Below are 57671 nucleotides of genomic sequence, written 5' to 3' on the forward strand. Positions count from 1 at the left end.
TATCTACGAGGAATATCTGAAATGGGGGTACCCGCGCTGGTTCCATTTCGTGACCGGATCGTTGGAACTCACTGCTGCCATCCTGCTCATCCGGACGCGGAGTCGCCTGCTGGGCTCGGCACTCGGCTGCACCGTTATGTTTGCAGCCCTCGCGACCGTCATCATTCACGGCGAATACAGGCACGCCGTACCGCCACTCGTCGTGGCGACATGGTCACTCGTGGTCGGCTGGATAAGCTGGCGCAAGCGGAGTGCGCAGGCCCATGAGGGCTAGAGGTGTCAGGGGTCAAAACCGGATGGCCGCGACTCAGTATGAGGCGCGGGACGCAGCCCGCGAGCCCGACGGCGGCACGCCGGGACGCCGGGGCGCCGGGGCGCCCGACGAATATATGGTAAAGCCGCCGGCGGGTTCGAGCGGAAAATTCTTTCGTCTAAGCGCGATAAGTTCGGATGAGCGCGAGTGCGCCATCGAGAGCATCGCGGAGCCGTCGGGGATCGCGGTGAGCCTGGGCGAGAACGAGTCCGCCCTGAAGGCTGGCGAGGGTGGATGTAGCCAGCCATTTTGGATCGGTCTCGGCGCGGAGTTCGCCGGAAGTCACCATCGCGGTGAGACCCGACCGGATGTGAGCCTCCCATCGGTCGAAACCCTCGGCGAGGACAGCTCGGATGCCATCGTCACGCTCACCAATCTGTCCGAGGAGGTTGGCAATGGGGCAGCCTCTCGGCCCAGCCCCTTGCTCCTGGATGGTAATGATGGCGTCGGTCCACGCCACCAGGCCGCCCCAGGTATCGAGCATGGCAAAGAGGTCGGTCTGGGCGCCGAGTACGGCGTCGTTGGTCGCCTCGGCCACCGCCCGTAGTAGGTCGGTCTTGTCGGAAAAGTAGTGGTATAGCTGGCTGCGCGAAGCCGTGGCGCGCGCGCCAACGTCATCCAGACTCGCCGCCAACGCCCCTTTCTCGGCCACGACTTGAGCCGCAGCGTCCACGATGCGTTGTCGGGTTTGACGCCCCCGCTCGGTGGTTGGTTGTACTCCCATGACTTCATTATCCCTGTAACTGGACTTGACAGTCCAGTGGTTGCCTGTTTCAATCGAATGGACTAATTAGTCCACTCAATGTTCTACCCTCTCGACCAAGGAGATTCCCAGTGCCTGCCACGATCCGCGAACAATCCGACCAGTTTAAAGCTGTTGCCGCCAAGCAACTCCCGCCCGAGGTCCTTGAAGTGTTCGACCGCAGTGTCGAACACTTTCTGGCGGAGGGGGTCCCGTCCGAGGCCGTCAAGGTTGGCGACCCTCTAGCGACCTTTACTCTCGACGACGCCACGGGCAAGCCGGTCAGCCTCGACCAGCTCGTCGAGACGGGACCTGCAGTGATCGTGTTCTATCGCGGCGGATGGTGCCCTTATTGCAACCTGGCGCTGCGTGCCTACCAGCAGGAACTGCTTCCCCAGCTTGATGCCTTCGGTGCCCGCCTGGTCGCCATCAGCCCGCAGTCCCCCGATCAGTCCCTGACGACCGCAGAGAAAGCCGGCTTGGCCTTCGCCGTGCTGTCGGACCCGGGTAGTCGGGTAGCCCAACGCATCGGCATCGCCTTCCAGCAGGCCGACGACGTTCTGGCGGCGCAACGCAAACTTGGCCTTGACCTCGTCAAAGTCAACGCCGGAGGAGCTACCTATTTGCCTCGGCCCACCGTGCTGATCATTGACCGAACTCAAACCGTACGCTTCGTCGATGTCCAGCCCGACTATACCGCCCGCACCGAGGTCGCCGACATCCTTGCCGCACTCGCTCGCCTCGAAGCCGATAGCCTTTAAACGCCACGCAGCGAAATCATTAACATCGAAGGCAAACGTGGAAGCCCGAAGGGGCAAGACGCCGTAGGCGGCTCGATGCGCAGCGCGACGGCAAGGTCGTCAGGTACTCGGCAACGTGGATGCCCGACTTGTCCAATTCCAGCAGTTCGATAGAGGGTAGCCGCGTTCCCTCTCGGATACGCGGCCCCCCGAAGAACCGTACTTGCGAGTTTCCCGCATACGGATCGAGCACGGCATAAAGCATCGCACCGATGCCGGTTGTGTCTGTGCAGACTCAACCTTCGCTGACCGGCAACTTTCCAACGGAACCTTTCTAAGTCACCACATCTTCGCGCCTGCTAATCGTCCCCCTTAATGCTCGAACCGATAAGCTCCCGTAACCATTGATGCGAAAGGTCGCGATGTGACCGTTCGTGCCACAGCATTACCATTTCGTACCCAGGAACCTCGACCGGTGGCGCGATCGATCGCAATCTGGATTCGCCTTTAAGCAGTCGCGATGGGAGCATCGAAACTAAGTCCGTACACGACAACACGTCTTGTACGAAGGTGAAATGGGGCACTGAAAGTACAACTCGCCTCTTCAAACCAAGCTGTGCCAAAGTCATATCAGTGACGCCGACAAATCCCCCTCCATCCGGTGACACGATTACATGATCCAGTTTACAAAACTGCGACACGGTAATTCTCCGCTTGAGTCGCGGATGATCAGGCCGTCCGACCAAGACATACTTTTCTTGAAACAAGGTCTTTCGGCGTAACCCGTCAGGCGCTTCGTCCGCCGTATGGAATGCTAGATCAACTTCACCTATTTCGCATTGTCTGGCAATGAGACGCGGTGGGATCTGCGTAACGCTAACGCGAGAATTCGGCGCATATTCACGCAGCCTTGGAAGCGTGGGTAGCAGTACAGTCGTTTCACTGTAATCCGTCGCGGCAATCTTCCAAGTTAGCGCCGCGGTGCATGGGTCAAACGGCTGTAACGGCGACATGACTTCGTTCAGGGCAGCCAAGGCCACGGAAAGCGACTCCCGCAACGAATCGGCTCTTGCCGTTGGTCGCATACCGCGAGGCCCGGGCAAAAGCAGAGGATCTTTGAAGACTCTTCTGAGTTTGGATAAATGGACACTGACAGACGGCTGCGACAGATTGAGGCGCTCGGCCGCCCGACTCACGTTGTGCTCCTCAAGCAATACATTGAGCGTGCGCAGAAGGTTCAGGTCGAGACTACGCAAATTATCCATGGCAATACCAGGTATCTGTGAAATTCATTTCCAATATACCTGATAGCCATCTACGCTGCATGCTTCACCATCAACGAGTTGAACGGTGAAAGTCCTTAGAGCTGTCTAGCTTTGAGGAGAACGGTCGAAGGTCGCCTCTTCCCTTTATTATTCAGGATCACCCTATGAGCAACGTTCTTATCGTCCACGCCCATCCAGAGGCCCAGTCGCTGACCGGCTCTTTGAAGAACCTCGCGGTCGAAACGCTGACAGCGCAGGGCCATCAGGTTCAAGTATCTGACCTCTACGCCATGCGCTGGAAGGCCGTCGCCGATGCAGCCGACTTCCCGCAGCGCAAGAACGCCGATCGGCTACGCTATGCATCGGAATCGGGCAACGCCTTCGCCACGGGCACCCAACCCGCCGATGTCGTGGCTGAGCAGCAGAAGCTGCTGTGGGCCGACGCGGTCATCCTCACCTTCCCGTTGTGGTGGTTCAGCGCACCGGCGATTTTGAAGGGCTGGGTCGAGCGCGTCTATGCGCACGGCTTCGCTTACGGCGTCGGCCTGCAAGGTGGTGAACGCTGGGGCGATCGGTATGGCGAAGGAACGCTGGCCGGTCGCCGAGCGATGGTTGTCGTCAGCATGGGTGGGCGCGAGCCGCACTATAGCGAGCGCGGCGTAAATGGCCGCCTCGACGAGATCTTGTGGCCCATCCAGCATGGACAGCTCTTCTATCCGGGCATGGACGTTATGCCGCCCTTCCCCATCTACCAGAGCGACCGCCTGTCTGAAGAGCGCTGGGTGGAAGTCGCGGCAGCCTTCAAGGTCCGGATGGAGAATATCTTCACCGACGCGCCGATCCCGTATCGCACTCAGAATGGCGGCCACTATGACGGACAGCAGGTGCTCAAGCCTGGCCTCGGTTCCGGAGAAACGGGCCTCCGCATCCACTTGGCGCAACAGGGCGATCCTGTTGAGAATTTGGATTCAGCCGAATCACAGCCTGCGGCGCTTGCCCGCGTCTGATCAGGATAGCCCATCATGCGGTTACGACGCAAAGGCTGCGCTGGCAAACTGCCCAAGCGCTCGCTGCCGAAGCCGTACACCTCTGCGCCGGCCGCAGATATTCGGTCACGGCAACTGTCGTCGATCCTTCTGGCCACCCACAGGCGGTCGTCAAAGGCGACTCCGTACCGCTGCAGTCACTGTCAGTGTCGTATGCAAGGCGTACACCGCCTTTTCCTACGGCATGGCCTTCGACAAGGACTCCACGAGAGAGTTGATCGCCGCGAAGGTGACCAGTCCGCTCGATGACGGTTTGTTGGCGACCGTACCCGAATTCCTGTTCATTCTCGGCGCGTTACGTTGCGCAAGGCCGATCGCACCGTGATCGGAGGCATAGATGTGTCCGGTGCACCAGGCGGCGACAGGGACCAGACCTGTGCGCAAGCCGCGGTGCACAAATACAAGGGGGAATTCCATTGAAGCGCCGCAACTTCGTCGCTGCAGCGGCCAGCAGCACGCTCACGACCGCGTTGACCCGAAGAGCCTGTGCAGACACGGTGTCAGGTGATGCTACACCGGATGGTTCGTTCGAGATCGTCGCGGCGTTCGCGGGACCTGGGGCATCCGGCGTCGTCGTGACACCCGAAGGGCGCGTGTTCGTTGGCTTCCCTCGGCACGCCGACAACCATCGCAAAGCGACGCTGGCGGAATTGCGCGATGGCACGCTCGTTCCCTACCCCAACGCCGCACTCAGCATGCCCTCGGACAGGCCGCCCTCGCAACGTCTCATATCCATACACGGCATGACGACCGATAGCCGGGAACGTGTGTGGGCTATTGACGACGGCAAGCTTGCGGGGCACCCAATCGCGCCGGGCTCGGCCAAGGTGATCGGCATCGATCCCCAGTCGGACCAACTGATTGCGAGCATCGTGCTTCAACCACCGGCGATGCTTAGCAACAGCCACATGAACGACCTGCGTGTCGATCTGACCCATGGCGCCCAAGGCACTGTCTACATAGCAGACTCGTCCTTCGGGACGTCAGGCGCGCTGGTCGTGGTCGATATCGCAACCGGACGCCAGCGGCGCGCTCTCGCCGATCACCCTTCGACGCAGCCGGAAAAGGGTTTTGTCGTGGTACTTGAAGGACGGCCGATGCGTTACGCCCCCGGTCACCCGACCTTTCCTGTAGGTGGCGCGGACAGCATCACGCTCAGCGCAGACAGTTCCCGGCTCTATTACTCCCCGTTGACGAGTCGCCGGTTATACAGCATCGCCACAAATCTGCTCGCAGACTTTGATGCATCCGATGCAGTACTTGCCAGAGGCGTGGTGGATCATGGAGAAAAGGTGATGACAGACGGTCTCGCGACCGATGAGCTGGATCGCATCTATCTGACTGCTGGCGAGCACGATGCAGTCATGCGACGCTACCCCGATGGACATATGGATGTCGTTGTGCGCGACCCGCGCATCATCTGGCCCGACGCCGTCTTTGTTACGGCCACCCATGTCTATTGCACGCTGGGCCAATGGAACCGTCTGCCGGGTTTCAACGGGGGAAAGGACCTGCGCGAGCCACCATACTTTCATCGCACCTTTGCATAAAACGTGCGACTGGTTCGCCGATGTCGCCGCGGAATTGTGGAGACCCCATAGCACCGGAGGGTCGATCCCACGAAACTTGCCCACATATGGAAGCTTGCCGTCAAGTTCCGATTCGCGCATGGTCGCCAACCTGAATACTTCATTCGTGTGGCACGAGAACAGTCACTTGACACTTCTCGATATCAAGCTAAGAATTTAACCTTCGACGCGCAAAAGTCACTGCCTGGTTGGTAGTCCAGGCGACGCAGACCAAGCGTCCGTGCAAGAGCTTCCTTGTAAGTACAAGATAAGCCGCCGGTGCGTCTCTTACCATGCAAATGGAAGGGACGATCATGCCTACTACTCTCAATGTTTTGATTATTGGCGCCGGTCTCGGCGGCCTGACCTTGGCGCAGTCGCTGCGTAGCGCCGGGATCGAGTTTCAAATTCACGAACGCGATAAATCCCCGTGGGATCGCCCACAGGGTTATCGCCTTCACTTGGATGGCGACGCCATCAATTCAGCGCGCGAAGTGCTCTCACCAGAACTTCGACAAGTATTTGAAGCCACTTCACAACGCACCGCACCCTATACCACGATCCTGAAACCCGATTTGTCGGTGGTGAAGCGTCTGCTCACCAACGATGACCTAGGTAAAGATGTATGGGCCATGCACGAAGGCAAACCAGAACACTACAATGTGGATCGTGCCACGCTACGTCAGATTTTGCTGGCCGGTGTGCAAGATCGCATCCGTTTTGGCAAACGCCTGACGCACTTCCAAGAAATCCACGGTGGTGTCATCGCGCACTTTGACGACGGCTCATGTGCCGAAGGCGATGTCTTGGTAGGAGCTGATGGCATTCGGTCGGCCGTGCGTGCGCAGCGCGCACCCCATGCAGAGACCATGAATTCTGGAGCCATCGCGATATATGGCCGTCTACCAATACATGCGATTCGAGACTCCGTGCCTGAGGAAACCTTGGGCGACATTTTCACTGTCGCTATGGACGAGCGTAAAGTGTTTTTAGGAATGGGTTCGGTGCAGTTTCCTACGCCGCCCGAACAGGCCGGCCCTTCGATCGCAAACGTCACACTTCAACAACGCGATGACTATCTCGTATCCATCGTCGGAGGCCGACCTGAATTCTTTTCCAAAGATTTGCCCACGATGCGCGCAGCATCTAGCCAAGAACTTCAATCGATCGCTGCGGAGACCGTGGCAAATTGGCCCCAGGCCACCGTCGACCTATTGAAAAGTGGCCACCCTTTGTCTTTCTTCTTAGTCGAGATGTATACCAGCGTCCCGTGTGCGTTGAATGCACCTTTCCACAGCACGCTGCTGGGAGATGCGATTCACGGGATGACGCCTACGTTGGGTCGCGGTGCCAATGTGGCGATGCGCGATGGCGTCACGCTGGGTCGTGCCTTGAAAGCGGTATCAAGGGGAACGGCGACATTGAGTGAGGCATTGGCCTCCTATGAAAGTGCCATGCTGAGTTATGGCTTTGACGTCGTTCGCGAAGCCGCGCTCACGGGCCAGCAACGTATGGCGCAAAACCCGCTTCCCGAAATCGCCTGACGTATCGGTATCCGCTCGATGCGGAGTAAGTCATGGCCATTGAGGAGTAGTTCGGACAGCGCGCGCCACAACCTCACCCGGTGAATGCCGGTTGCGGTATTGGATTTGATCGACGGACAGTGCCATTGCCATGCTCGCATCTAACAAAATACCAATGGGCTAACGAAGTCTCACGCCGAATGGCGCATGCACTGATCGAAATGTCGTCAGGATGTCTCGTCTGGCTTTATCCAGTTCGGCCGCAACTCTTGGCGAGAGCATGTATGTGGGGCACTCCGGCTGGCCACATCCACAATGTCTGATCTCTCCCTCCCTAAGGCGAGTCACGAAAATGCGACGCAGCTCGTCGACCTGACGAACTACCTTTTCGAGCACTCCTCGGATGCGTTGGTCCCGGAGATGATGGATCGACGGGACACGCCTGATCTCGTCACCTTCGCGAGTGCGCCATACACCGGTATTGAGGGCGCCTATGGTGTCCTCGATCGCCTGCTGAAAAGCAGGTAGGGAGCTTTCCTGATGAAACGGCGTATAGAAGACCGGTCGATCGAACACAGCCGCCATGAGTTGCAGCGTCTCGGCATCTGAGAGATCGGGAAAATCATCTACAAACTTGCGGATCTCTATCTCGGCATCAGGAAACTCGATGCCTCGGACGAATCTGTGCAGCAGGTATTCGGCGCGAAGCCGCAGGTTTTCCTCGAACTCGACGCCAGACCATATCGTTACATGCGCAACGCCCAAGTCCGCCGAAGCTTGCTCGATCTGCGTTCGGCTGGTGTCTGAAACAGCGCCACGAGAGACAAACTTGAAGGCATCCGGCGTTCCGCTTATAGCCTTGACCGCCTTGGTCATGTCGCCCTTGGCTTTCGCCAAGGTCAGCGTGTCCCGGTTGGCGCATTGGATGACGGTCTTACGTGAAGGTCGGTCATCAAAAGGCTCGACGCCGGAGATGTCCCGTCCCTGGTCGCCTCCCGATTGGCCGTGCCAAATCAGGTCGCGCCAGCCGGCGCGCACGTGATACGCAAAGACAAGGCGCTCGAACTGAATACCACTGTAGTCCTCGAAATGAATCGGAGAAACCGTCACCGTCGCCATGCCCCTGTCCTTTTCCCGTGACTACTGTTCTTGAATACGCTCCTCTACGCTCCAGCGAGTTTCCGCGATAGCCAATGAAAGCCACCATTACTTCGTGCGGCAGCGAACCTTGCAGCGCCGAACACTCACGGAGTGCGATATGGAGAATAACCCGTCACAGCTCATCAGCCGGGACAACGGCACCAAGGAGCCTACGCGCCCCGTGTCCGTCCCGCTGCCCGGCTCGGACGCCTACGACGATCTCCCACAGTTTCCAAAGCGCAGTGTCTTACCCTTCCGACGCACCATCCGCCGCCAGGAACTGCGGCAGATCGTCCCCTTGGCGGAAACGACGATCTACGAAATGGAGCGCCGCGGCGAGTTCCCGCGCCGCTTCAATCTGACGCCGCGCTGCGTCGTGTGGGATCTGGCCGAAGTGGATGCGTGGATTGAGCAGCGCAAGCAAGCCCCTCGCGGCGGGGTCTCGAAGCCGGATGTCCGCCTACGAAAAACCCGCCCTGTTCGGGCGGGTTCGAGTGAGGAATGAGGCTGGGCAGCGAGTCGTATTCAAACAAAGCTTCCAGCTCCTTGGCCGCCGAGCACGGCAACCGCCAGCCTTCCATCGTCACGTCGACCTGCAAAGCCACTTGCGCCACGTCCAACACGTCCGCCAAGTGGCAGACCGACATGCTGCCCGCATGCGCCGGCGCAGGAATCAATTTAACCGAAGAAAACAGCCGGGCTGACCGAGAAACGCTTGCTCAATGCCGCGATATGGTCGCGGGTCAGGTTACGCCCCCGACCGTTGAGAATCTTGGACACCAGCGACTTGCTGCCGATCTCCGGCAGATCAGCCACGCCCAGCCCATGCTGCTCCATCAGCAAGCGAAGCACGTCGACGCCACCCAACTTCGCCACCCGCGCGTTGAATGCCGCAAACTCGTCGGATTCGTTTTCCCAACTCTCGATGGAACGGGCCAGAATCTCGATCAGTGGACGGTTGGCCTCGTAGTCCTCGACCAACTCGTCCATCAACGCCAGCGCCTGGGCGTAGTCGTCCTCACTGGCGATGTGGCCAATGAAACCCGCCTCGTCAAACAAGGCATGGGCTCGCTCCTTGATGGCGGCAAATCCCATCTCAGTCACTCTCCTTCCGGTAGCGTTTGCAAAGCTTGTCGTACTCGGCGTGAGTTGCAATGTGCTTGACGTACATCCGGTTGTCGCGGAATTCGATAAAGGCGATCAACCGAAGATTATTGCCGCCGATGTCCAACACCCACCACTTGTCCTTGTACTTGAAGTTGTCCAGCGACGGAATAACCTGCCGCAGTGCCTGCGGTGTATCGAAATCACCGGATCGCAGCACCCGGTAGGTGCGGTCGATCGCGTCGGCGTCATTCGGATAAGCCTTTGCTGCGTCGCTGAACGGCTTCCTGGATATGACGTGCATATCGTTCCATGCTCACATGTAAAAGGATAAGCAGAAGTTGACTTTTTGTCAACTTCCGCCATCGAGGCAAGTCAGCCTGCTCAAACCATCGCGCTCAACGCCGGCACGACCACGTTCTCCGGCAATAGCTTCGGCGCGTAGGCCTGCCCGTCGCCCCAGGCATCGACCAGGTTGGCCCACTCTTGCAGCATGTGGCGCCGTTGCTCCGCGTATTCGGCCTTGTTGTAGACCGAGCGCGAAGAGCGCCCGTCCTCGTGCGCCAGGCATTTCTCGATCCAGTCGCGGTTGAAGCCGATTTCGTTCAACAACGTCGAGCCGGTGCGGCGCAGGTCATGGACGGTGAACGGTTGTAGCGGCAGCCCTTTGGTTTTTGCAGCCTCTGCCACGAGTTGCGTGACCCGATTCAAGGTTGCATTCGACATGCAACGCTCGGCATCGTAACGAGAAGGAAAAACGAACCTTGAGCCGGCCGCGCAGGCATGCAGCGTGACGAAAATGTCGAGCGCCTGGCGCGACAGATAGACCACATGCGGATTGCGCCCCTTCATCCGCTGCTTCGGAATCGTCCAGGTCGCCCTCTCGAAATTGACCTCATCCCAAGTGGCCAGGATCAGTTCGCTCTTGCGCACCAGCGTCAGCAGAATCAGGCGCAGCGCCAGCTTGATGGTCGGATAGGTTGCCACCGATTCCATCTGTTGCACCATCAGCCGAATTTCCAGCGGCGACAACGCGCGATCCTTCGGAACGAAGGTGGCGATCGAGGCCGCTCCCACGCTGTTGGCAGGGTTATCCACCTTTTCACCGTGGGCGATGGCGTAGACATAGACCTGCTTCACGATGTCCCGAATCTGCACCGCCGTAGCGGGCGCGCCACGTTCCTTGACCTTGTTGCACAAGGCCCGCAGGTCTTCAGGCTGGATTTCGGTCAGCAGGCGATTCTGGAATACCGGCAGGATGTCCCGATCGATGATGTGCTTGCGCATGGCGCGGGTGCTGTCGGCCAACCTTGCGTTGGCCAGCCATGTCTCCATCGCGGTGCCGAAGGTCTCGATGGCGACCACCCGGCGTTTCTCGCGTTGCTTTTCGAGCGCGGGCGAGATGCCCTTGAGAACGGATTTGCGCGCCTCCAGGAGCAGTTCGCGCGCCATCGCCAGAGAAATACCGCCAGGGCCATAGCGCCCGAGGGTCAGCGTTTCCCGGCGGCCATTGAAACGGTAATCGTAGCGGAAGGTGACAGTACCGCTGGGCGATACCGTCACGTACATCCCGTCCCGGTCAGAAGCCTTATAAATCTTAGACTTAGGCTTCAGGTTGCGCAGTGCAGCGTCGGTAAGCATCGAGGTTTCCTCCGGCTTTTTGACGGCTTTACCGTCAGGTTTTACCGTCAGGGACCAGGAGACCTGTTGATGCCCGGAAAGCCGCATAAAACAAGCTTTCCCGAGAAGCCTTTTACCGTCAAAGACGGTAAAAGTCTGAATAGTGAACGGGAGGGTCTTAATTCGGCCTCGATTCTTACCGTCAGCTTTACCGTCAACCTGTTTTGCTGGCCGGCGATAGCCACCGATAGCTGCCGTGACGTATTTCTTTTCAAATCAATACGTTATGAGTGCTTTTCGATAGCTGGCGATAGTCCTCGAAGGACGCCGAATCACTCCCACTCGATCGTCGCCGGCGGCTTCCCCGACACGTCATAAACAACCCGATTGATCCCCCGCACTTCATTAATGATGCGGTTCGACACCCGCCCCAGCAACGCATAAGGCAGATGCGCCCAATGCGCCGTCATGAAGTCCGTGGTCTGCACGGCACGCAGCGCCGTCACGTAGTCATACGTCCGCCCATCGCCCATCACGCCGACCGACTTCACCGGCAAAAACACCGCAAACGCCTGGCTCGTCAGGTCGTACCACGACTTGCCGACCTGCGACGCGTCGCAAATGCCGGCGGCCGCATCCTGCTCGTTGGCGATCGTCGCACGCAGTTCCTCGATGAAGATCGCGTCGGCGCGGCGCAGCAGATCCGCGTAATCGCGCTTCACTTCGCCGAGAATCCGCACGCCGAGGCCCGGGCCCGGGAACGGATGGCGATAGACCATCTCGGGCGGCAGGCCGAGCGCTACGCCCAGCTCGCGCACTTCGTCCTTGAACAGGTCGCGCAGCGGCTCCAGCAGCTTCAGGCCGAGCGTTTCCGGCAGGCCGCCGACGTTGTGGTGGCTCTTGATCGTGGTGGCCTTCTTGGTCTTGGTGCCGCCCGATTCCACGACGTCCGGATAGATCGTGCCCTGCGCCAGCCACTTCGCGTTCGACAGCTTCTTCGCCTCGGCCTGGAACACCTCGACGAACTCGCGGCCGATGATCTTGCGCTTCGCTTCCGGGTCGGTCACACCGGTCAGGTGGCCGAGAAACTGCTCGGACGCATCCACATGCACGACCTTCGCGTGCAGGCGGCCCTGGAACATGTCGAGCACCATCTGCCCTTCGTTCAGGCGCAGCAGGCCGTGATCGACAAACACGCAGGTCAGCTGATCGCCGATCGCGCGATGGATCAGCGCGGCGGCCACGCTCGAATCCACGCCGCCGGACAGGCCGAGGATCACCTCCTCGTCGCCCACCTGCTCGCGGATCAGCTTCACGGCCTCTTCGATGTGATCGCGCATCACCCAATCGGGCTTCGCGCCGGCGATCTCGAGCACGAAGCGTTCGAGGATCTGGCGGCCCTTCACGGTGTGCGTGACTTCGGGGTGGAACTGCACGGCGTAGTAGCCGCGTTCCTCGTCGGCCATCGCCGCGATCGGGCAGCTCGGCGTCGAGGCCATCAGCTTGAAGCCGGGCGGCAGTTCGCCAACCTTGTCGCCGTGGCTCATCCACACCTTCAGCATGCCGTGGCCTTCGCCGGTCGTGAAATCCTCGATGCCGTTCAACAGGCGCGTGTGGCCATGAGCGCGCACTTCCGCGTAGCCGAACTCGCGGTGGTCGCTCCATTCCACCTTGCCGCCGAGTTGCACGGCCATCGTCTGCATGCCGTAGCAGATGCCGAGCACCGGCACGCCAAGATCCCACACGGCCTGCGGCGCGCGCAACTGGTGATCTTCGTAGGTGCTGGCATGGCTGCCGGACAGGATCACGGCCTTCGGCGCGAACGCGCGGACGAATTCGTCGGTGACGTCGTTCGGATGGATTTCGCAGTAGACGTGCGCTTCACGCACGCGCCGCGCGATCAGTTGGGTGACTTGCGAACCGAAGTCGAGAATCAGGATTTTGTCGTGCATGGCTGCGGACGCGAAGATAAACAAACGGGTAAGAAAAGCAGCGCACGCGGCGCTGCATCTGAATCGGAAACCATCCGGGCGCGAGGCCCGGCGAACGCCACGCTCGGGTGGCGCCCGGTCAACCGTGGAACGGCGGCTTCGGAGGCTCGCTGTGGGCGGCCGGCGTATCGGTCGCTCGACCGGTACCGCTCGGCTCGTACGGACGCGTGCCGGCAGCGGACCCGGCCGACGACGGCGCGGCATATGACGGCGCCGGTTCGGCGACCGATGCCGCCCGCGCGCCGCCAATGCCCGGCTCGACGCGCGTGGCGGCCGGCTGCGGCTGCGGCGGCACGACGACCGGCGCGGGCTGCTGCGCCGCGGCGTTGCGCGACGCCTTGGCCTCGACGGCCCGCACGCGCTCGCGCTTGCGCACCGTGGAGGCAAGCTGCACGCCACCGAGCCCGATCACGACCAACAGCGCCGCCGTGACGACCGACACGAGCTGACCAAACGCGGTCAACTCCGGCCGGTGCAGGCCGATCAGCCAGACCACCATCACCACGCCGATCAGCCAGTTCACATGGCCGACCGCACGGGCGACGCCGGACGTCAGATCGCCGTTGACCGACGCATGAAACGCCAGCCATGCCAGCCCGAGCAGCGCAATGCCGAATGCCTGCCCCACCATGGCTGGATCGACCTGAACCAGTTGCAACGCGTCGTACAGCCCCTTCCAGGGCGTCAGCACGAACAGCACACCACCTGCGAGCAGCAGCAGGGCATCGATGACGAGTACGACGCGCAGCAATGGCTTCATGAGCGATCAGTCCACGTGGTAGTTGGGGGCTTCCTTGGTGATTTGCACGTCGTGGACATGCGACTCGCGCATGCCGGCAGCCGTGATCTGGACGAACTCGGCCTTCTCGTGCATTTCGGTGATGGTGCGGCAACCGCAATAACCCATGCTGGCGCGCACGCCGCCGACCAGTTGGAACAGGATCGCGTTGACCGAGCCCTTGTAGGCCACCCGGCCTTCGATGCCTTCCGGCACGAGCTTGTCGATGTTCGCGGAATTGTCCTGGAAGTAGCGGTCCGCCGCGCCGTCCTTCATCGCGCCGACCGAACCCATGCCGCGATACGACTTGTACTGGCGGCCTTGATACAGGAACACGTCGCCCGGCGCTTCTTCCGTGCCGGCCAGCATGCTGCCCATCATCACCGTATTCGCGCCGGCGGCCAGTGCCTTCGACACGTCGCCCGAGAAGCGCACGCCGCCGTCGGCAATGCAGGGCACGCCGGTGCCGCGCAGCGCTTCGGACACGTTGGCGATCGCGCTGATCTGCGGCACGCCCACGCCGGCGACGATTCGCGTCGTGCAGATCGAACCGGGGCCGATACCGACCTTGACCGCGTCCGCGCCGTACTCGACCAGCGCCCTGGCCGCCGCCGCGGTGGCGATGTTGCCGCCGATCACTTCGACATGCGGGAAGTTCTGCTTGACCCAGCGCACACGCTCGAGCACGCCCTTGCTGTGGCCGTGCGCCGTATCGACCACGATCATGTCGACGCCGGCCTGCACCAGCAGTTCGACGCGCTCTTCGTTGTCCGCGCCCACGCCCACCGCCGCGCCCACGCGCAGCTTGCCGTGTTCGTCCTTGCAGGCGTCCGGGTGTTCGGTCTGCTTGGTGATGTCCTTCACCGTCATCAGGCCGCGCAGTTCGAACGCATCGTTGACGACCAGCACGCGCTCCAGGCGATGGCTGTGCATCAGCGCCTTCGCTTCGGCGAGCGGCGTGCCTTCCTTGACGGTGACGAGGCGCTCGCGCGTAGTCATGATCGACTTGACCGGCTCGTCGAGACGCGATTCGAAACGCAGGTCGCGGTTCGTCACGATGCCGACCAGTTGCGGGCCTTCGACCACCGGGAAGCCCGAAATGCCATGCTGGCGCGACAGGTCGATCACATCGCGAACCTTCATCGTCGGCGGCACCGTGATCGGGTCACGGACCACGCCGGACTCGAAACGCTTGACCTTCGCGACTTCGCGCGCCTGCTCGGCGGGCGTGAGGTTCTTGTGGACGATACCCACGCCACCCTGCTGCGCCATCGCGATGGCGAGGCGACCTTCCGTGACCGTATCCATGGCGGCGGACACGAGCGGCATGTTCAGGGCGATGTTGCGGGTGAGCTGGGTTTTGAGGCTGGTGTCGCGCGGCAGGACATCGGAGAAAGCCGGGACGAGGAGCACGTCATCGAACGTGAGTGCTTTTTGGATAAGACGCATGGCAAATCCTATGGGCGCAAAAGCAGATTATACGCGATACCGAGCGGATTTTCACCACCCGAACAACGGCTTAGCGGCCCGCCCGGCGCGGCATTCGGTTTGCACTTCGCGGCGGGTTCGTCCGGATTTCGCGCCCGCGCGGCCATGTTCGAATACGAAAATTCCTAGCTTCGGCGGCCTGCCGAGCCGCCCGGGCGGCGCGGAAAACCCCTGCGTCGAATAAGGGCATCCGAACCGCGACGCATCCGCGCGGGCGGCCAGCCACGCCCGACAATCCGTCCCCCATGCAGGATTCGACAAGACGCCCGGCCGCGCGAACCGTTACGATGCGCTCCCTCATCGTTTCAGCCAGTGCAAGGAAAATCATCATGCAGCGCGGAGTCATGTACGGGGTGTTGGCCGGCGCCCTCTGGGGCATGGTATTTCTGGTGCCCAGGCTGCTCGCCGACATCTCGCCGCTGGTGCTCAGCGCCGGCCGCTACACCATGTACGGGCTCGTGTCGGCCGCCGTGGCCCTGCCGATGGCGCGCTCGCTGCTCGCCCGCCTGACGCGCGAGGACCTGATCGCGCTGGTGCGGCTCGCGATCGTCGGCAATCTCGGCTATTACATGCTGCTGGCGAGCGCCGTGCACCTGATCGGCATCGCGCCCACCTCGCTGATCGTCGGCGTGCTGCCCGTCACGGTCACGTTCGCGGGGCTGCGCGACGCCGACGCCGTGCCGCTGCGCCGGCTCGCCCTGCCGCTCGCGCTGGTCGCGGCCGGCATCGTCTGCATCAACATCGACCTGTTCACCTCGAGCGCGGCCCAGGCCACTTCGACGCTCGACAAGCTGACCGGCATCGCCTGCGCCACCGGCGCGCTGGCCAGCTGGACCTGGTACGCCGTGGCCAACGCGCGCTACCTGCGCCGCCATCACCGCTTCGACGGCAACGAGTGGTCGGCGTTGTGGGGCATCGTCACGGGGCTGGTGGGGGCGTTGGCGTGGCTCGTGCTGGCCGTGTTGCCGTCGGGCGCGGTCGCGATGCCGGCCGCCGGCGGCTGGCCGATGTTCTGGCTGCTCAATCTCGCGCTGGCGATCGGCGCGTCGTGGCTCGGCAATGGTCTGTGGAATGCGGCGTCGAAACGCCTGCCGCTGACGCTGACCGGCCAGTTGATCGTGTTCGAGACGGTGTTCGCGATGCTGTACGGCTTCGTGTTCGAGGCCCGCATGCCGCGCGGGCTGGAGATCGCCGCGCTGGGGCTGTTGCTGGCCGGCGTCTACGGCGCGGTGCGGCGCCACGGCGATGCCGCGCCGCCCGCCGCCGGGCCGGGCAGCCCCGATCTCGAACAGTCGTCAGCGCAACGGCACCGCACGGCGCACTGACGCACGATGCCGCCCCGAAACGCGGCCAGCCGTGGCAGCACAGCCCAACGTAAGATCAGGCGGGAACCCGCCATGGAAGACCGACCGGGCAACCCCGGCCGCTGAAACTCAGCGCGAATCCTTCGGCATCCACTTGCGGCCTTCGATCGAGCCTTCGCGGCGCGTCTTGTCGACACGGCGCTGGCGCGCGGCTTTCGGATCGACGATCAGCGGGCGGTAGATTTCCACGCGGTCGCCGTCGTGCAGCGGCGCGTCGAGCGGCGCGAGCTTGCCGAACACGCCGGTCTTGGCGACATCGAGATCGATTTCGGGATGCTGCGCGACGATCCCGCTCGCCTCGATCGCATCGCGCACCGAAGCGCTGTCGGGCACCGACACGTCGATCAGCGTCTGGCAGGTCGGCAGCGCGTAACACACCTGAACGGCCAGCATGGTCAGCCCTTCCCGTACAGGTGATCGGCGCGCTTCACGAACGAATCGACAAACGTGTTGGCGATATGGCTGAACACCGGGCCGATGATCTTTTCGAGGATCACGTTGGTGAATTCGTAGTGCAGCGAGAACTCGATCTTGCAGGCATCGGCGCGCAGCGGCGTGAAGCGCCAGTAGCCCGTGAAGTTCTTGAACGGGCCGTCGGCGAATTCCATGTCGATGCGATGCGGCCGCTCCTGCGTGTTGCGGGTCGCGAAGTGCTGCCGAATTCCCTTGAAATTGATGTCGATCCGCGCCTCCATGCCGGTCTCGTCCTGGCGGCGCACTTCGACGCCGCCGCACCAGGGCAGGAAGTTCGGGTAATCGGCCACGTCGGTCACGAGGTCGAACATCTGTTCCGCCGAATGGCGGATCAATACGGTTTTGTGGACATCTGCCATAAATCTCGCGGCATCAAGAGTGGAGGCCAAGCCGGGCCAAGTGCGCCCCGCTTTGCTAAAATCGCGATTTTAAACGAGTTGGCCATTTCCTTTCATGAGCATCATAGACAACAGAAAGGCATTCTTCGACTACCACATCGAAGAGCGCTATGAAGCAGGGCTTGTGCTCGAAGGATGGGAGGTCAAGGCCTTGCGTGCCGGCCGCGGCCAGATCAAGGAAGGCTACGTGATCGTCAAGAACGACGAAATCTTCCTGATCGGCACCCATATCAGCCCGCTGCCGGAAGCGTCGACGCACATCCAGCCCGACCCGGTCCGCACGCGCAAGCTACTGCTGCATCGTGACGAGATCAAGAAACTGATCGGCAAGGTCGAGCAGCGCGGCTACACGCTGGTGCCGCTGAACTTCCACTACAAGGCCGGCCGGGTCAAATGCGAGATCGGCCTCGCCAAGGGCAAGAAGCTCCACGACAAGCGCGAAACGGAGAAGAAGCGCGACTGGGAACGCGAAAAGGCGCGAATCATGCGCGATGGCGCCCGCACCTGAAAGCGGGCGGCCCGGGCGACGGCAACCGCCACCGCCCTGCCCCATCAAGACGAATGGCCCGCCTCGAGCGGGCCATTTCATTGGGGTCGCGCAACCCTCGCGCGATGGCGAACGTCGTTCAGCCCTTGGCCGCCCCGCCCGGCGCACCCCGCTTGACGATCGTCAGCGCCGAAGCAATCGCCGTGCTCAGATCGGACATGTCCGCCGGCACGATCAGCGTGTTGCCCTGCTTGGCCAGATTGCCGAACGCGCTCACGTACTGCTCGGCCACCTTCAGGTTCACGGCGTCCATGCCGCCTTGCGCCTGAATCGCCTCGGCGATCTTGCGAATGGCCGCGGCATTGGCCTCGGCCACCGCCAGGATCGCCGACGCCTCGCCCTGCGCCTGGTTGATCGCGGCCTGCCGTTCGCCTTCCGACTTCTGGATCGCCGCCTCGCGCGCCCCCGAGGCCAGGTTGATCTGCTCCTGCCGGCGCCCCTCGGAGGCCGCCACCAGCGCGCGCTTCTCGCGCTCGGCCGTGATTTGCGCCTGCATCGAATGCAGGATTTCCTTCGGCGGCGTCAGGTCCTTGATTTCGTAGCGCAGCACCTTGACGCCCCAGTTCGACGCGGCTTGATCGAGCGACGACACGATGCTGTGGTTGATGAAATCGCGCTCCTCGAAGGTCTTGTCGAGTTCGAGCTTGCCGATCACCGAGCGCAGCGTGGTTTGCGACAGTTGCGTGATCGCCAGCACGAAGTTGCTCGATCCGTACGACGCCTTCATCGCGTCGGTGACCTGGAAGTACAGCACGCCGTCCACCTGCAGTTGCGTGTTGTCACGCGTGATGCAGACCTGGCTCGGCACGTCGAGCGGAATTTCCTTGAGCACGTGCCGATAGGCGATGCGATCGATGAACGGCAGCACGATGTTCAGCCCCGGCGACAGCGTGGCGTGATAGCGGCCGAAGCGTTCGAGCACCCAGGCGTGCTGCTGCGGCACGATCTTGACCGTCTTCGACACGATGACGAACACGATCACGAGAACCACGACCCAGAATATGAGCGCTGACATGACGGCTTACCTCCTTTGTTATATCGATTGAGCGAGGATCGGGGGCCCGGCTCTCAGTTCCGGGCCTTGGCGGCGACGATCAGGCAGTTTCCCCGTACTGCACGCACCTCGTAGAGTTGCGCATCGTCGCGCTCGCCTTCGGCGAGTTCGATGTCCCAGTCGGCGCCGCGATACGGCGCACGCGCCCGGCGATTGCGCCAGTGCGGCACCGCGATGGTGGCGCCGATGTCGAGATTCACGTCGGGATTGGCGGATGCGTCGCGCTTCTGGCGCCGCCCGATGCCGGAGCGCCGCAACACCACGAGCAGCAGCACCGATACGATCGCCGCGGCGGCAACCTGCCAGTGCAGCGGGCCGCCGGCCAGATGCACGAGCCCACCGGCAGCAAAGCCGATCGCGATCATCAGCAGATAGAACGTGCCCGTCAGCAACTCCGCAACGGCCAGCACGCCGACGCCGATCCACCAGAACCACTGCGCTGCCTGCATGTCGGTCTCCAAACGAAAACACCCCGGGATTACCGGGGTGTTTATAGCACAGACCTGAGCCTGTTCCGGCCCCTCGGCCGCGAACGGCCGGCGAGGCGGATCAGAGGCGGCTTACTTCGCCGACTTGGCGAGCGCCTGCCACGTATCGATGACCGTATCCGGGTTCAGCGAGATCGACAGGATGCCTTCTTCAGTCAGCCATTGCGCGAAATCCGGGTGATCGGACGGGCCTTGGCCGCAAATGCCGACGTATTTGTCGAGCTTGCGGCACGCGTCGATCGCGCGCTTGAGCATGAACTTGACAGCCGGATCGCGCTCGTCGAAATCCACGGCCAGCAGTTCCATGCCCGAATCGCGGTCGAGGCCCAGCGTGAGCTGCGTCAGGTCGTTCGAGCCGATCGAGAAGCCGTCGAAGTACTCGAGGAACTGCTCGGCCAGGATCGCGTTCGACGGCACTTCGCACATCATGATCAGGCGCAGGCCGTTTTCGCCGCGCTTGAGGCCGTACTTGGCCAGCAGGCCAACGACGCGCTCCGCCTGCTTCACGGTGCGCACGAACGGCACCATGATCTCGACGTTCGTCAGGCCCATCTCGTCACGCACGCGCTTGAGCGCGATGCACTCCATCTCGAACGCCTGCGCGAAATCCTCGGAGATGTAGCGCGATGCGCCGCGGAAACCCAGCATCGGGTTTTCCTCGTCCGGCTCGTAGCGCGAACCGCCGATCAGCTTCTTGTACTCGTTCGACTTGAAGTCCGACAGACGCACGATCACGGGCTTCGGATAGAACGCCGCGCCGATCGTGGCGATGCCTTCCATCAGCTTGTCGACGTAGAACGCACGCGGCGAGGCGTGGCCGCGCGCGACGCTCTCGACGGCCTTCTTCAGATCCGCATCGATGTTCGGATACTCGAGGATCGCCCGCGGGTGAACGCCGATGTTGTTGTTGATGATGAACTCGAGACGCGCAAGGCCGACACCGGCGTTCGGCAGTTGCGAGAAGTCGAACGCGAGTTGCGGGTTGCCGACGTTCATCATGATCTTGACCGGGATGGCCGGCAGTTCGCCGCGCTGCACTTCGGTCACTTCGGTTTCGAGCAGGCCGTCGTAGATCTTGCCTTCGTCGCCTTCCGAGCACGACACCGTGACCAGCGAGCCTTCCTTCAGCACGTCGGTGGCATCGCCACAACCCACCACGGCCGGCACGCCGAGCTCACGCGCGATGATCGCCGCGTGGCAGGTACGGCCGCCGCGGTTCGTGACGATCGCCGCGGCGCGCTTCATCACCGGCTCCCAGTTCGGGTCGGTCATGTCGGCCACCAGCACGTCGCCCGGCTGCACGCGTTCCATTTCCGACGGATCGTTGATCACGCGCACCGGGCCCGCGCCGATCTTCTGGCCGATCGCCCGGCCGGTCGCCAGCACTTGCGACTGGCCCTTCAGCTTGAAGCGCTGCTCGGCCTTGCCGCTGGCCTGGCTCTTGACCGTTTCCGGACGCGCCTGAAGGATGAAGATTTTGCCGTCGCGGCCGTCCTTGCCCCACTCGATGTCCATCGGACGCTCGTAGTGCTTTTCGATGATGACGGCGTACTTGGCCAGCTCGATCACGTCCTGGTCGGTGATCGAGTAGCGGTTGCGTTGCTCGCCCGGCACGTCGACCGTCTTCACGCGGCCCGGCTCGCCCGGCTGCGTGAACTCCATCTTGATCAGCTTCGAGCCGATCGAGCGGCGGATGATCGGGTACTTGTCCTGCGCGAGCGTGGTCTTGAAAACGTAGAACTCGTCCGGATTCACGGCGCCCTGCACGACGGTTTCGCCCAGGCCATAGCTCGACGTGACGAACACGGCATCCTTGAAGCCCGATTCGGTGTCGATCGTGAACATCACGCCGGCCGCGCCGACGTCCGAACGGACCATGCGCTGCACGCCGGCCGACAGCGCCACTTCGGCGTGCGTGAAGCCCTTGTGGACGCGGTACGAAATCGCGCGGTCGTTGTAGAGCGACGCGAACACGTGCTTCATGCGATCGAGCACGTCTTCGACGCCGACGACGTTCAGATAGGATTCCTGCTGACCGGCGAATGAGGCGTCCGGCAGATCTTCGGCGGTGGCCGACGAACGCACGGCGAACGACAGCTCTTCGGGCGAGCTGTTGCACAGCACGACGAACTGTTCGCGGATTTCGGCCTCGAGACGCGGTTGCAGCGGTGCGTCGACGATCCACTTGCGGATTTCGGCACCCGCGACGGCGAGCGCCTTCACGTCGTCGATATCGAGCGACTCGAGGCGTTTCGCAATGCGATCGGTGAGGTCGTTGTGAGCGAGGAAGTCGCGGAACGCGAGTGCCGTCGTCGCATAGCCCGTGGGTACGCGAACACCAGCTTGCGAAAGCTGGCTGATCATTTCGCCGAGGGAGGCATTCTTGCCCCCGACGATCTCGACATCGGTCATCCGCAACTGCTCGAACGGGATTACATACGCCTGGTCCTTTGCGACGTTTGCTGCGTTAGTCATACAAGCCCCTAAGTGTGAAAAAAATTCACGATCGGGCGATTGGGCTCGGGCGCGGCCGCCTATGAGAAGCGGGAGCGCGCATCGCACGACCTGTTGGATAAGCGGTCGCCAGAACCGGCGCAGCTTGTAAAAATCCCGGCAGAAGGACGAAATAACAGACAAATCGCCCAATTTGCCGGGAACGCAAGCCAGCCTCGGTAAAAAAGTCGCGAACATGACGGCTTTTCCACAACGGCTTATCCAACAGGTTGGCCGCTATTCTACCGTGCCCGGTGCGCGATGTGACAATCGACGCTCGGCGCGAGCCTCGAAAGCCGGGCGCGCCCACCTCCCGCAAGCCCGCCGCGCATGCCCGCGAGGCTCGAACGGTGCGCGCACGCCCTGCTAGAATGGCCGCTTCCGGCCCGCACGAGGCCGCCATCGCAGCACGTCAGCGCTCACGATTCATGCTTCCAACCGTTTTCATCGTCTCCGACGGCACGGGGATCACCGCCGAGACCTTCGCGCACTCGATCCTGTCCCAGTTCGACCAGAAATTCCGGCATGTGCGCGTGCCGTTCGTCGATTCGCACGACAAGGCGTATCTGACGGTGCAGAAGATCAACGACGCGGCGCAGCTCGACGGGCGCCGCCCGATCGTGTTCACCACGCTGGTGGACAGCGAATCGAACGAGATCGTCAAGCGCTCCAACGCGCTGGTGCTCGACATGTTCCAGCGCTTCGTGGAGCCGCTCGAACAGGAGTTGCAGCTCAAGTCGACCCATGCAATGGGCCGCGGCCACCAGAACGCCGACACCGAGGAATATAAAACCCGGATCGAGGCGATCAACTTCTCGCTCGCGCACGACGACGGCCAATCGGACCGCAACCTGGCCGAGGCCGACGTGATCCTGGTGGGCGTGTCGCGCAGCGGCAAGACGCCGACCAGCCTCTATCTGGCGATGCAGTACGGCGTGAAGGCAGCCAACTACCCGCTGATTCCCGAGGATTTCGAACGCGGCAAGCTGCCGGGGGAACTGGCGACGCATCGCGAGAAGCTGTTCGGGCTGTCGATCGATCCGCAACGGCTCTCGGAAATCCGCAACGAGCGGCGCCCCGGCAGCAAGTACGCGTCGCCCGAGAACTGCCGCTACGAGATCAACGAGGCCGAGGCGATGATGCGGCGCGAGGGGATCAGCTGGTTGTCGTCGACGCACAAGTCGATCGAGGAAATCGCCACGACGATCCTCCAGGAAATCAAGCTCGACCACCTGTCGTACTGAGCGGGCCGAGGCGGGCCGATTGCCGCGCCCGCGTCGCATGAAAAAAGCGGCGGCCCACCGAAGTGACCCGCCGCTTCCATCCCGCATGCGTTGCGTTGCCGCCGGTTCAGCGCTTGCGCTGTTGCCGGCACTGCTCGAACAGGCAGACGGCCGCCGCTGCCGCCACGTTGAGCGATTCCATGCCACCGGGCTGCGGAATCGTCACGCGCAAGCCGGCGGCCTCGCGCCAGGCGGCCGACACGCCCGCCCCTTCATTGCCGAACACCCACGCCACCGGGCCGCTCAGGTCACAGTCGTCGATCGCCTGCGCGCCGTGCGAATCGGTCAACGCGACCGGCACGCCGAGACGCGGAATCAGCGCATCGGCCTCCATGTCCTCATGAATCTGCAACAGAAAATGCGCGCCCATGCCCGAGCGCAGCACCTTCGACGACCACGCATAGGCCGTGCCGCGCACGCAGAACACCTGGCCGATGCCCGCTGCGGCGGCGCTGCGCAGGATCGAACCGACGTTGCCGGCATCCTGCACGCCGTCGAGCACGACGGCCGTTTGCGTCAGGCGTTCCGGCAGTTCGGCGGCGGGGCGTTCGACCAGCAGCAGCATGCCGACGCCGTTGACGACGCTCGACAACTGGCCGAACAGCGCATCGGGCAAGGACACCACGCGCTGCGGTTCGACGCGCGAGACGATCGCATGGGTTTCGCCGTGCACGAGCGCGCCGTCGGTCACGACGCAGAGTTCAGGCTGGCCGCATGCGTCGAGATAGGCCGACGCGAGGTGGAGCCCTTCGAGCAGCGCTTGCGCGCCGCGGCGTTGCTGCTGCGTCGAGCCCGCCAGCGCCTTCAGGCGCTTGTACAGCGGGTTGTCGCGCGAGGTAATCAGTTTCATCGGACGATATCGAGCGCCGCGCGCACCGGCGCGAACGAGCGACGATGGTGCTCGCACGGCCCGTGCTCGCGCAGCGCGGAGAGGTGTTTCGGCGTGCCGTAGCCGGAATGGACGTCGAAACCGTAGAGCGGGAAGCTCGCGTGCAGATCGACCAGCAGGCGGTCCCGCGTGACCTTCGCGATGATCGAGGCGGCCGAGATGCTCGGCACCAGCGCGTCGCCGCCGATGATCGCTTCGCTGCGGATGGTCAGCGGCGGGCAGCGGTTGCCGTCGATCTTCGCGAGCGTCGGCACCACCGACAGCCCCTCGACGGCACGCCGCATCGCCAGCATCGTGGCATGCAGGATATTGATCGTATCGATTTCCTCGACGCTGGCCGACGCCACGCACCAGGCGAGCGAGCGGGCAACGATCTCGGCGTAGAGCGCCTCGCGCTTTTTCGCGCTGAGCGCCTTCGAGTCGTCGAGGCCGACGATCGGCCGTGCAGGATCGAGGATCACGGCCGCGGCGACCACCGGGCCCGCCAGCGGGCCGCGTCCGGCTTCGTCCACGCCGCAGACGATCTCGCCCGGCGCGTCGAACGCGAACCCGGGCTGCTCGGCCACGACGATGGCCGCCGCGCCGCGCTTCTTGCGGATAACGTTCATGCGCGCGGCTTCCGGTTCGCCACCACCCGCTCGACCGCCTCGGCCGCGCGCGCGGCCGTGTTCTGGCGCAGCGAAAGATGCATCTCGGTGAAGATCTCGTGGAGCGTGCGGCGGTTGGCATCGTCGCGCAACTGCGTGAGCGTCGCATCGGCCAGCGCCTCGGGTGTCGCGAAATGCTGAAGCAGTTCGGGCACCACGAAACGGCCGGCCAGGATGTTCGGCAGCCCGACGTACGGCAGATAGCCCTGCCGGCGCATCACCTGCCCCGTCAGCCAGGGCACCTTGTACGAGATCACCATCGGCTTCTTGAGCAGCGCCGCTTCGAGCGTCACCGTGCCGCTCTTGACGAGGATCGCGTCGGCCGCCGTCATGGCGACCTGCGAGCGGCCGTCGGTCAGCGTCAGCGGCAGTTGCGGATGTGCATCGACGAGCGGCTGCAGCAGGCTGCGCAACTGCGGCGTGGCCGCCGGCATCACGAAGCGCACGCCCGGCTCGCGCTGGTGCATCAGCGCCATGGCCGCGAAGAACGTCGGCCCGATCAGGCCGATTTCGGAGCGCCGGCTGCCCGGCAGCACCGCGATCACGGGGCCGCTTTCGGGCAGGCCGAGCGCGATCCGCGCGCCGCGCGTATCGGGTTCGAGCGGGATGTCGTCGGCCAGCGGATGACCCACGTAGGTCGAGGCCACGCCGGCCTTCTCGAGCAGCGCCGTTTCGAACGGAAACAGACACAGCATGTGATCGACCGACTTGACGATCTTCTTGATCCGCCCGCCGCGCCAGGCCCAGATCGACGGGCACACGAAGTGAACGGTCGGAATGCCGGCGTCGCGCAGCGATTGCTCGACGCCGAAATTGAAGTCCGGCGCATCGATGCCGACGAACACGTCGGGCGGCTCGGCCAGCAACTGGCGCTTGAGCTCGGTGCGAATGCGCAGGATGCCGGGGATTTCCTTGAGCGCCTCGACATAGCCGCGCACCGTCAGGCGATCCATCGGCCAGTGCGAATCGAAGCCGGCCGTCATCATGCGCGGCCCGCCGATGCCGTAGTAGTGCGCGGAACCGGGCAGGCGCGCGTGCAGCCCGCCCAGCAGCGACGCGCCGAGCAGGTCGCCCGACGGCTCGCCCGCGACGAGCGCGAGACGCAGCGGAGTCGAAGTGAGCGCCATCGTCAGCGGATGATGCCGCGTTGCGAGGCGTCGATGAAGTCGACGAAGGCCGTCAGCGCTTCCACGCCCTCGCCGCCCGCGGCCACCAGCTCGCGCAGTTCGGCCTTGGCCTCGTCGAGCGTCTTGCCGCTCTTGTAGACGACCCGGTACGCGCTGCGCAGCGTGCTGATCGACTCGGCCGAGAAGCCGCGGCGGCGCAGCCCCTCGACGTTGATGCCGTGCGGCACGGCCTTGTTGCCGGCCGAGATCACGAACGGCGGCGCGTCCTGAACCAGCGCCGATGCGCCGCCCAGCATCGAATGCGCGCCGATCCGCACGAACTGGTGCACGCCGGACATGCCGCCGACGATCGCCCAGTCGCCCACCTCGACGTGCCCCGCCATCTGCGCGTTGCTCGACATGATCACGTGGTTGCCGACCCGGCAATCATGGCCGATGTGCACGTAGGCCATGATCCAGTTGTCGTCGCCGAGCGTGGTCACGCCGGTGTCCTGCACGGTGCCGGTGTGGATCGTCGTGAATTCGCGGATGGTGTTGCGATCGCCGATCACGAGCCGGGTGGGCTCGTCCTTGTACTTCATGTCCTGCGGACGCCCGCCGATCGACGCGTAATGGCCGATGCGGTTGTCTTCGCCGATCGTCGTGTGCCCTTCGATCACGCTGTGCGAGCCGATCGTGGTGCGTGCGCCGATCGTCACGTTCGCGCCGATGATCGCGTACGGGCCGATCTCGACCGTGGCGTCGAGCTGCGCGCCCGGTTCGATTATGGCCGTGGGATGAATCCTGCTCATGCGCGGTTGCCTCTCTTAGTCAGTCGTGCCTCGGTTGCGCCGCGCGTCGCTCAGGGCGCCGCGTCGGCCGGCTTCACCGTGCACATCAGTTCGGCTTCCGCCGCCACCTTGCCATCGACTTCCGCCGTGGCCGAGAACTTCCAGATGCCGCGAATATAGCGCTGGAACTTGACGTTCAGGATCAGCTGATCGCCCGGCTCCACCACGCGCTTGAAGCGCGCGCCGTCGATGCCGACGAAGTAGTACAGCGAATTGCTCGGATCGACCGTGGACGATTCCTCGCTGAACGTGAGCAGCGCCGCGGCCTGCGCCAGCGCCTCGATGATCAGCACGCCCGGCATCACCGGACGCTGCGGAAAGTGGCCCTGGAAGAACGGCTCGTTGATCGTGACGTTCTTCAGGGCTTTGATGCTTTCGTGCGGGGTGAGTTCGAGCACGCGGTCGACGAGCAGAATCGGATAACGATGCGGCAGCAGCGTGAGAATCTTGTGGATGTCGAAATTGATTTGTTCGATGCTCATGATGGTTCGTCTCACGCAATCACTGCGCGGTGATGATGCAAATGCCGAGGACCGCCCGAAGCGCGGAGCGGCCCTGTTTGATCGCGGTGGCGGCCGATCCCGGCCGAGCACCGCGCCCTGTTTCGACGTTCAGTCCTGCGCGGGTCCGTCGTTCCGCGCGGCAAGCGCGGTTTCGAGCGAGCGGATGCGGTCGCGCAGTTTGTCGAGATTGCGCACGAGCGCTGCGCTCCGGTTCCATTCGCCGTTGTCGACGGCCGGGAACGCGCTCGTGTAGATGCCTGCCTTCGGCAGGGATTTCGATACGCCCGATTGCGCCGTGACGATCACGTAATCGCCGAGCGTGACGTGGCCGGCGATGCCGACCGCGCCGCCGATCATGCAATGGCGGCCGATATGGGTGCTGCCCGCGATGCCGGCACAGCCGGCGATCACCGTATAGGCGCCGATGCGGCAGTTGTGCGCGATCTGCACGAGGTTGTCGATCTTGACGCATTCCTCGATGACCGTGTCGGCCATCGCGCCTCGGTCGATCACGGTGTTCGCGCCGATCTCGACGTCCGGGCCGATCTTCACGCCGCCGACCTGCGGGATCTTCACCCAGGTACCGGTGCGCTCTGCGCCATCGCCGACGAAATCGGGCGCGAAGCCGAACCCGTCGGAACCGATCACGGCGCCCGAATGGATGATCGCACGCACGCCGATGTCGCAGCCGTGATAGATCGCCACGTTCGGATACAGATGCGAGCCCTCTCCGATCTTGGTGCCGGCCCCGACGAACACGTTGGCGTCGAGCCGCACGTGCTCGCCGATCACCGCGCCCGCCTCGACCGTCACGTTCGGGCCGATCACGGCGCTCGCCGCCACCTGCGCGGCAGCATCGACGTTCGCGCTCGGATGCACGCCCGACGCACGCTTCGGCGCGGCCAGATCGATGAACATCTGCGCGACGCGCGCGAAATAGGCGTAGGGGTTCGGGGTGACGATGAAGTTGCGGCCTTCCGCGGCCGCGCCGAGCTTCTCGAGATCCTGCGGCTTGATCAGCACCGCGCCGGCGCGGGTGGTCTCGACCTGCGACAGATATTTCGGATTGGCGAGGAACGCGAGCTGGTTCGGGCCAGCCTGATCGAGCGGCGCCAGGCCGGCGACCTGGCAGTGCGAATCGCCGGCGATGTCCCCGCCGAAACGTTGGGCGAGTGCCTCAAGCGTCAATGCCATGCGTGCTCCGTCCTGGTCAGTTCAACGAACCGGAAGGCGACGCGAGCGCCTTCAGCACCTTGTCGGTGATATCGATGCGCGGGCTGACGTAGACAGCCTCCTGCACGATCAGATCGTAGTTCTGCTGTTCGGCGATCTGCTTGATCACCTTGTTCGCCTTCTCCAGCACGGCCGCGAGTTCCTCGTTGCGACGCTGGTTCAGGTCTTCGCGAAACTCGCGCTGCTTGCGCTGGAAATCGGTGTCGAGCTGGGCCAGATCGCGCTGCTTCTGTGCGCGATCGGCGGCCGACAGCGATTGCCCGTTCTTGTCGAGAGAATCCGACAGCGTCTTGAGGCGCGCGGCCATGTCCTGCAGGTCCTTGTCGCGCTTCGCGAACTCGGCTTCGAGCTTGGTCTGCGCCGCCTTGGCCGGCACCGACTCGCGGAGGATCCGGTCGGAATTGACCGCCGCGATCCGAGCGACGTCCTGCGCCTGCGCGGCCGTCGCGCCGAGCGCAGCAGCGAGCGCCAACGCGCACATCACTCGTTTCGAAAACTTACCGGTTAGCAAAATTACCCTCTCGATGCGTTTGATGTTGCGGTTCCGATCAGAATGCCGTACCGATCTGGAACTGGAATTTCTGGTACTGGTCGCCTTCGTGCTTCTGCAGCGGGAAGCCGAGGCTCAGCTTGAGCGGGCCGATCGGCGAGATCCACGCGAGACCCACGCCATAGCCGTAACGCAGGCCGTTGGCGCCCGTGCTGGTGCCGCCCGGTGCATTGCCCCAGACGTTACCGCCGTCGAAGAACGTGAACACGCGCAGCGTGCGGTCGTAACCGGTGCCCGGCAGCGGGAACGTCAGCTCGATGTTGCCGACGAGCATCTTCGAACCGCCGATCGGATCGTTGGTCTTGGTGTCGCGCGGGCCCAGCGAGCTCGGCTCGTAGCCACGCACCGAACCGATACCGCCCGCGTAGTAGTTCTTGAAGATCGGGTAGGCGTTGCCGATGCCGTTACCGTAGCCGCCCTGGAAGTTCAGGCCCAGGATGAAGCCGCGCGAGAACGAATAGTAGTACTGGGCCTGGATGTCGGCCTTGTAGTACTGGATCTTGTCGATCGGCGCGCCGTACTCGATATTGGCCTGCGTGAAGTAACCGCGGCTCGGGATCAGCGCGCTGTCACGCGCGTCGCGCGACCAGCCCACCGTCAGCGGCACCGAGTTCGACACGCGGCCGAACTGCTGCACGTAATCCTGGTAGCTCTGCGGCGTGTCCGCATCGACGTCCAGGCGGTTCTGCTCGAAGCCCACGCCGAAAAACACGGTATCGACTTCCGAGAACGGGATGCCGAACTTCATGTCGCCACCGGCCGTGATGATCCGGAAGCTCGAATTGGTCGAGTAGTACAACGGCTGGTACGTGCGATAGAACACATCGGTGATGCGCTTGATGCCGTCCACCGTGAAGTACGGATCGACCTGGGTCACCGTCAGCGTGCGGTAGCTGCGCGCCGTGTTGACGTTGACCGACAGGCTGGTGCCCGAACCGAACACGTTGTCCTGCGAGATACCGGCCGACAGCACGACCTTGTCGGTCGACGAGAAGCCGGCGCCCAGCGTGATCGCGCCGGTCGGCTTTTCGGTCACCTTGACGTTGACGTCGACCTGGTCGGTCGTGCCGTCCACCGGCACGGTCGAGACATCGACGTCGGTGAAGTAGCCGAGGCGGTTCACGCGATCCTTCGACAGCGCGAGGCGGCTCGAATCGAACCACGAGCTTTCGAGCTGGCGCATTTCGCGGCGCACGACTTCGTCGCGCGTGCGCGAGTTGCCGACCACGTTGATGCGGCGCACATACACGCGGCGGCTCGGATCGACCACCAGCGTCAGGCCGACCTTGTGCGTGGCCTGATCGATGGCCGGCTGGGCGTTGACGGTGGCGAATGCGTAACCGTATTCACCGAGCTTGTCGACGATCGCCTTGGTGGTGGCCTGCAGCTTTTCGGCCGAGAAGCGCTCGCCGGCCTTGATCTTGACCAGCTTCTGCAGTTCGGCCTGACGGTCGAGCAGGTTGCCCGACAGTTGTACGCTCGAGATCGTATACGGCTCGCCCTCGTGCAGCGTCAGCGTCAGGTACATGTCCTTCTTGTCCGGCGAGATGGACACCTGCGTCGACTCGATGTTGAACTCGAGATAACCGCGATTCAGGTAGTACGAACGAACGTTCTCGAGGTCGCCCGTGAGCTTTTCCTTCGAGTAGAGGTCGTTCTTCGTGTACCAGGAGAACCAGTTCGGCGTCGACAGCTGCATTTCATTGCGCAGCGTGCTCGTGCTGAAGGTTTTGTTGCCGATGAAGTTGATCTGGCGGATCTTGGCGCTCGGGCCTTCGGCCACCGAGAACAGGATCGAGACGCGGTTCGCGTCGACCGGCGTGATCGTGGTGGTGACTTCGGCGGCGTAGTAGCCGCGCGTCAGGTACTGGCGCTTCAGTTCCTGTTCGGCCTTGTCCACCAGCGACTTGTCGTAGTAGCGGCCTTGCGACAGCCCGACCGCGCGCAGCGCCTTGGTCAGGTTGTCCTTGTCGAATTCCTTGATGCCGGTGAAGTCGATCGCCGAAATCGCCGGACGCTCCTGCACCTGCACGATCACGACGCTGCCTTGCGTCGCGATCTTCACGTCATTGAAGAAGCCCGTGGCATACAGCGCGCGGATTGCTTCGGATGCCTTGTCGTCCGTGAACGTATCGCCTTGTTTGATCGGCAGGTAGGCGAACACCGAACCGGCTTCGACACGCTGCAAGCCCTCGATCTTGATATCCTGCACGACGAACGGCGATGTCGCGTGGGCTGCGAGTCCGTGCACGGCGAGTGCCGCGGCGGCTACAGTCTTGGGTACGAAGCGATGAGGTTTGAACAACGTGCATCCCCAGTATTTAAGCTTGCATCAGATCAGGCGACGGCCCTCGCAGCCCTCGCCCGACGCTTCATGAATGGATTAAACGAGACAGATCGTTGAAGAGCGCAATCGCCGACAGTGCGACGATGCAGATCAACCCCGCTCTTTGCAGAATCAGTTGCCAGCGTTCCGAAACGGCCTTCCCGGTCGCGGCTTCAACCAGATAATATAACAGATGCCCCCCGTCCAAAACCGGAATCGGCAGCAAGTTCAGCACGCCGAGACTGATGCTGACCAGCGCCAGAAACGACAGGAAGGCCGATAAACCGAGCCGCGCGCTCTTGCCCGCGTAGTCGGCGATCGTCACCGGGCCGGACAGATTCTTCAGCGAAGCCTCGCCCGTCAGCATCCGCCCGAACATCTTCAGCGAATACACCGAAATACCCCAGGTACGACGCACGCCCAGGTTGACGCTTTCGAGCACGCCGTAGCGCACGTCCACGGACGGCGCATGCAGCGCCAGCGCCGCGCCGATCCGGCCGACCTGCGCGCCGTTCGCGCCCGGCGTGGCATCGCGCTCGGCATGCGGCACGATGGTCAGCGTGCGCTCGGCGTCACCGCGCGAGATCTGCAGCGCAAGCGGACGGCCCGCGTGCGACTTGATCGCATCGATGAAACGCGCGGCACCCGATACCGGCTTGCCGTCCAGCGCCACCAGCTTGTCGCCGGGCTGCAGGCCGGCCTGCTCCGAGGCGCTGCCCGGCGTGACCGCCGAAATCGACAGCGAGCCGCCGCCCGGTTCGAAACCGAGGTGCGACAAATAATCATCGTCGGCCGTATTCGGATCGACACCGCTCAGGTCCACGCGAAAATCGTAGGTCGCGCCGCTGCCCGAACGGGCGCCGAGGATCACGTTGCGATGATCGATCGTCGCCCCGAGCAGCTTCCAGCGCAGATCCGACCACGATCGCACCGGCTCGCTCGCGCCGCCGTGCGCATCGCGGATCGACACGATGGTTTCGCCGCCGTCGAAGCCGGCCCGCGCGGCCACCGTGTCGGCGGCCGGTGCCGCCACGATCGCCGCCGGCTCGGTCACGCCCGTCGCGAACACCGACGAAAACAGCACGATCGCGAGCAGGAAATTGGCGAGCGGGCCAGCCGCGACGATCGCGATCCGCTTCCAGACCGACTGGCGATTGAACGCCTGCGGCAAATCGCCAGCGGCGATGCCGTCCGGGCCGGGATCGCGCTCGTCGAGCATCTTCACGTAGCCGCCGAGCGGCAGCGCCGAGAGTGTCCATTCGGTGCCGGTGCGGCGGCTCGTATGCCGCAGCAACACCGTGCCGAAGCCGATCGAGAAGCGCAGCACCTTCACGCCGCACAGCCGCGCGACGCTGTAATGCCCGTATTCGTGAACGACGACCAGCACACCGATCGCCACTGCAAACGCCACCAGCTCGATCAGCACATTCATGCGCCCCTCTCGGTCAGGCTGCGCGCTCCGCGCGCGGGACAGGCAGATTCGCGATCACGGCGTCGGCCGCACGGCGCGCTTCGGCATCGGCCGCCAGCACGTCGTCGAGGCCGTCGGGTTCGCGATTCGCCAGACGGTCGAGCACCGCATCCACCGTATGGGCGATGTCCATGAAGCCGATGCGGCGTGCCAGGAACGCCTCCACGGCGATCTCGTTGGCCGCGTTCAGCATGGCGCTGGCCACGCCGCCCGCGTCGAGCGACTGGATCGCCAGCGCAAGGCACGGGAAACGCGCGAAATCGGGTTTTTCGAAGTTCAGCGTGGCGATCTGCGCGAGATCGAGCTGGGCGACGCCGGCATCGACGCGATCCGGGAACGCCAGCGCATGCGCGATCGGCGTGCGCATGTCGGGGTTGCCGAGCTGCGCGAGCACCGAGCCGTCCTTGTACGACACCAGCGAATGGATCACGCTCTGCGGATGGATCAGCACGTCGATCCGCTCGCTCGGCAAGCCGAAGATCCAGTGCGCCTCGATCACTTCGAGGCCCTTGTTCATCATCGTGGCCGAATCGACCGAAATCTTGCGGCCCATCGACCAGTTCGGGTGCTTGCAGGCCTCGTCCGGCGTCACGTCGACCAGCGTGGCCGGCTCGCGCGTGCGGAACGGGCCGCCCGAGGCGGTCACGATGATCTTGGCGATACCGCCGTGCTCGGCGATGTCGCGCGGCATGCACTGGAAGATCGCATTGTGCTCGCTGTCGACCGGCAGCAGGATCGCGCCATGGTCGCGCACGGCGTCCATGAAGATCGAACCCGACATTACCAGCGATTCCTTGTTCGCGAGCAGGATGCGCTTGCCGGCGCGCGCCGCGGCCAGGCTCGACGGCAGGCCGGCCGCGCCGACGATGGCGGCCACCACGGTGTCGCACGCGTCCGACTGCGCCACCGCGACCAGCGCTTGCGGGCCGTACGTGACTTCGGTGCGGCTGCCGGCCGCGCGCAGCTTCGCTTCGACCTGAGCAGCCAGTTCGGCGCTGCCGACCACGGCCACCTCGGGCGCGAACTTCAGGCACTGCTCGACGAGCTTGTCGCCGTTGCGGTGCGCGCTCAACGCGTAGACCGAGAAGCGATCGGGGTGGCGCGCGACGACGTCGAGCGTGCTCTCGCCGATCGAGCCAGTCGAACCGAGGATAGTCAGGCGTTTTTGCATGATGACGAAGATCTAGTGTTTTTAAGCGGTCTGGCCGAGCAGCAGCACCGCCAGCGGCAGCACCGGCAGCAGCGCATCGACACGGTCGAGCACGCCGCCGTGGCCCGGCAGCAACCCGCTCGAATCCTTGACGCCGGCCTGACGCTTGAGCAGCGATTCGAACAGGTCGCCGATCACGCTGTACACGACCAACACGGTCAGTGCAGCGAAGGCGCCCGGTGCACCGAAGCGCTGCGCAAGCGATGAAAACAGGGTCGGTTCGAAAGCATGCAGGCCGATCGCGAGGCCCGCGACGATCATCACCGCCAGCCAGCCGCCCGCCGCGCCTTCCCAGGTCTTGCCCGGGCTGATCGACACGGCCAGCTTGTGCTTGCCGAACGCTTTGCCCGCGAAGTATGCGCCTATATCGGCGAGCCACACGACAAGCAGCAGCGACAGCACGAACGGGATGCCGGCCGCGCGCGCGGCAACCACGGCGTGCCAGCAGGCGGCGAACACCACCAGGCCGGCCACCAGCAGGAACGGGCGCCAGGCCCGCTCGGCCAGCACCGGCTTGCGCCAGAGCGCGAACGGCCCGGCCAGCAGCCAGAACACCGCCGCCGCTTCGATCAGGGGGCGCGACGGCCCGAAGCCGGTATCCACGCCGCCGCCAAGCTGCATGCTGGCGCCGAGCGCCACGGCCGCGACGAGCGCATAGACCACCGAACCGGCAGCACCCAACTTGAGCAGACGTGCCCATTCCCAGGCGGCGAACACGAGCACCAGCGCGATCAGCGCGCCAAATGCCGCAAGCGGCGCGAACAGCGTCACCGGCAGCAAAATGGCCAGCAACACGACCGCCGTGACAACACGGGTCTTCAGCATGAAAGGGAGTCGACGTCCTGAGACTGGGGTTCGAGCTGGGCGCTGGTTCGGCCGAACCGGCGCTCGCGATCGGTATAGGACGCAAGCGCATCGGCCAGCGCATTGGCGTCGAAATCGGGCCAGAACTTGCCCGTGAAGTAGAACTCGGTATAGGCAAGTTGCCAGAGCAGGAAATTGCTCACGCGCTGTTCGCCACCGGTACGGATGAACAGGTCGGGCTCCGGCGCATAGGCCATCGCCAGATGCTCGGCGAATGCCGTTTCGGTCACCTCGACCTCGCGGCCCTCGCTGACGGCCTGCGCGATCAGCTTCCTGGTGGCCTGCAGGATGTCCCAGCGGCCGCCGTAGTTCGCGGCGATGGTCAGCGTCAGGCGCGTGTTGCGCGCGGTCTTGGTTTCCGCGCGGCGGATCAGCTCGCGGATGCGCGGCTCGAAACGGTCGAGATCGCCGACCACGCGCAGGCGGATGCCGTTCGCGTGCAGCTTGCCGACCTCGCGCTCGAGCGCGGTAATGAACAGCCGCATCAGGAACGACACTTCGTCGTTCGGCCGCCGCCAGTTCTCTGAACTGAAGGCGAACAGCGTCAGATATTCGACGCCGGCGCGCGCGCACCCTTCCACGACCGACCGGACTGCGTCGACGCCGCGCGTATGTCCCGCCACGCGCGGCAGGCGACGCTCGGTCGCCCAACGGCCGTTGCCGTCCATGATGATCGCGATGTGACGCGGCACGATGGCCACGTCGGGTACGCGAACGGTAGAGCTGGTATAAGTCATGGCCGCAGAGACAGTAACCGAGGGAAAAAGTGCAACGCGCGCGTTGCGCGTCAGACCGTCATGATCTCGGCTTCTTTCGACACCACGAGCTTGTCGATTTCGGCGACGTGCTTGTCCGTCAGCTTCTGGACTTCGTCGCTGGCGCGGCGCTCGTCGTCTTCCGAGATTTCCTTGTCCTTGACGAGCTTCTTCAGTTGCTCGTTGGCATCGCGGCGCAGGTTGCGCACGGCGACCTTGGCCGTTTCGCCTTCGCTCTTGACGACCTTGGCCAGCTCGCGGCGGCGCTCTTCCGTCAGCGCCGGCATCGGCACGCGAATGCTGTCGCCCGAAGTGGCCGGGTTCAGGCCCAGATCCGATTCGCGGATCGCCTTTTCGACCTTGGCCACCATCGGCTTTTCCCACGGCTGCACGCCGATCGTGCGGGCGTCGACCAGCGTCAGGTTGGCCACCTGCGAGATCGGCACCATCGAGCCGTAGTAATCGACCTGAACGTGATCGAGCATGCCCGTGTGCGCACGGCCCGTACGGATCTTCGCCAGATCGTTCTTGAACGCATCGATCGAGCGCTGCATCTTCTGCTCGACGCCCTTCTTCACATCAGCGACACTCATTTCAACCTCCGAAACCTTCGAACCTTCAAAACGGCACAGGCCGGCATATCGCCAGCGGCGTCATGCCCGGCCTGAGTCGGCGTGATTTTATACGTGGACGAGCGTACCTTCGTCCTCGCCCTGCACGATACGCTTGAGCGCACCGGGCTTGTTGATCGAAAACACGCGAATCGGCAGCTTCTGGTCGCGGCACAGCGCAAAGGCGGTGGCGTCCATGACCTGCAGATTGCGGCCGATCGCTTCGTCGAAGCTGATCGTCGTGTAACGCGTGGCGGACGGATCCTTCTTGGGATCGGCCGTGTACACGCCGTCGACCTTGGTAGCCTTCAACACCACTTCCGCACCCACTTCCGAGCCGCGCAGCGCGGCGGCCGTGTCGGTCGTGAAGAACGGGTTGCCGGTGCCGGCCGCGAAGATCACCACCCGGCCTTCCTCGAGCTGGCGGATCGCGCGGGGCCGGATGTACGGCTCGACGACCTGATCCATGCGCAGCGCCGATTGCACGCGCGCCTCGATGCCGGCGTGGCGCATGGCATCCTGCAGCGCCAGCGCGTTCATCATCGTCGCGAGCATCCCCATGTAATCGGCGGTCGCGCGGTCCATGCCGGCCGCGCCGCCTGCCACACCACGGAAAATGTTGCCGCCGCCGATCACCACGGCCAGTTGCGTGCCGAGACGCACCACCTCGGCGATGTCCGCCACCATCCGCTCGATCGTCGCACGGTTGATGCCGAAGGCATCATCGCCCATCAGCGCTTCACCGGAAAGTTTGAGGAGGACGCGTTTATAGGCATTGGGCATAGGGGCTTCCAGGCGACGAGAGGATGACAAGCACGAACTGTAGGGGCGAAATACTGATTCGGGCAAGCGCTGCCAAATTGTGTACCGGAACCCAGGCACACTCCGGGCGCTACCGAACCGCGGCGGGGCGAGCGCCCGCCGCGGGTACGACATGACTGCGTGAGGCTTACTGCTGCTTGGCTGCCGCGACTTGCGCCGCCACTTCGGCGGCGAAATCGTCCTGGCGCTTTTCGATGCCTTCGCCGACCACGAACAGCGAGAACTGTTGCACCGCAGCATTGGCGGCCTTCAGCATCTGTTCGATCGTCTGCTTGTCGTTCTTCACGAACGGCTGGTTCAGCAGCGAGACTTCCTTCAGGAACTTCTGGACGCTGCCGTCGACCATCTTGGCGACGATTTCAGCCGGCTTGCCCGATTCGGCAGCCTTCTGCTCGGCAACGCGGCGTTCCTTTTCGATCAGCTCGGCCGGAACCTGTTCCGACGACAGCGAGACCGGCTTCATGGCCGCGACGTGCATCGCGACGTCCTTGCCGACCTGCTCGTCCGCACCCGTGTACTCGACGATCACGCCGATGCGTGCGCCGTGCAGGTACGTGGCGATCTGGTTGGCGGTTTCGAGGCGCACGAAGCGGCGGATCGAGATGTTTTCACCGATCTTGCCGACCAGGGCCAGACGCACTTCGTCGACCGTCTTGCCGTCGAGCGGCAGGGCTGCCAGGGCAGCGACGTCGGCCGGGTTTTGCGTGGCGACCAGTTCGGCCACCGTCTTGGCGAAGGCCAGGAAATCGTCGTTCTTCGCGACGAAATCGGTTTCGCAGTTCAGTTCGACCAGCGCGCCGGCGCCGTTGCCGACGAACGCCGTGACGATGCCTTCGGCCGTCACGCGCGATGCTGCCTTGCTCGCCTTGTTGCCGAGCTTCACGCGCAGCAGTTCTTCAGCCTTGCCCAGATCGCCGTCGGCTTCCGTCAGCGCCTTCTTGCACTCCATCATCGGTGCATCGGTCTTTGCGCGCAGTTCTGCCACCATGCTTGCGGTAATTGCCGCCATCATTCGCTCCTTGAGTCTGTATTCACAACGCCGCCCTTCGACCCGGACGGCGGGCATTCGTTTCCGACGATTTGCGCCGGCGCACGATTTTTCGCGCCCGACACGCCACGCTCCGGGGAAAAGCGGCTTAAAAAAGGGGGCCTGTTCAGAGCCCCCTTTTTGCGCCGGCTCGGAACCGGTTACGCGTTCTCTTCGACGTACTCGTCGTCGCCACGCACTGCCTGGACCACTTCGTTGACCGCATTGGCACGGCCTTCGAGGATCGCGTCGGCCACGCCTTCGGCGTACAGCGCGACAGCCTTGCTCGAGTCGTCGTTACCCGGGATCACGTAATCCACGCCTTCCGGCGAATGGTTCGTATCGACCACGGCGATGACCGGCACGCCCAGCTTGGCGGCTTCGGTGATGGCAATCTTGTGGTAGCCGACGTCGATCACGAAGATCGCATCCGGAATGCCGCCCATGTCCTTCACGCCGCCGATCGACTTTTGCAGCTTGGCGATTTCGCGTTCGAACAGCAGCGCTTCCTTCTTGCTCATCTTCTCGGTTTCACCCGATTCGACAGCCGCTTCCATGTCCTTCAGGCGCTTGATCGATACCTTCAGCGTCTTGAAGTTGGTAAGCATGCCGCCGAGCCAGCGTGCGTTCACGAACGGCATGCCCGCGCGTTGCGCTTCCTGAGCGATCGTGTCGCGCGATTGACGCTTCGTGCCGACGAACAGGATCGTGCCACGGTTTGCTGCCAGTTGACGCACGTACTTCTGTGCATCCGTGAACATCGGCAACGTCTTTTCGAGGTTGATGATGTGAATCTTGTTGCGATGACCGAAAATGAACGGGGCCATCTTCGGGTTCCAGAAGCGCGTTTGGTGACCGAAGTGGACACCGGCTTCCAGCATTTGGCGCATCGTGACTGCCATGAGAGTAATACTCCGCTAGGGTTTGGGTCTTAAGCCGGCTGCCGTATCGCGGCAAAGTTGCGCGCGACACCCAGGGGGTGCGCCGGCTTGCGATTCGGTGCTCGCGAAACCGCGCGCACCGTTCAGTTCCGAGCCATTCTTGCAGGAATTGCAAGCGGATCGAGACTTAGCCAAAGAGTATAGCACGCCGAAATGACGACTCTCAAGTCATCCGTCGCTTTGCCGATCGAGGCGCCATTCGGGCAAACCCGTTATCGATCCGTCCCTTCCATTTTGCCGACACAACGTGACGCGCCGATGTCGGCCTCGCGCGGCTGCACCACGGCGGCGCACCGCCCCGCTCCCCGCCGCCAAGCGAAACCCTCGCCGGACAACGGCTCCGACCACCCCCAGAAGGTGCGATAATCCCGTAATTACACGCATTGTTTTCAGGCACTGAATCATGGCCATCACGATCAAGAACGAACACGATATCGAGCAGATGCGCGTCGCCTGCCGGCTTGCGAGCGAAGTGCTCGACTACATCACGCCGTTCGTCGTCGCCGGCACCACGACGGGCGAGATCGACCGCCTCTGCCACGAGTACATGAGCAACGTGCAGGGCACGATCCCGGCGCCGCTGAACTACCAGCCGCCCGGCTATCCGCCGTACCCGAAGGCGATCTGCACGTCGGTCAACGACGTGATCTGCCACGGCATCCCCGGCGACAAGGTGCTCAAGAACGGCGATGCGGTAAACCTCGACATCACCGTGATCAAGAACGGCTACTTCGGCGACACGAGCCGGATGTTCCTGGTGGGCGAAGCATCGATCCTGGCCAAGCGCCTCGCGCAAACCACCTACGAATGCATGTGGCTCGGCATCGAACAGGTGCGCCCCGGCGCGCATCTGGGCGATATCGGCCACGCCATCCAGAAGCATGCGGAAAGCCGCGGCTACAGCGTCGTGCGCGAATATTGCGGGCACGGCATCGGCACGGTGTTCCACGAAGATCCGCAGGTGGTGCACTACGGCCGCCCGGGCACCGGCATCGAACTCGTCGAAGGCATGATCTTCACGATCGAGCCGATGATCAACGCCGGCAAGCGCGATATCCGCACCATGCCCGACCAGTGGACCGTCAAGACGCGCGACCGCAGCCTGTCCGCGCAGTGGGAACACACCGTGCTGGTCACGCCGACCGGCTATGACGTGCTGACGGTGTCGGCCGGCACGCCGGCGCGGCCCGAGCTCGAGGCGCTCGTCGCCTGACCTCGCGGCGCGGGCCATGCACACGGCCCGCGCCGAATCGTATCGAGCCACACCCGGTTTCATCGCGCCGATGCCTGACCGCATCGCCCCGCCGTTCCACCCGATTCGCCCGCCCCGTCACCCATGAGCGTTATCGCCATTCCCGACATCGAAGCGCCGCTGCGCAAGGCCGAGTTCCGTGCCGTCAAGGCCGAGCTGATCGCGCGCTTTCGCGCCGCGACCCATGTCGAAGCCCTGATGCGCGCGCTGTCGCGCGCCACCGACGACGCCCTGCGCCAGATCTGGACCGAATGCGGCCTGCCCGGCTCGCTGGCGCTGGTGGCGGTCGGCGGTTTCGGGCGCGGAGAACTGTCCCCGCATTCGGACGTCGATATCCTGGTGCTGTTGCCCGACACGCATGCCGGCGAGTTCGACACGCGTATCGAGCGCTTCATCGGCATGGCCTGGGATCTCGGGCTGGAAATTGGCAGCAGCGTGCGGACCGTCGGCGAATGCATCGACGAAGCGGCGCAGGACGTGACGGTGCAAACCTCCCTGCTGGAGGCGCGCCGCATCACGGGCAGCATGACGCTGTTCAAGCGCGCCGTGACGCGCTATCGCGAGGCGCTCGACCCCCTCGCGTTCTTCCAGGCCAAGGTGCTGGAGATGCGTCAACGTCACGCGAAATTCCAGGACACGCCGTACAGCCTCGAGCCGAACCTCAAGGAAAGCCCGGGCGGCCTGCGCGACCTGCAGACGATCCTCTGGATCGCGCGGGCCGCCGGCTTCGGCAATAGCTGGCGCGAACTCGACGCGCGCGGCCTGATCAGCGCGCGCGAGGCCCGCGAGCTGCGCCGCAACGAGGGTTTCCTGAAGGCGCTGCGCGCGCGGCTGCACGTGATCACGGGCCGCCGCCAGGACATCCTCGTGTTCGACCTGCAGACGCAGGCGGCCGAGAGCTTCGGCTATGTGCCGACCGCCGCCAAGCGCGCCAGCGAGCAACTGATGCGCCGCTATTACTGGGCGGCCAAGGCCGTCACGCAGTTGGCGACCATCCTGATCCAGAACATCGAGGCGCAACTGTTCCCGGCCACCAGCGGCATCACGCGCGAGTTGTCGCCGGGCCGTTTCGTCGAAAAGCAGGGCATGCTCGAAATCGTCTCCGACGACGTGTTCGAGCAGCACCCCGACGCCGTGCTCGAAGCGTTCCTGCTGTACGAAACCACGCGCGGCGTGAAGGGCCTGTCGGCGCGCACGCTGCGCGCGCTCTACAACTCGCGCGACGTGATGAACGGCGCGTGGCGGCGCGACCCGCGCAACCGCGCCACGTTCATGAAGATCCTGCAGCAGAACGAGGGCATCACGCACGCGTTCCGCCTGCTGAATCAGACCAGCGTGCTGGGCCGTTATCTGCTGAACTTCCGCCGCATCGTCGGGCAGATGCAGCACGACCTGTATCACGTCTACACGGTCGACCAGCACATCCTGATGGTGCTGCGCAACATCCGCCGCTTCGCGGTGGCCGAGCATGCGCACGAATATCCGTTCTGCAGCCAGCTGATCGCGAATTTCGAGCGGCCTTGGGTGCTGTACGTGGCGGCGTTGTTCCACGACATCGCCAAGGGCCGCGGTGGCGACCATTCGAAGCTCGGGATGGACGACGCGCGGCGCTTCTGCCGCGAACACGGCATCACCGGCGACGATGCCGCGCTGGTGGTCTGGCTCGTCGAGCAGCATCTGACGATGAGCCAGGTCGCGCAGAAGCAGGACACGAGCGACCCGGAAGTCGTCAAGCGCTTCGCCGCCGTGGTGGGCAACGAGCGCTGGCTGACGGCGCTCTACCTGCTGACGGTAGCCGACATCCGCGGCACCAGCCCGAAGGTGTGGAACACCTGGAAGGGCAAGCTGCTCGAGGATCTGTACCGGGTCACCAGCGCCGTGCTCGGCGGCGCGCGGCCCGACGCGCACTCGGAGCTGCAAACGCGCCGCGACGAGGCGCTGGCCCTGCTGCGTCTCGAAACGGTGCCGGCCGACGTGCACAAGCCGCTTTGGGATCAGCTCGACGTCGGTTATTTCCTGCGCCACGACGCGGCCGACATCGCCTGGCAAACGCGTGTGCTGTACCGGCACGTGCATGCCGAAACGGCCATCGTGCGCGCCCGGCCGTCGCCGGTCGGCGACGCACTGCAGGTGCTCGTCTACGTGAAGGACCGCTCGGACCTGTTCGCCGGGATCTGCGCCTACTTCGACCGTAACGGGCTGTCGGTGCTCGATGCCCGCATCAGCACCACCAAGCACGGCTACGCGCTCGACAATTTCATCGTCACGCAAACCGAGCACGACGTGCAGTATCGCGACATCGCGAATCTCGTCGAGCAGCAGCTCGCCGATCGCCTGTCGAGTTCGACACTGCTGCCGGAGCCGTCGAAGGGCCGCCTCTCGCGGCTCTCCCGCAGCTTCCCGATCACGCCCCGCGTCGACCTGCGCGCGGACGAGCGTGGTCAGTACTACATCCTGTCCGTGTCGGCCAACGACCGGCCGGGCCTTCTCTATTCGATCGCGCGCGTGCTGGCCGAGCATCGGGTCGGCGTCCATGCGGCGCGGATCAATACGCTCGGCGAGCGCGTCGAGGACGTGTTCCTGCTCGACGGCGCCGGCCTGTCCGACAACCGCCTGCAGATCCAGGTCGAAACCGAATTGCTGCGCGCGATCGCAGCCTGACTGAATACCAGCGTTTATGCGCACCAAACTGACCATCAAGAATCCCCGTCCGGCATCGCCGTCCCGCGCCCCGGTCCGCTCAGGCAGCCTCGTCGGCCGCAAGGCCACGCGTCCCGCGCCCGATCCGGCCGGCGCGAAACCCAAATCGGCCGGCAAGGCCGGCCCGCGCCCGGCAGGCGGCAAACCGGCCGGCCCACGCGGTCCGCGGCCGGAAGGCCGGCCGGCGCGTGACGGCGAGCGCCCGCGTTTCGGGGATCGGCCGCCGCGTGAAGGCGGAGCGCGATTCTCGCGTGATGGGGATCGTCCGCAACGCAGCAGCGAAGGCCGCCCGGCGCGCGATGGCGAACGCCGGAGTTTTGGCGACCGTCCGCCGCGTGAAGGTGGCGCTCGTTTCTCGCGAGATGGCGATCGCCCGCAACGCAGCGGCGAAGGCCGCCCGGCACGTGATGGTGAACGCCCGAGTTTTGGCAATCGTCCGCCGCGCGAAGGCGGTGCTCGTTTCTCCCGTGATGGTGACCGTCCGCAACGCAGCAGCGAAGGCCGCCCGGCACGTGATGGTGAACGCCCGAGTTTTGGCAATCGTCCCCCGCGCGAAGGCGGCGCGCGTTTCTCTCGCGATGGTGATCGCCCGCAACGCAGCGGCGAAGGCCGCCCGGCGCGTGATGGTGAACGCCCGAGTTTTGGCAATCGTCCCCCGCGTGAAGACGGCGCTCGTTTCTCCCGCGATGGTGATCGCCCGCAACGCAGCGGCGAAGGCCGTCCGGCGCGTGATGGTGAACGCCCCCCGCGTGAAGGCGGCGCTCGTTTCTCCCGCGACGACGACCGTCCGCAACGCAGCGGCGAAGGCCGTCCCGCTCGCGATGGCGAACGCCCGCGTTTCGGCGATCGTCCCCCGCGTGAAGGCGGTGCTCGCTTCTCTCGCGACGGCGATCGCCCGCAACGCAGCAGCGAAGGCCGTCCGGCGCGTGACGGTGAACGCCCGAGTTTTGGCGATCGCCCCCCGCGTGAAGGCGGCGCTCGTTTCTCCCGCGACGGCGACCGTCCGCAACGCAGTAACGAAAACCGCCCGGCTCGCGACGGCGAACGCCCGCGCTTCGGCGACCGTCCCCCGCGTGAAGGCGGTGCTCGCTTCTCCCGCGACGGCGATCGTCCGCAACGCAGCAACGAAAGCCGCCCCGCCCGCGATGGCGATAGCCCTGCACGCTTCGGCGACCGCCCCCCGCGTGAAGGCGGTGCTCGCTTCTCCCGCGACGGCGACCGCCCGCAACGCAGCAGCGAAAGCCGCCCCGCCCGCGATGTCGAACGCCCTGCACGCTTCGGCGACCGTCCCCAACGCGAAGGCGCCCCCCGCTTCTCGCGCGACGGCGACCGCCCGCAACGCAGCAGCGAAAACCGCCCCGCCCGCGACAGCGCCGAACGCGCCGCCCCCTCGCGCCTCAAGACCGCGCAACCCGTCAAGGCACGCGCCGAATCATTCGAGTCGGAAGACGAAACGGGCATGATGCGTCTCTCGAAGCGCATGTCGGAGCTCGGCCTTTGCTCGCGCCGCGAAGCGGATGAATGGATCGAAAAGGGCTGGGTGCTCGTCGACGGCGAACGCATCGACACGCTCGGCACCAAGGTCCGCCCGGACCAGAAGATCGAAATCGACGATCGCGCGCAAGCCGCGCAAGCCGCGCAGGTCACGATCCTGCTGCACAAGCCGGTCGGCTATGTGTCGGGCCAGGCCGAGGACGGCTACGAGCCGGCCGTCACGCTGATCACGCGCGAAAACCACTGGAGCGGCGACCGCTCGCCGCTGCGCTTCTCGCCGATGCAACTGCGCGCGCTCGCGCCGGCGGGCCGTCTCGACATCGATTCGACCGGCATGCTGGTGCTCACGCAAAACGGCGTGGTCGCCAAGCAACTGATCGGCGAGAATTCGGACGTCGACAAGGAATATCTGGTGCGCGTGCGCTTCGGCGAGCAACTGATCGATATCGATCAGCACTTCCCGGCCGAATTGCTGGCGCAACTGCGTCACGGCCTCGAACTCGACGGCGTTGCGCTGAAGCCCGCGATGGTGAGCTGGCAGAACGGCGAGCAGTTGCGTTTCGTGTTGCGCGAAGGCAAGAAGCGCCAGATTCGCCGCATGTGCGAGCTGGTGGGGCTGGAGGTGATCGGCCTGAAGCGCGTGCGGATGGGCCGCGTGATGCTGGGCGCGCTGCCGCAAGGCGAGTGGCGCTACCTGTCACCCGACGAGACGTTCTGACGATGCGTTGACATCGCGATATCGCGCGATGCGAAACGCAAACGGCGCCGGCGAACCCCAAGGTTCCCGGCGCCGTTTTTTCATTCGGGCGCGGCTCGCACGCTCGACGCTCAATCGTCGGCGTTCGGGTCCAGGCCCGGAAACAGCACTTCGGTGAAGCCGAACTTCGAGAAATCGGTGATCCGCATCGGATAGAGCTTGCCGATCAGGTGATCGTATTCATGCTGCACGACGCGCGCATGAAAACCCTCGGCCACGCGATCGATGCGCTTGCCGTACTGGTCGAAGCCGCCGTAACGCACCTTCGCGTAGCGGCTCACCACGCCGCGCATGCCCGGCACCGACAGGCAACCTTCCCAGCCCTCCTCCATGTCCGGCGGCAAATACTCGACGCTCGGATTGATCAGCACCGTCTCCGGCACCGGCGGCGCGTCGGGATAGCGCGCGTTGTTGCCGAAGCCGAAGATGATCACCTGCAGATCGACGCCGATCTGCGGCGCGGCGAGCCCCGCGCCGTTGGCGTGATGCATGGTCTCGAACATGTCGGCGACGAGTTCGTGCAGCGCCGGCGTGTCGAACGCATCGACCGGCTTCGCGACTTCGAGCAGGCGCGGATCGCCCATCTTCAGGATTGCGCGAATCATGATGGTGTCTCCCCCTTGAGCAGTTGATGCATCCCGTCCTCGTCGAGCACGGGGATGCCGAGTTCCTCGGCCTTGGCGAGCTTGCTGCCCGCTTCGGCGCCAGCAACGACGTAATCGGTTTTCTTCGACACCGAGCCGGTCACCTTCGCGCCGGCCGCTTCGAGCATGGCCTTCGCGTCGTCGCGCGCGAGCGTGGGCAGCGTGCCGGTCAGCACGACCGTCTTGCCGGCCAGCACGCCTTGCGGCTCGCGGGGCGCGGGCGGCCCCTCCGGCCATTCGACCTTCTCGCGCAACTGCGCGATCACCGTGAGGTTGTGTTCCTCGGCGAAGAACTGGTGCAGCGATTCGGCCACCACTGGCCCGACGTCGTTGACTTCGAGCAGTTGCTCGGGCGTGGCGTCGATGATCGGCTGCAGCGAACCGAAATGCTTGGCCAGATCCTTGGCGGTGGATTCGCCGACATGGCGAATGCCGAGCGCGTAGATGAAGCGGCCGAGCGTGGTGTGGCGCGCCTTTTCGAGCGACTCGAGCAGGTTCTGCGCCGACTTGTCGGCAAAGCGGTCGAGCGCGGCCAGCGTCCCGAAGCCGAGATGGAACAGGTCGGCCGGCGTGCGCACCAGGTTCTGCTCGACGAGCTGATCGATGATCTTTTCGCCGAGGCCGTCGATATCGAGCGCGCGGCGCTGCGCGAAGTGCCACAGCGCCTGCTTGCGCTGGGCCGGGCAGAACAGGCCGCCCGTGCAGCGGGCGATCGCCTCGTCGGGCAGGCGCTCGATCTTCGAGCCGCACACCGGGCATTCGGTCGGCATCACGAATTCGGCCGCGTCGGCCGGGCGGCGATCCATCAGCGCCGACACCACTTCCGGGATCACGTCGCCGGCGCGCCGCACGATCACGGTATCGCCGATGCGGATGTCCTTGCGGCGGACTTCGTCCTCGTTGTGCAGCGTCGCGTTGGTCACGGTCGCGCCGCCGACGAACACCGGTTCGAGCCGTGCAACCGGCGTGATGGCGCCGGTGCGGCCGACCTGCACGTCGATCGCGACCAGCCTGGTCAGCGCTTCCTGGGCCGGGAACTTGTGCGCCAGCGCGAAGCGCGGCGCGCGCGACACGAAACCGAGCCGCTCCTGCTCGTCGCGCCGGTTGACCTTGTAGACCACCCCGTCGATGTCGTACGGCAATGATTCGCGCCGCTCGCCGACCTTGCGGAAGAAATCGAGCAGGCCGTCGGCGCCCTGCACCACGGCGCGCTCGCGATTGACCGGCAGTCCGAACGATTCGTACCAGTCGAGCAGGCCGCTGTGCGTGTCGGGCATCGGCGCGCCGTCGAGCACGCCGATGCCGTAGGCGAAGAACGACAACGGCCGCTGCGCCGTGATCTTCGAATCGAGCTGGCGCAGGCTGCCGGCCGCCGCGTTGCGCGGGTTCGCGAACTCGCGCTGCTCGGCCTCGCGCTGCCGTTCGTTCAGGCGTGCGAAATCGCGCTTGTACATCAGCACTTCGCCGCGTACGTCGAGCACGGCGGGCGGGTTGGCCCCCTTCAGCGTGATCGGAATCGATTTGATGGTGCGGACGTTTTCGGTCACGTCCTCGCCCGTCGCGCCGTCGCCGCGCGTGGCGGCCTGAACGAACTTGCCGTGCTCGTAGCGCAACGAGATCGCCAGCCCGTCGAACTTCAGTTCGCAGGCGTATTCGACGGGGTCGGTGGCGGTGCCGGCCAGATCGGCCGGGGCCTTGTCGAGCATGTCGGACACGCGCTTGTCGAACGCGGCGATGTCCTCGTCGGCGAAACCGTTGTTCAGCGACAGCATCGGCACGTCGTGCACGACCGGCGTGAAGCCCGTGGACGCCTCGCCGCCGACGCGCTGCGTGGGCGAATCGGGCGTGATCAGGTCGGGTTGGTCGGCCTCGATCTGCTGCAGCTCGCGAAACAGCCGATCGTATTCGGCGTCGGGCAGATCGGGCTGGTCGAGCACGTAATACGCGTGATTCGCGCGCTCGAGTTCGTTGCGCAACCAGGCCGCCCGATCGGACGGCTGGCTGGCTGGCGGTTCTACTGGGGATCGGGCCATGCTGGCGGCACTTGCTCTCGTGACAATCGAGTCAGGATTATCTCAGGCGGCGTGCGCTTGCGCACCGTCTGTCTCGCACCTGCCGGCCCTGCCCCGATTACTGGCTGAACAGGCGCCGCGTGACGGGCGAACCGGCCGGAATGCCGGCCTGCTCCAGCCGCCCGTACAGCTTCATCAGTTGCTGCTCGATCGCCACCAGCGTGGCCTCGGGCAACGGCCGGCGCGAATCGTCGACCACCCGCGCACCGATCCGGTCCGACAGCGATTTGGCGTAATCGCACATCAGCTTGAACGGCAGGATGTCCTCGTCGGCCACCGGCACGTCGAGCACCAGCGTGATCATGTTGCTGCCCTTGTAGGTCAGGTCGTCGCGCAGGAAGTTGGTGTCGCCGAACTGCAGCATGAACACCGGGTTCTGCCGGGCATCGAGCTTGACGAAGCGCGTGCCGTCGCGCGACAGCAGCAGGCCGTCCTGCGAGGCCACGGCCTGCACGTAGTTGGCCGACCACGGCGCGCCGTCCGACATCACGTTGATCGACAGTTGCGCGTCGCACTGCGCGGCGAAGCCGTCCAGCTCGCGCGCCATCTGCACGGTTTCGAGCATGTCGGGGAATTCGGCGCCGCCGTCGATCGCATCGGCGAACTGGCCGACGCCCGACACGAACTCGGAGAACTCGAGCTCGTTGAGCGGGCCATTGCGGTTCGCAAGCTGAACCGCCGCACGCAACTCCTCGTAGCGCACGCCGCCTTGCAACAATTCCCAATGATCGGTGCCCTCGGGCTTGCCTTCGATGTGGACCGGCTTGCTGCCCGCGCGCCGCAAGCGTTGCGCGGCCGGCATCAGGCGCTCGCCCGGCATCGGCCCGGCCAGCCGGATCGGCACGATGCAATCGATGCGCCGATCGACGATGGCCGGCGGCGCGGAGGAAATCGTGGTGGCGGCGGGCAACACCGGCTCGTCATCGGCGTCGAAAACCGGCTCGACGGGGGCATCGGCCGTGCCCGCTTCGCCCGAATGCGGCGCGTGCGTATCGCCGGCATGAGGTTCGGCCGGCGTGCTGTCCGTGCCACCGGCCGCGGCCGTCAGCGTCTCGTCGGCCTGCAGATCCGCCGGCACGTCGGCCGGCAATGATGCGTCGGGCGCGCTGCCGAACGTGGGTTCGACGCGCGCGGCGCGATCGACGGCCGGGGCCGGAGCCGACGCCGCGGCTGGCGCCGCAGAAGCGGGTGCGGCGGGTGCGGCCGGGGCAGCCGCATCGCGGCGCGCCGACGGCTGGCGAACCGGTTCGATGAACGGCGCGTCGTCGTCGCGCTCCTGGCGCGCCAGCGTATCGGCCGTCTCGGACGGCATCGGCCGCGGCATCTTGCGGCGCACCTTCGCGCCCTGCAAGGCGTTATAGATCGCCACGCCGCCGACCACCACCACGCCTGCGCCTACCAACCCGAGTGTCAACTCGTCCATGCATGCTCCATCAGGAATTCTTTTTCCGGCGCGCCACAGCGAGGCGGCGCGCGCGATCAGCCAATATTCTGGGCAAAACCGGTCGCGGTTTCCATGTCGACCGCCACGATCCGCGACACGCCCTGCTCCTGCATCGTCACGCCGATCAACTGCTGCGCCATTTCCATCGCGATCTTGTTGTGCGAGATGAACAGGAACTGCGTCTTGTCGGACATTGCGCGCACCAGGTTCGCGAAACGCTCGGTATTCGCGTCGTCGAGCGGTGCATCGACTTCGTCGAGCAGACAGAACGGCGCCGGATTGAGCTGGAACATCGCGAACACGAGCGCCGTGGCCGTGAGCGCCTTTTCGCCGCCCGACAGCAGGTGAATCGTCGCGTTCTTCTTGCCCGGCGGCTGCGCCATCACCTGCACGCCGGCATCGAGGATTTCGTCGCCGGTCATGGTCAGCTTCGCCTGGCCGCCGCCGAACAGCTTCGGGAACAGGTCGCTGAAGTGGTGATTGACCTCGTCGAACGTGCCTTGCAGCAAGGTGCGCGTTTCCTGGTCGATCTTGTGGATCGCGTCCTCGAGCGTGGTGATCGCCAGCAGCAGGTCGGCCGATTGCGCGTCGAGGAACACCTTGCGCTCGCTCGCGGCCGCCAGCTCCTCGAGCGCCGCCATGTTGACCGGGCCGAGCGCCGTGATCGCGTTGTTGATGCGCGTAACCTCGCCCTGCAGGTAGGACGGCTTCAGGTCGGGCGTCAGCTTCGGCAGCAGCGCGGCTTCGTCCACGCCGGCTTCGGCCAGTTGCTCGTCGAACTGCTCGGACGACAGGCGCGCGGCCTGTTCCTTCAGTTGCAGCTCGGTGATGCGGTCGCGCAGCGGTTGCAGCGAGCGCTCGGCGGCCAGGCGCTGCTCGTCGGAGGCGCGCAGCTTGGCGGTCAGGTCGTCGAGCTCGATGCGTGCGGCCGACAGCGTCTGCTCCCTGGCCGAACGGATTTCGAGCGCATCCTGCAGGCCCGTGTGGGCGGTCTGCTCGTTGATGGTTTCGAGTTCGGCGCGGGCGTCTTCCAGCGAGCCGGCCACGCGTTCGATCTGGTCGTGCGCGACCTGAATCGTGCGCTTCAGTTCGTCGATGCGGTTCGCCGAGTTGCGCGCGGCGAAGCGCGCATCGTTGGCCGCGCGTTCGAGATCGCGCGCGCGCTGGCGGGCGTCGGACAGCGACGCGTCGAGCGCCTCGAACGCGAGCTGGTTGTCCTCGAACTTCGCCTGCAATTCGGCCAGTTCGCCGTCGTAGCGCTCGAAGTTCGCCTCGGATTCGGCACGCAGCGCGCGTTGTTCCTCGATCTGCGCGCCGATTTCCTCGAGTTCCTCGCGGATCTGCGTGCTGCGCTGCATGTAGCGCTCGTGCGCCTGGGCCAGCTTCAGCACGTCCATCTGCAACGCATGAACGCGCTGGGTCGCGCGTTCGGCCTGCCCGCGCACGTCGCCGAGCGCCTGCGCGGCCTGCGTATGCGCCGCATCGGCGCGCACTGCGGCCGTCTTCGCCTCGTCGGCGAGCAGCGCCTGCGCGCGCACCTGGCGGCCGAGATTCTCGATTTCCTGCTGGCGCGCCAGCATCCCGGCCTGCTCGGAATCGGCGGCGTAAAGCTGCACGCCGGCACGCGTCACGATATGGCCGGCCTTGACCACGTACGCACCGCCCGCCGGCAACTGGGCACGGGTGGCGAGCGCCTGGGCGATATCGTCGGCGACATACACCGAACCGAGCCAGTCGTTGAGCACGGCACGCAGGCCCGCATCGTCGATGCGCAGCAGCGACAGCACCGGACGCATGCCGGCCGGCGCCGCGAGCGGCTCGCCGGCGGCGGGCGGCGAAAAGAACGCGAGCTTGGCCGGCGGCGCGTCGGTCGCGAACGCCTTGACCCAGTCGAGATTCGAGATTTCGAGCGCGGCGAGACGCTCGCGCAGCACCGCTTCGAGCGCGGTTTCCCAGCCCGCTTCGACGTGCAGCTTTTTCCAGAGACGCGGCAGCGTGCCAAGCTCGTGCTTGTCGAGCCACGGCTGGATCTTGCCTTCGGTCTGGACATTTTCCTGAAGCTGCTTGAGTGCGGCCAGGCGCGCTTCGAGCTGGTGGATCTGCGCGCTTTCGGCCTGCACGCGCTCCTGCGCGGCACGGCGCTCGGCATCGAGACGCGGCAGTGTTTCCTGCGCGTCGCTCAGGCGCGCCTGCGCCTCGTGCAGCACTTCCTCCTGCTCGGCGAGCTGCATGCGCGACTCTTCGAGCTGCGCCTCGTCGGGCGCGTCGAGGCCGCCCGCTTCGGATTTCAGGCGCTCGTGGCGCTGCTGCAACTGCATCAACTGCTGATCGGCGTTGCGCTGGTGCGCGGCCTCCAGCTTGAGCGCCTGCTCGGTTTGCGAGATGCGGCCGCGCTCGTCGTTGAGCTGCGCCTGCGCATCGCGCCAGCGCGCTTCGAGCGCGGGCAGCGCGTCGTGCTTGGCGGCCGCGTCGTCCTCGGCCATCGCGGCCTTCTCGTCGGCGATCGCGCGCGCTTCCTCGGCTTCCTCCAGGTCGTCCTGGGCCTTCTGCGTCTGCGCCTGCCATTGCTCGCGCTGCGCCGTCAGCGCGGCGATCTGCGCCTGCACGCGGTTGCGCGATTCGACGATGAACTTGATCTCGGCTTCGAGCCGGCTGACTTCGGCGTTGGCTTCGTAGAGCGCGCCCTGCGCGCCCTGCATCGCGTCGCTGGCCGAATAGTTGGCGACGCGCAGCGTTTCGAGCTGCGCCTCGACTTCGCGCAGCTTGGCCGTTTGCGCTTCGAGGTCGATCTGCGCCTGTTCGATCGCACGCTGCTGCTTCTGCTGCTCGCCCTGAGCCTCGCTCTTGCGCAGCAGCCACAGCAAACGCTGCTTTTCCTCGCCGTCGGCCAGCAAATCCTTGTAGCGCGTGGCGACCACGGCCTGCGCCTTGAGCTTTTCGAGGTTCGCGCCGAGTTCGCGGACGATGTCCTCGACGCGCGTCAGGTTCTCGCGCGTGTCGTGCAGGCGGTTCTCGGTTTCGCGGCGGCGTTCCTTGTACTTCGACACGCCGGCGGCTTCTTCCAGGAACACGCGCAGCTCTTCGGGCTTGGCCTCGATGATCCGCGCGATCATGCCCTGCCCGATGATCGCGTAGGCGCGAGGCCCGAGGCCGGTGCCGAGGAAGATGTCCTGGATGTCGCGGCGGCGCGCCGGCAGGTTGTTGATGTAGTAGCTGGAGGTGCCGTCGCGTGTCAGCACGCGCTTGACGGCGATCTCGCCGTACTGGCCCCACTGGCCGGCCGCGCGGCCGTCGGAGTTATCGAAGATCAGCTCGACGCTGGCCCGGCTGCCGGGCTTGCGCGTGGTGGAGCCGTTGAAGATCACGTCCTGCATCGATTCGCCGCGCAGCTCGGAGGCGCGCGATTCGCCGAGCACCCAGCGCACGGCGTCGATGATGTTGGATTTGCCGCAACCGTTCGGGCCGACCACGCCGACGAGCTGGCCCGGAACCTGGAAATGCGTGGGATCGACGAAGGATTTGAAGCCTGCGAGTTTGATCGAGCTCAGTCGCACGTCGGTATCGGTATGGAATAGGGATTGAAACGGACGGCAACCGGCGGCGCACTGCGGGCGCCGCCCGTCCCGAAATTCGGACAACGGGGGCGAACCGTCGTGCGGCCGCCCCCGTGAAGCGGAACAATCATACCATCGCGCGCGCGTCGTCCCGGGGATCGGCGTCCGGGGCCGAGGCCTTGTGGACACGGCTCGACAGCAGCGAGGCGACGATGATGCAGGCGCCGCCCGCCCACTCGCGCGCGCCCGGCAATTCGCCGGCGAACACCCAGGCCGACAGCGCGGTCACGACGATTTCGAACAGCATGATGACCGAGGCGCGGTTGGCCGGCACGCGTGACAGCCCGTATTGCACCAGCAGGTTGTTGAGCGCCATCGTCACGCCGATCGCGGCCGCGATCAGCAGCGCGAGCCCGAGCGCGTGCGGCGCGGGCACCACCGGCACGCCCTCGACGAAGCTGGCCGCGATGCCGAACGCCGCGCCGCCCGCGAACAGCGTGGCGGTACGCATTTCGGGCTTGAGACCGGGCAAATCGCGCGAGAGCCGCACCACCAGCACGTTGCTCATCGCGAACGCGAGGCCGGCGGCCAGCCCGGCCCATTCGGCCGGCGTCGACGGCAACGGCAAGCCCAGGCGCGGCGACCACAGCATCAGCATCGCGCCGGCGATCGACAGCGCCGCCACGCCGGCGCCGGCCCAACCGAGCCGGTCGCGCAGCAGGAAATGGGCGTAGATCGCGGTCCAGGCCGGGGTCAGATAGAACAGCAGCATCACGCGCAGCACTTCGCCGTGAATCGTGCCCCACACAAACCCGAGATTGGTCACGCCAGCCGCCACGCCGAGCGCCGGCAGCGCCCAATGCCAGCGCAGCGTGCGCAACGAACGGCGGCGCCAGATCACCACGAAACCGCACGCGCACAGGCTCGTCAGGGCGCTGGCCGCGGTGCCGGTCAGGCCGAGCCCGGCGACGATCCGCAGCGGATACCAGATCAGCCCCCAGACCGAAGCCCCCACCAGAATCGCCAGCGTCGGCAGCGCCGTACGTTGATTGCCCATCATGTCCGCATTCTCGATAGTTCCTGTCGATGGATGACGGCCTGCATGCCGTTCATGCCCTGTTTTTGTCTGGTTCCGGAACCGTACGCGCCGCCGGTCGCCCGGCAAGCCTCGCTCCCGCCCTGGGCGGGCGGCACGCTATAATCGGCGGCTCGCGGCGCGCACCGGGTGCGCACCTGCGGCGCCTCTGGCCGCCGCGCCGCAGCAGCCCGCTCCGGTCCCGCCCGACGGACCCAACCGCTCCCGACGCTCCAAGCCCGTGAATCCACGACTCGATACGCTCCAGCCCTACCCGTTCGAAAAGCTCCGCGCGCTGTTCAAGGACGTGACGCCGTCCGCCACGCTCGCCCCGATCAGCTTCGGCATCGGCGAGCCGAAACATCCGACCCCGGCGCTGATCCGCGAAGCGGTGGCCAACTCGCTCGACGGGCTGGCCTCGTATCCGGCGACGGCTGGCTCGGACGCGCTGCGCACCGCGATCGCACGCTGGGTCGAGCAGCGCTACGGCCTGGCGGCGATCGACGCGGCCACCGAGGTGCTGCCGGTGTCCGGCTCGCGCGAGGCGCTGTTCTCGCTGGCGCAGGCCGTGATCGACGCCACGCCGCGCGCCGACGGCAGGAATGCGATCGTACTCTGTCCGAATCCTTTCTATCAAATCTACGAAGGCGCGGCGTTGCTGGCCGGCGCCGAGCCCTATTTCGTCAACAGCGACCCGGCCCGCAACTTCGCGCCCGACTATGCGCAGGTGCCCGAGGACGTCTGGGCGCGCACCCAGTTGCTGTTCGTCTGCTCGCCGGGCAACCCGACCGGCGCCGTGCTGACGCTCGACGACTGGCGCGAGCTGTTCGCGCTGTCGGACCGCCACGGCTTCGTGATCGCCTCCGACGAGTGCTATTCGGAAATCTACTTCGACGAGGCGAACCCGCCGCTCGGCGGCCTCGATGCGGCGCGCCGGCTCGGCCGCGGTTTCGAGCGGCTCGTGATGCTGTCGAGCCTGTCCAAGCGCTCGAACGTGCCGGGCATGCGCTCGGGCTTCGTGGCCGGCGACGCGGCGATCCTCAAGCGCTTCCTGCTGTACCGCACCTATCACGGCGCGGCGCTCTCGCCGGTCTGGCAAAGCGCCAGCATCGTGGCCTGGGGCGACGAGGCCCACGTGCGCGAAAACCGCGCGCTCTACGCGCAAAAGTTCAACACCGTCACGCCGATGCTGGCCGAGGTGCTCGACGTCGCGCTGCCCGACGCCGCGTTCTACTTGTGGGCCAACGTGGCGCGCACCGGCCTGTCCGACACCGAGTTCGCCCGCCGCCTGTACGCCGACTATAATGTGACGGTTCTGCCCGGCTCGTACCTCGCGCGCGACGCGCACGGCACCAATCCGGGCCGCGATTTCGTGCGGATCGCGCTCGTGGCCGGCGTCGCCGAATGCGTCGAGGGCGCGCGGCGCATCGTCAGTTTCTGCCGCGGCCTCGCCGCCTGAGCCCGCCGGGCCAGCTGCCGTTTTCATCCTTCTTCCCACTTCCAGCGAAGCAATCAACATGTCGCAACAACTTCAGCAAATCATCGATACCGCGTGGGAAAACCGCGCCGAACTGTCGCCGAAGGCCGCCCCCGCCGAAGTGCGCGAAGCCGTCGCGCACGCGATCGAGCAGCTCGACAAGGGCGCCCTGCGCGTCGCCGAAAAGCAGAACGGCGACTGGATCGTCCATCAATGGCTGAAGAAGGCCGTGCTGCTGTCGTTCCGCCTGGAAGACAACACGCCGATGCCGGCCGGCGGCTTCTCGCAGTTCTACGACAAGGTGCCGTCGAAGTTCGCGAACTACACGGCCGAAGATTTCGCCGCCGGCGGCTTCCGCGTCGTGCCGCCGGCCGTCGCGCGCCGCGGCTCGTTCATCGCGAAGAACGTCGTGCTGATGCCGTCGTACACCAACATCGGCGCCTACGTCGACGAAGGCACGATGGTCGACACCTGGGCGACGGTCGGTTCGTGCGCGCAGATCGGCAAGAACGTCCACCTGTCGGGCGGCGTGGGCATCGGCGGCGTGCTGGAGCCGCTGCAGGCCAACCCGGTCATCATCGAAGACAACTGCTTCATCGGCGCGCGCTCGGAAGTGGTCGAAGGCGTGATCGTCGAGGAAAACTCGGTGATCTCGATGGGCGTGTACCTGGGCCAGAGCACCAAGATCTACGATCGCGAAACCGGCGAAATCAGCTACGGCCGCATCCCGGCCGGCTCGGTGGTGGTGGCCGGCAACCTGCCGTCGATGGATGGCTCGCACAGCCTGTACTGCGCCGTGATCGTCAAGAAAGTCGACGCCAAGACGCGCGCCAAGGTCGGCCTGAACGAACTGCTGCGAGGCGACTGATGCCCACCGTCGTCTACGGCATCCCGAACTGCGACACGGTGAAGAAGGCCCGCGTGTGGCTCGACGAGCACGGTGTGGCGTTCGACTTCCACGATTTCAAGAAGGCCGGCCTCACCGCCGCCATCGTGAAGGGCTGGTTGAAGGACGTGCCGCTGGATATCCTCGTCAACCGCCGCGGCACCACCTGGCGCGGGCTGCCCGACGACGTCAAGGCCTCGGCCGACAGCGAAGCCGGCGCGATCGCGCTGATGCTGGAAAAACCCTCCGTCATCAAGCGCCCGGTGCTGGTCGTCGACGGCCGCGTCAAATCGGTCGGCTTCGTGTCCGACCAGTACGCGGCGCTGTTCGCGGCCTGAACCCGCGCGCGAGCCGCTTCGCGCGAACGGCGCGCCGCCCGGGTTTGCTCCGAGCAAGCGTGCCACCCCGACCTGCCGGCCGTCGCGCCGGCATTTTTCATCGAAAGTGGTCCGAACCATGTCCGCCACCCTTGCCCTTACCGAACAACTGATCGCACGCCCGTCCGTGACGCCCGACGATCAGCACTGCCAGCAGATCATGATCGAGCGCCTCTCGGCGATCGGCTTCGCGTGCGAAACGATCGCCTCGAACGGCGTGACGAACCTGTGGGCCGTCAAGCGCGGCGCCGACGGCCGCGACGGCAAGCTGCTCGCGTTCGCGGGCCACACCGACGTGGTGCCCACCGGCCCGCTCGAACAGTGGACCTCGCCGCCGTTCGTCCCGGCCCACCGCGACGGCAAGCTGTACGGCCGCGGCGCGGCCGACATGAAAACCTCGCTGGCCGGCTTCGTGGTGGCGAGCGAGGAATTCGTGGCCGCCCACCCGGGCCATCGCGGCTCGATCGCGATGCTGATCACGAGCGACGAGGAAGGCCCGGCCACCGACGGCACCGTCAAGGTGTGCGAGGCGCTGAACGCGCGCGGCGAGCGGCTCGACTACTGCATCGTCGGCGAACCGACCTCCTCCGCCACGCTCGGCGACGTGGTCAAGAACGGCCGGCGCGGCTCGATGTCGGGCGAACTCGTGGTCAAGGGCGTGCAAGGCCATATCGCCTACCCGCACCTCGCCAAGAACCCGATCCACCTGCTTGC

Annotated in this window: 52 protein-coding genes and 1 pseudogene (2 of these 53 cut by a window edge); 17 read left to right on the top strand and 36 right to left on the bottom strand. The window is 64.9% G+C overall.

Annotated features, from left to right (window positions below):
• Positions 1–274, top strand: the 3' portion of a protein-coding gene (locus AB4850_RS24900) for a DoxX family protein (protein WP_414442151.1). 92 nt of this gene lie to the left of the window's left edge; 274 of the gene's 366 nt are visible here — the last part of the coding sequence; the start codon falls outside the window, past its left edge; the stop codon is at positions 272–274.
• A gap of 157 nt (positions 275–431) precedes the next feature.
• Here the strand turns inward: AB4850_RS24900 and AB4850_RS24905 are convergent, their stop codons facing one another.
• The gene (locus AB4850_RS24905) at positions 432–1037 is read right to left on the bottom strand and encodes a TetR/AcrR family transcriptional regulator (protein WP_414442152.1); all 606 of its coding nucleotides are present in this window, start codon (positions 1035–1037) and stop codon (positions 432–434) included.
• A gap of 110 nt (positions 1038–1147) precedes the next feature.
• Here AB4850_RS24905 and AB4850_RS24910 point away from each other — a divergent pair, with 110 nt between their 5' ends.
• Positions 1148–1816, top strand: coding sequence for a peroxiredoxin-like family protein (locus tag AB4850_RS24910; protein WP_414442153.1), 669 nt, complete (start codon positions 1148–1150; stop codon positions 1814–1816).
• Between the two features lie 82 nt (positions 1817–1898).
• Here AB4850_RS24910 and AB4850_RS24915 read toward each other — a convergent pair.
• Both AB4850_RS24915 and AB4850_RS24920 read right to left on the bottom strand, forming a co-directional pair.
• Positions 1899–1970 (bottom strand): annotated as a pseudogene (locus tag AB4850_RS24915) (DUF1016 domain-containing protein); the annotation flags it as partial.
• 184 nt (positions 1971–2154) lie between these two features.
• Positions 2155–3060 (bottom strand): LysR family transcriptional regulator, encoded by a 906-nt coding sequence (locus AB4850_RS24920; protein WP_414442154.1) that lies wholly within the window; start codon positions 3058–3060, stop codon positions 2155–2157.
• Between the two features lie 164 nt (positions 3061–3224).
• On the opposite strand from AB4850_RS24920, the gene AB4850_RS24925 reads away from it, so the two are divergent.
• The 4 genes from AB4850_RS24925 (at position 3225) to AB4850_RS24940 (ending at position 7218) form a co-directional block, all read left to right on the top strand.
• On the top strand, positions 3225–4067 hold the full coding sequence (locus tag AB4850_RS24925) for an NAD(P)H-dependent oxidoreductase (RefSeq protein WP_414442155.1): 843 nt from the start codon (positions 3225–3227) through the stop codon (positions 4065–4067).
• A 35-nt stretch (positions 4068–4102) separates the two neighbouring features.
• Positions 4103–4324 (top strand): heme-binding protein, encoded by a 222-nt coding sequence (locus AB4850_RS24930; RefSeq protein WP_414445606.1) that lies wholly within the window; start codon positions 4103–4105, stop codon positions 4322–4324.
• Positions 4325–4522: 198 nt separating this feature from the next.
• Positions 4523–5656 carry an L-dopachrome tautomerase-related protein gene (locus AB4850_RS24935; RefSeq protein ID WP_414442156.1) on the top strand — a complete coding sequence of 378 codons (1134 nt, stop codon included), beginning with the start codon at positions 4523–4525 and terminating at the stop codon, positions 5654–5656.
• A gap of 332 nt (positions 5657–5988) precedes the next feature.
• Positions 5989–7218: an FAD-dependent oxidoreductase gene (locus tag AB4850_RS24940; RefSeq protein WP_414442157.1), complete on the top strand. Its 1230-nt coding sequence runs from the start codon at positions 5989–5991 to the stop codon at positions 7216–7218.
• Between the two features lie 159 nt (positions 7219–7377).
• Here the strand turns inward: AB4850_RS24940 and AB4850_RS24945 are convergent, their stop codons facing one another.
• A complete protein-coding gene (locus AB4850_RS24945) occupies positions 7378–8316 on the bottom strand; it encodes a hypothetical protein (RefSeq protein ID WP_414442158.1) in 939 nt (312 codons plus the stop codon).
• A 139-nt stretch (positions 8317–8455) separates the two neighbouring features.
• Between AB4850_RS24945 and AB4850_RS24950 the strand changes: the two genes are divergently transcribed.
• On the top strand, positions 8456–8842 hold the full coding sequence (locus tag AB4850_RS24950; protein WP_414442159.1) for a helix-turn-helix transcriptional regulator: 387 nt from the start codon (positions 8456–8458) through the stop codon (positions 8840–8842).
• A gap of 173 nt (positions 8843–9015) precedes the next feature.
• Here AB4850_RS24950 and AB4850_RS24955 read toward each other — a convergent pair whose 3' ends face one another.
• The 6 genes from AB4850_RS24955 to guaB form a co-directional block, all read right to left on the bottom strand.
• Positions 9016–9432: a helix-turn-helix domain-containing protein gene (locus tag AB4850_RS24955; protein ID WP_414442160.1), complete on the bottom strand. Its 417-nt coding sequence runs from the start codon at positions 9430–9432 to the stop codon at positions 9016–9018.
• Position 9433: 1 nt separating this feature from the next.
• Positions 9434–9745, bottom strand: a complete 312-nt coding sequence (locus AB4850_RS24960) for a type II toxin-antitoxin system HigB family toxin (RefSeq protein WP_414442161.1) — start codon at positions 9743–9745, stop codon at positions 9434–9436.
• Positions 9746–9825: 80 nt separating this feature from the next.
• Positions 9826–11082 carry a tyrosine-type recombinase/integrase gene (locus AB4850_RS24965; RefSeq protein ID WP_414442162.1) on the bottom strand — a complete coding sequence of 419 codons (1257 nt, stop codon included), beginning with the start codon at positions 11080–11082 and terminating at the stop codon, positions 9826–9828.
• 311 nt (positions 11083–11393) lie between these two features.
• The gene (guaA, locus tag AB4850_RS24970; protein WP_414442163.1) at positions 11394–13013 is read right to left on the bottom strand and encodes a glutamine-hydrolyzing GMP synthase; all 1620 of its coding nucleotides are present in this window, start codon (positions 13011–13013) and stop codon (positions 11394–11396) included.
• A 118-nt stretch (positions 13014–13131) separates the two neighbouring features.
• Complete coding sequence (locus AB4850_RS24975) at positions 13132–13812, bottom strand: hypothetical protein (RefSeq protein ID WP_414442164.1); 681 nt, start codon at positions 13810–13812, stop codon at positions 13132–13134.
• 6 nt (positions 13813–13818) lie between these two features.
• Positions 13819–15279, bottom strand: a complete 1461-nt coding sequence (gene guaB, locus AB4850_RS24980; RefSeq protein WP_414442165.1) for an IMP dehydrogenase — start codon at positions 15277–15279, stop codon at positions 13819–13821.
• Between the two features lie 368 nt (positions 15280–15647).
• Between guaB and AB4850_RS24985 the strand changes: the two genes are divergently transcribed.
• Positions 15648–16643, top strand: a complete 996-nt coding sequence (locus AB4850_RS24985; protein WP_414442166.1) for a DMT family transporter — start codon at positions 15648–15650, stop codon at positions 16641–16643.
• Between the two features lie 108 nt (positions 16644–16751).
• Here the strand turns inward: AB4850_RS24985 and AB4850_RS24990 are convergent, their stop codons facing one another.
• Positions 16752–17075, bottom strand: coding sequence for an RnfH family protein (locus tag AB4850_RS24990; protein WP_414442167.1), 324 nt, complete (start codon positions 17073–17075; stop codon positions 16752–16754).
• 2 nt (positions 17076–17077) lie between these two features.
• Entirely contained in the window at positions 17078–17515 is a 438-nt protein-coding gene (locus AB4850_RS24995; protein ID WP_414442168.1) for a type II toxin-antitoxin system RatA family toxin, read from the bottom strand.
• A 94-nt stretch (positions 17516–17609) separates the two neighbouring features.
• On the opposite strand from AB4850_RS24995, the gene smpB reads away from it, so the two are divergent.
• Positions 17610–18062, top strand: a complete 453-nt coding sequence (gene smpB / locus AB4850_RS25000; RefSeq protein WP_414442169.1) for an SsrA-binding protein SmpB — start codon at positions 17610–17612, stop codon at positions 18060–18062.
• A 118-nt stretch (positions 18063–18180) separates the two neighbouring features.
• Here the strand turns inward: smpB and AB4850_RS25005 are convergent, their stop codons facing one another.
• The 3 genes from AB4850_RS25005 to ppsA form a co-directional block, all read right to left on the bottom strand.
• A complete protein-coding gene (locus tag AB4850_RS25005) occupies positions 18181–19116 on the bottom strand; it encodes an SPFH domain-containing protein (protein ID WP_414442170.1) in 936 nt (311 codons plus the stop codon).
• Between the two features lie 53 nt (positions 19117–19169).
• Positions 19170–19604, bottom strand: a complete 435-nt coding sequence (locus tag AB4850_RS25010) for an NfeD family protein (protein WP_414442171.1) — start codon at positions 19602–19604, stop codon at positions 19170–19172.
• 111 nt (positions 19605–19715) lie between these two features.
• Positions 19716–22118, bottom strand: a complete 2403-nt coding sequence (ppsA, locus tag AB4850_RS25015) for a phosphoenolpyruvate synthase (protein WP_414442172.1) — start codon at positions 22116–22118, stop codon at positions 19716–19718.
• Between the two features lie 446 nt (positions 22119–22564).
• On the opposite strand from ppsA, the gene AB4850_RS25020 reads away from it, so the two are divergent.
• Positions 22565–23380 (top strand): pyruvate, water dikinase regulatory protein, encoded by an 816-nt coding sequence (locus tag AB4850_RS25020; RefSeq protein ID WP_414442173.1) that lies wholly within the window; start codon positions 22565–22567, stop codon positions 23378–23380.
• A 106-nt stretch (positions 23381–23486) separates the two neighbouring features.
• Here the strand turns inward: AB4850_RS25020 and AB4850_RS25025 are convergent, their stop codons facing one another.
• The 16 genes from AB4850_RS25025 to rpsB all read right to left on the bottom strand — a co-directional run bounded on the left by AB4850_RS25025 (position 23487) and on the right by rpsB (position 39186).
• A complete protein-coding gene (locus AB4850_RS25025) occupies positions 23487–24269 on the bottom strand; it encodes a TrmH family RNA methyltransferase (RefSeq protein WP_414442174.1) in 783 nt (260 codons plus the stop codon).
• Positions 24266–24916, bottom strand: coding sequence for a ribonuclease HII (gene rnhB / locus AB4850_RS25030; protein WP_414442175.1), 651 nt, complete (start codon positions 24914–24916; stop codon positions 24266–24268). Before rnhB ends, AB4850_RS25025 begins: the two co-directional genes overlap by 4 nt.
• A complete protein-coding gene (gene lpxB / locus AB4850_RS25035; RefSeq protein ID WP_414442176.1) occupies positions 24913–26082 on the bottom strand; it encodes a lipid-A-disaccharide synthase in 1170 nt (389 codons plus the stop codon). The genes rnhB and lpxB overlap by 4 nt, the downstream gene beginning before the upstream one ends.
• A 2-nt stretch (positions 26083–26084) precedes the next feature.
• Positions 26085–26873: an acyl-ACP--UDP-N-acetylglucosamine O-acyltransferase gene (gene lpxA / locus AB4850_RS25040; RefSeq protein ID WP_414442177.1), complete on the bottom strand. Its 789-nt coding sequence runs from the start codon at positions 26871–26873 to the stop codon at positions 26085–26087.
• A 50-nt stretch (positions 26874–26923) separates the two neighbouring features.
• Positions 26924–27394, bottom strand: a complete 471-nt coding sequence (fabZ, locus tag AB4850_RS25045) for a 3-hydroxyacyl-ACP dehydratase FabZ (protein ID WP_414442178.1) — start codon at positions 27392–27394, stop codon at positions 26924–26926.
• 129 nt (positions 27395–27523) lie between these two features.
• Positions 27524–28609: a UDP-3-O-(3-hydroxymyristoyl)glucosamine N-acyltransferase gene (gene lpxD, locus AB4850_RS25050; protein WP_414442179.1), complete on the bottom strand. Its 1086-nt coding sequence runs from the start codon at positions 28607–28609 to the stop codon at positions 27524–27526.
• A gap of 16 nt (positions 28610–28625) precedes the next feature.
• Positions 28626–29129: an OmpH family outer membrane protein gene (locus AB4850_RS25055; protein WP_414442180.1), complete on the bottom strand. Its 504-nt coding sequence runs from the start codon at positions 29127–29129 to the stop codon at positions 28626–28628.
• A gap of 67 nt (positions 29130–29196) precedes the next feature.
• The gene (gene bamA / locus AB4850_RS25060) at positions 29197–31503 is read right to left on the bottom strand and encodes an outer membrane protein assembly factor BamA (RefSeq protein WP_414442181.1); all 2307 of its coding nucleotides are present in this window, start codon (positions 31501–31503) and stop codon (positions 29197–29199) included.
• Between the two features lie 67 nt (positions 31504–31570).
• Entirely contained in the window at positions 31571–32956 is a 1386-nt protein-coding gene (rseP, locus tag AB4850_RS25065) for an RIP metalloprotease RseP (RefSeq protein WP_414442182.1), read from the bottom strand.
• Between the two features lie 13 nt (positions 32957–32969).
• Entirely contained in the window at positions 32970–34166 is a 1197-nt protein-coding gene (locus tag AB4850_RS25070) for a 1-deoxy-D-xylulose-5-phosphate reductoisomerase (protein ID WP_414442183.1), read from the bottom strand.
• 21 nt (positions 34167–34187) lie between these two features.
• The gene (locus tag AB4850_RS25075) at positions 34188–35030 is read right to left on the bottom strand and encodes a phosphatidate cytidylyltransferase (RefSeq protein ID WP_414442184.1); all 843 of its coding nucleotides are present in this window, start codon (positions 35028–35030) and stop codon (positions 34188–34190) included.
• Positions 35024–35806, bottom strand: coding sequence for a polyprenyl diphosphate synthase (gene uppS, locus AB4850_RS25080; protein WP_414442185.1), 783 nt, complete (start codon positions 35804–35806; stop codon positions 35024–35026). Before uppS ends, AB4850_RS25075 begins: the two co-directional genes overlap by 7 nt.
• Positions 35807–35856: 50 nt before the next feature.
• On the bottom strand, positions 35857–36417 hold the full coding sequence (gene frr / locus AB4850_RS25085; protein WP_414442186.1) for a ribosome recycling factor: 561 nt from the start codon (positions 36415–36417) through the stop codon (positions 35857–35859).
• An 87-nt stretch (positions 36418–36504) separates the two neighbouring features.
• Positions 36505–37218 carry a UMP kinase gene (gene pyrH, locus AB4850_RS25090; RefSeq protein ID WP_414442187.1) on the bottom strand — a complete coding sequence of 238 codons (714 nt, stop codon included), beginning with the start codon at positions 37216–37218 and terminating at the stop codon, positions 36505–36507.
• 166 nt (positions 37219–37384) lie between these two features.
• Complete coding sequence (tsf, locus tag AB4850_RS25095; protein ID WP_414442188.1) at positions 37385–38266, bottom strand: translation elongation factor Ts; 882 nt, start codon at positions 38264–38266, stop codon at positions 37385–37387.
• Positions 38267–38445: 179 nt separating this feature from the next.
• Entirely contained in the window at positions 38446–39186 is a 741-nt protein-coding gene (gene rpsB, locus AB4850_RS25100; RefSeq protein ID WP_414442189.1) for a 30S ribosomal protein S2, read from the bottom strand.
• Between the two features lie 442 nt (positions 39187–39628).
• Between rpsB and map the strand changes: the two genes are divergently transcribed.
• The 3 genes from map to AB4850_RS25115 all read left to right on the top strand — a co-directional run bounded on the left by map (position 39629) and on the right by AB4850_RS25115 (position 45389).
• Positions 39629–40438, top strand: coding sequence for a type I methionyl aminopeptidase (map, locus tag AB4850_RS25105; protein WP_414442190.1), 810 nt, complete (start codon positions 39629–39631; stop codon positions 40436–40438).
• A gap of 123 nt (positions 40439–40561) precedes the next feature.
• Positions 40562–43138, top strand: coding sequence for a [protein-PII] uridylyltransferase (locus AB4850_RS25110; protein WP_414442191.1), 2577 nt, complete (start codon positions 40562–40564; stop codon positions 43136–43138).
• A gap of 16 nt (positions 43139–43154) precedes the next feature.
• Positions 43155–45389: a pseudouridine synthase gene (locus tag AB4850_RS25115; RefSeq protein ID WP_414442192.1), complete on the top strand. Its 2235-nt coding sequence runs from the start codon at positions 43155–43157 to the stop codon at positions 45387–45389.
• 110 nt (positions 45390–45499) lie between these two features.
• Here the strand turns inward: AB4850_RS25115 and def are convergent, their stop codons facing one another.
• The 5 genes from def to AB4850_RS25140 all read right to left on the bottom strand — a co-directional run bounded on the left by def (position 45500) and on the right by AB4850_RS25140 (position 54202).
• On the bottom strand, positions 45500–46033 hold the full coding sequence (def, locus tag AB4850_RS25120) for a peptide deformylase (RefSeq protein ID WP_414442193.1): 534 nt from the start codon (positions 46031–46033) through the stop codon (positions 45500–45502).
• Entirely contained in the window at positions 46030–48105 is a 2076-nt protein-coding gene (gene ligA / locus AB4850_RS25125) for an NAD-dependent DNA ligase LigA (RefSeq protein ID WP_414442194.1), read from the bottom strand. The genes def and ligA overlap by 4 nt, the downstream gene beginning before the upstream one ends.
• A gap of 97 nt (positions 48106–48202) precedes the next feature.
• Positions 48203–49567: a cell division protein ZipA C-terminal FtsZ-binding domain-containing protein gene (locus AB4850_RS25130; RefSeq protein ID WP_414442195.1), complete on the bottom strand. Its 1365-nt coding sequence runs from the start codon at positions 49565–49567 to the stop codon at positions 48203–48205.
• Positions 49568–49623: 56 nt separating this feature from the next.
• A complete protein-coding gene (gene smc / locus AB4850_RS25135; RefSeq protein ID WP_414442196.1) occupies positions 49624–53142 on the bottom strand; it encodes a chromosome segregation protein SMC in 3519 nt (1172 codons plus the stop codon).
• 127 nt (positions 53143–53269) lie between these two features.
• Positions 53270–54202 carry a DMT family transporter gene (locus tag AB4850_RS25140; RefSeq protein ID WP_414442197.1) on the bottom strand — a complete coding sequence of 311 codons (933 nt, stop codon included), beginning with the start codon at positions 54200–54202 and terminating at the stop codon, positions 53270–53272.
• A 256-nt stretch (positions 54203–54458) separates the two neighbouring features.
• Between AB4850_RS25140 and dapC the strand changes: the two genes are divergently transcribed.
• The 4 genes from dapC to dapE all read left to right on the top strand — a co-directional run.
• A complete protein-coding gene (gene dapC / locus AB4850_RS25145) occupies positions 54459–55676 on the top strand; it encodes a succinyldiaminopimelate transaminase (protein WP_414442198.1) in 1218 nt (405 codons plus the stop codon).
• A gap of 58 nt (positions 55677–55734) precedes the next feature.
• Positions 55735–56562: a 2,3,4,5-tetrahydropyridine-2,6-dicarboxylate N-succinyltransferase gene (dapD, locus tag AB4850_RS25150; protein WP_414442199.1), complete on the top strand. Its 828-nt coding sequence runs from the start codon at positions 55735–55737 to the stop codon at positions 56560–56562.
• Positions 56562–56918: an arsenate reductase gene (locus AB4850_RS25155; protein ID WP_414442200.1), complete on the top strand. Its 357-nt coding sequence runs from the start codon at positions 56562–56564 to the stop codon at positions 56916–56918. The genes dapD and AB4850_RS25155 overlap by 1 nt, the downstream gene beginning before the upstream one ends.
• A 118-nt stretch (positions 56919–57036) precedes the next feature.
• Positions 57037–57671, top strand: partial view of a succinyl-diaminopimelate desuccinylase gene (gene dapE / locus AB4850_RS25160; RefSeq protein ID WP_414442201.1) — the 5' portion only. It continues 505 nt past the right edge of the window; only the first 635 of its 1140 coding nucleotides appear in the window; it begins with the start codon at positions 57037–57039; its stop codon lies beyond the right edge, outside the window.

The organism is Burkholderia sp. 22PA0106, assembly GCF_047497155.1.
In the GTDB taxonomy this organism is placed as follows: Bacteria; Pseudomonadota; Gammaproteobacteria; order Burkholderiales; family Burkholderiaceae; genus Burkholderia.

Excerpts from the sequence above, each read along its gene's own strand:
- AB4850_RS24905 (WP_414442152.1), bottom strand. The coding sequence starts at position 1,037 with ATGGGAGTACAACCAACCACCGAGCGGGGGCGTCAAACCCGACAACGC.
- AB4850_RS24920 (WP_414442154.1), bottom strand. The coding sequence starts at position 3,060 with ATGGATAATTTGCGTAGTCTCGACCTGAACCTTCTGCGCACGCTCAAT.
- AB4850_RS24925 (WP_414442155.1), top strand. The coding sequence starts at position 3,225 with ATGAGCAACGTTCTTATCGTCCACGCCCATCCAGAGGCCCAGTCGCTG.
- AB4850_RS24940 (WP_414442157.1), top strand. The coding sequence starts at position 5,989 with ATGCCTACTACTCTCAATGTTTTGATTATTGGCGCCGGTCTCGGCGGC.
- AB4850_RS24945 (WP_414442158.1), bottom strand. The coding sequence starts at position 8,316 with ATGGCGACGGTGACGGTTTCTCCGATTCATTTCGAGGACTACAGTGGT.
- AB4850_RS24950 (WP_414442159.1), top strand. The coding sequence starts at position 8,456 with ATGGAGAATAACCCGTCACAGCTCATCAGCCGGGACAACGGCACCAAG.
- AB4850_RS24955 (WP_414442160.1), bottom strand. The coding sequence starts at position 9,432 with ATGGGATTTGCCGCCATCAAGGAGCGAGCCCATGCCTTGTTTGACGAG.
- AB4850_RS24960 (WP_414442161.1), bottom strand. The coding sequence starts at position 9,745 with ATGCACGTCATATCCAGGAAGCCGTTCAGCGACGCAGCAAAGGCTTAT.
- AB4850_RS24965 (WP_414442162.1), bottom strand. The coding sequence starts at position 11,082 with ATGCTTACCGACGCTGCACTGCGCAACCTGAAGCCTAAGTCTAAGATT.
- guaA (WP_414442163.1), bottom strand. The coding sequence starts at position 13,013 with ATGCACGACAAAATCCTGATTCTCGACTTCGGTTCGCAAGTCACCCAA.
- AB4850_RS24975 (WP_414442164.1), bottom strand. The coding sequence starts at position 13,812 with ATGAAGCCATTGCTGCGCGTCGTACTCGTCATCGATGCCCTGCTGCTG.
- guaB (WP_414442165.1), bottom strand. The coding sequence starts at position 15,279 with ATGCGTCTTATCCAAAAAGCACTCACGTTCGATGACGTGCTCCTCGTC.
- AB4850_RS24985 (WP_414442166.1), top strand. The coding sequence starts at position 15,648 with ATGCAGCGCGGAGTCATGTACGGGGTGTTGGCCGGCGCCCTCTGGGGC.
- AB4850_RS24990 (WP_414442167.1), bottom strand. The coding sequence starts at position 17,075 with ATGCTGGCCGTTCAGGTGTGTTACGCGCTGCCGACCTGCCAGACGCTG.
- AB4850_RS24995 (WP_414442168.1), bottom strand. The coding sequence starts at position 17,515 with ATGGCAGATGTCCACAAAACCGTATTGATCCGCCATTCGGCGGAACAG.
- smpB (WP_414442169.1), top strand. The coding sequence starts at position 17,610 with ATGAGCATCATAGACAACAGAAAGGCATTCTTCGACTACCACATCGAA.
- AB4850_RS25005 (WP_414442170.1), bottom strand. The coding sequence starts at position 19,116 with ATGTCAGCGCTCATATTCTGGGTCGTGGTTCTCGTGATCGTGTTCGTC.
- AB4850_RS25010 (WP_414442171.1), bottom strand. The coding sequence starts at position 19,604 with ATGCAGGCAGCGCAGTGGTTCTGGTGGATCGGCGTCGGCGTGCTGGCC.
- ppsA (WP_414442172.1), bottom strand. The coding sequence starts at position 22,118 with ATGACTAACGCAGCAAACGTCGCAAAGGACCAGGCGTATGTAATCCCG.
- AB4850_RS25020 (WP_414442173.1), top strand. The coding sequence starts at position 22,565 with ATGCTTCCAACCGTTTTCATCGTCTCCGACGGCACGGGGATCACCGCC.
- AB4850_RS25025 (WP_414442174.1), bottom strand. The coding sequence starts at position 24,269 with ATGAAACTGATTACCTCGCGCGACAACCCGCTGTACAAGCGCCTGAAG.
- rnhB (WP_414442175.1), bottom strand. The coding sequence starts at position 24,916 with ATGAACGTTATCCGCAAGAAGCGCGGCGCGGCGGCCATCGTCGTGGCC.
- lpxB (WP_414442176.1), bottom strand. The coding sequence starts at position 26,082 with ATGGCGCTCACTTCGACTCCGCTGCGTCTCGCGCTCGTCGCGGGCGAG.
- lpxA (WP_414442177.1), bottom strand. The coding sequence starts at position 26,873 with ATGAGCAGGATTCATCCCACGGCCATAATCGAACCGGGCGCGCAGCTC.
- fabZ (WP_414442178.1), bottom strand. The coding sequence starts at position 27,394 with ATGAGCATCGAACAAATCAATTTCGACATCCACAAGATTCTCACGCTG.
- lpxD (WP_414442179.1), bottom strand. The coding sequence starts at position 28,609 with ATGGCATTGACGCTTGAGGCACTCGCCCAACGTTTCGGCGGGGACATC.
- AB4850_RS25055 (WP_414442180.1), bottom strand. The coding sequence starts at position 29,129 with ATGTGCGCGTTGGCGCTCGCTGCTGCGCTCGGCGCGACGGCCGCGCAG.
- rseP (WP_414442182.1), bottom strand. The coding sequence starts at position 32,956 with ATGAATGTGCTGATCGAGCTGGTGGCGTTTGCAGTGGCGATCGGTGTG.
- AB4850_RS25070 (WP_414442183.1), bottom strand. The coding sequence starts at position 34,166 with ATGCAAAAACGCCTGACTATCCTCGGTTCGACTGGCTCGATCGGCGAG.
- AB4850_RS25075 (WP_414442184.1), bottom strand. The coding sequence starts at position 35,030 with ATGCTGAAGACCCGTGTTGTCACGGCGGTCGTGTTGCTGGCCATTTTG.
- uppS (WP_414442185.1), bottom strand. The coding sequence starts at position 35,806 with ATGACTTATACCAGCTCTACCGTTCGCGTACCCGACGTGGCCATCGTG.
- frr (WP_414442186.1), bottom strand. The coding sequence starts at position 36,417 with ATGAGTGTCGCTGATGTGAAGAAGGGCGTCGAGCAGAAGATGCAGCGC.
- pyrH (WP_414442187.1), bottom strand. The coding sequence starts at position 37,218 with ATGCCCAATGCCTATAAACGCGTCCTCCTCAAACTTTCCGGTGAAGCG.
- tsf (WP_414442188.1), bottom strand. The coding sequence starts at position 38,266 with ATGGCGGCAATTACCGCAAGCATGGTGGCAGAACTGCGCGCAAAGACC.
- rpsB (WP_414442189.1), bottom strand. The coding sequence starts at position 39,186 with ATGGCAGTCACGATGCGCCAAATGCTGGAAGCCGGTGTCCACTTCGGT.
- map (WP_414442190.1), top strand. The coding sequence starts at position 39,629 with ATGGCCATCACGATCAAGAACGAACACGATATCGAGCAGATGCGCGTC.
- AB4850_RS25110 (WP_414442191.1), top strand. The coding sequence starts at position 40,562 with ATGAGCGTTATCGCCATTCCCGACATCGAAGCGCCGCTGCGCAAGGCC.
- AB4850_RS25115 (WP_414442192.1), top strand. The coding sequence starts at position 43,155 with ATGCGCACCAAACTGACCATCAAGAATCCCCGTCCGGCATCGCCGTCC.
- def (WP_414442193.1), bottom strand. The coding sequence starts at position 46,033 with ATGATTCGCGCAATCCTGAAGATGGGCGATCCGCGCCTGCTCGAAGTC.
- ligA (WP_414442194.1), bottom strand. The coding sequence starts at position 48,105 with ATGGCCCGATCCCCAGTAGAACCGCCAGCCAGCCAGCCGTCCGATCGG.
- AB4850_RS25130 (WP_414442195.1), bottom strand. The coding sequence starts at position 49,567 with ATGGACGAGTTGACACTCGGGTTGGTAGGCGCAGGCGTGGTGGTGGTC.
- AB4850_RS25140 (WP_414442197.1), bottom strand. The coding sequence starts at position 54,202 with ATGATGGGCAATCAACGTACGGCGCTGCCGACGCTGGCGATTCTGGTG.
- dapD (WP_414442199.1), top strand. The coding sequence starts at position 55,735 with ATGTCGCAACAACTTCAGCAAATCATCGATACCGCGTGGGAAAACCGC.
- AB4850_RS25155 (WP_414442200.1), top strand. The coding sequence starts at position 56,562 with ATGCCCACCGTCGTCTACGGCATCCCGAACTGCGACACGGTGAAGAAG.